Source organism: Streptomyces sp. CNS606, assembly GCF_000426325.1.
The window spans coordinates 56,977-114,647 of sequence record NZ_AUFD01000010.1; the positions used below are offsets into that span (position 1 = coordinate 56,977).

Annotated in this window: 47 protein-coding genes (1 of these 47 running past the window's edge); 20 read left to right on the forward strand and 27 right to left on the reverse strand. The window is 74.1% G+C overall.

What is annotated here, in order from left to right; all coding sequences use genetic code 11:
* From K304_RS27940 to K304_RS0107845, 5 genes are all read right to left on the reverse strand, one after another.
* On the reverse strand, nt 1-334 hold the 5' portion of the coding sequence (locus tag K304_RS27940) for a GMC oxidoreductase (protein ID WP_078528779.1). 1,277 nt of this gene lie to the left of the window's left edge; only the first 334 of its 1,611 coding nucleotides appear in the window; its start codon is at nt 332-334; its stop codon lies beyond the left edge, outside the window.
* 62 nt (nt 335-396) lie between these two features.
* On the reverse strand, nt 397-1,896 hold the full coding sequence (locus tag K304_RS0107830; RefSeq protein ID WP_027763288.1) for an aldehyde dehydrogenase family protein: 1,500 nt from the start codon (nt 1,894-1,896) through the stop codon (nt 397-399).
* Nucleotides 1,897-2,159: 263 nt separating this feature from the next.
* Nucleotides 2,160-3,149 carry a malate dehydrogenase gene (locus K304_RS0107835; RefSeq protein WP_027763289.1) on the reverse strand — a complete coding sequence of 330 codons (990 nt, stop codon included), beginning with the start codon at nt 3,147-3,149 and terminating at the stop codon, nt 2,160-2,162.
* A 323-nt stretch (nt 3,150-3,472) separates the two neighbouring features.
* Nucleotides 3,473-3,928, reverse strand: coding sequence for a DUF3017 domain-containing protein (locus K304_RS0107840; protein WP_027763290.1), 456 nt, complete (start codon nt 3,926-3,928; stop codon nt 3,473-3,475).
* 48 nt (nt 3,929-3,976) lie between these two features.
* Nucleotides 3,977-4,840: a bifunctional methylenetetrahydrofolate dehydrogenase/methenyltetrahydrofolate cyclohydrolase gene (locus K304_RS0107845; protein ID WP_027763291.1), complete on the reverse strand. Its 864-nt coding sequence runs from the start codon at nt 4,838-4,840 to the stop codon at nt 3,977-3,979.
* Nucleotides 4,841-5,192: 352 nt separating this feature from the next.
* Here K304_RS0107845 and K304_RS0107850 point away from each other — a divergent pair, with 352 nt between their 5' ends.
* The 3 genes from K304_RS0107850 to K304_RS0107860 are packed head-to-tail and all read left to right on the forward strand — an operon-like array spanning nt 5,193 to nt 7,124.
* Nucleotides 5,193-5,834, forward strand: coding sequence for a hypothetical protein (locus tag K304_RS0107850; RefSeq protein WP_027763292.1), 642 nt, complete (start codon nt 5,193-5,195; stop codon nt 5,832-5,834).
* A gap of 44 nt (nt 5,835-5,878) precedes the next feature.
* Nucleotides 5,879-6,457: a hypothetical protein gene (locus tag K304_RS0107855; RefSeq protein WP_027763293.1), complete on the forward strand. Its 579-nt coding sequence runs from the start codon at nt 5,879-5,881 to the stop codon at nt 6,455-6,457.
* Between the two features lie 49 nt (nt 6,458-6,506).
* Nucleotides 6,507-7,124, forward strand: a complete 618-nt coding sequence (locus K304_RS0107860) for a hypothetical protein (protein ID WP_027763294.1) — start codon at nt 6,507-6,509, stop codon at nt 7,122-7,124.
* Between the two features lie 106 nt (nt 7,125-7,230).
* On the opposite strand, the gene purH is transcribed toward K304_RS0107860, so the two are convergent.
* Both purH and purN read right to left on the reverse strand, forming a co-directional pair.
* The gene (gene purH / locus K304_RS0107865) at nt 7,231-8,850 is read right to left on the reverse strand and encodes a bifunctional phosphoribosylaminoimidazolecarboxamide formyltransferase/IMP cyclohydrolase (protein ID WP_051308094.1); all 1,620 of its coding nucleotides are present in this window, start codon (nt 8,848-8,850) and stop codon (nt 7,231-7,233) included.
* Complete coding sequence (purN, locus tag K304_RS0107870) at nt 8,847-9,488, reverse strand: phosphoribosylglycinamide formyltransferase (protein ID WP_027763296.1); 642 nt, start codon at nt 9,486-9,488, stop codon at nt 8,847-8,849. Before purN ends, purH begins: the two co-directional genes overlap by 4 nt.
* A 234-nt stretch (nt 9,489-9,722) precedes the next feature.
* Here purN and K304_RS0107875 point away from each other — a divergent pair, with 234 nt between their 5' ends.
* On the forward strand, nt 9,723-10,598 hold the full coding sequence (locus K304_RS0107875; protein WP_027763297.1) for a hypothetical protein: 876 nt from the start codon (nt 9,723-9,725) through the stop codon (nt 10,596-10,598).
* A 13-nt stretch (nt 10,599-10,611) separates the two neighbouring features.
* On the opposite strand, the gene K304_RS27945 is transcribed toward K304_RS0107875, so the two are convergent.
* Nucleotides 10,612-12,204: a cell division protein PerM gene (locus tag K304_RS27945; protein ID WP_051308096.1), complete on the reverse strand. Its 1,593-nt coding sequence runs from the start codon at nt 12,202-12,204 to the stop codon at nt 10,612-10,614.
* Between the two features lie 155 nt (nt 12,205-12,359).
* Between K304_RS27945 and K304_RS31640 the strand changes: the two genes are divergently transcribed.
* Nucleotides 12,360-13,343 (forward strand): hypothetical protein, encoded by a 984-nt coding sequence (locus K304_RS31640; protein ID WP_051308098.1) that lies wholly within the window; start codon nt 12,360-12,362, stop codon nt 13,341-13,343.
* Nucleotides 13,344-13,395: 52 nt separating this feature from the next.
* Here K304_RS31640 and sucD read toward each other — a convergent pair whose 3' ends face one another.
* The 5 genes from sucD to K304_RS0107910 all read right to left on the reverse strand — a co-directional run bounded on the left by sucD (nt 13,396) and on the right by K304_RS0107910 (nt 20,497).
* Entirely contained in the window at nt 13,396-14,280 is an 885-nt protein-coding gene (sucD, locus tag K304_RS0107890) for a succinate--CoA ligase subunit alpha (protein WP_027763298.1), read from the reverse strand.
* A gap of 21 nt (nt 14,281-14,301) precedes the next feature.
* The gene (gene sucC / locus K304_RS0107895) at nt 14,302-15,474 is read right to left on the reverse strand and encodes an ADP-forming succinate--CoA ligase subunit beta (RefSeq protein WP_027763299.1); all 1,173 of its coding nucleotides are present in this window, start codon (nt 15,472-15,474) and stop codon (nt 14,302-14,304) included.
* Nucleotides 15,475-15,692: 218 nt separating this feature from the next.
* A complete protein-coding gene (locus K304_RS0107900) occupies nt 15,693-16,913 on the reverse strand; it encodes a VWA domain-containing protein (protein ID WP_027763300.1) in 1,221 nt (406 codons plus the stop codon).
* Nucleotides 16,914-17,030: 117 nt separating this feature from the next.
* Nucleotides 17,031-19,451 (reverse strand): DUF5682 family protein, encoded by a 2,421-nt coding sequence (locus K304_RS27955; RefSeq protein WP_078528783.1) that lies wholly within the window; start codon nt 19,449-19,451, stop codon nt 17,031-17,033.
* Nucleotides 19,409-20,497 carry an ATP-binding protein gene (locus tag K304_RS0107910; protein ID WP_106965548.1) on the reverse strand — a complete coding sequence of 363 codons (1,089 nt, stop codon included), beginning with the start codon at nt 20,495-20,497 and terminating at the stop codon, nt 19,409-19,411. The genes K304_RS27955 and K304_RS0107910 overlap by 43 nt, the downstream gene beginning before the upstream one ends.
* A gap of 139 nt (nt 20,498-20,636) precedes the next feature.
* Between K304_RS0107910 and K304_RS0107915 the strand changes: the two genes are divergently transcribed.
* Both K304_RS0107915 and K304_RS0107920 read left to right on the forward strand, forming a co-directional pair.
* Complete coding sequence (locus tag K304_RS0107915) at nt 20,637-22,067, forward strand: SWIM zinc finger family protein (protein ID WP_037789558.1); 1,431 nt, start codon at nt 20,637-20,639, stop codon at nt 22,065-22,067.
* A gap of 62 nt (nt 22,068-22,129) precedes the next feature.
* Nucleotides 22,130-23,728: a DUF5691 domain-containing protein gene (locus tag K304_RS0107920; RefSeq protein WP_027763303.1), complete on the forward strand. Its 1,599-nt coding sequence runs from the start codon at nt 22,130-22,132 to the stop codon at nt 23,726-23,728.
* Nucleotides 23,729-23,941: 213 nt separating this feature from the next.
* On the opposite strand, the gene icmB is transcribed toward K304_RS0107920, so the two are convergent.
* The gene (gene icmB, locus K304_RS0107925) at nt 23,942-24,352 is read right to left on the reverse strand and encodes a coenzyme B12-dependent isobutyryl CoA mutase small subunit (protein WP_027763304.1); all 411 of its coding nucleotides are present in this window, start codon (nt 24,350-24,352) and stop codon (nt 23,942-23,944) included.
* A gap of 210 nt (nt 24,353-24,562) precedes the next feature.
* On the opposite strand from icmB, the gene K304_RS27960 reads away from it, so the two are divergent.
* The gene (locus tag K304_RS27960) at nt 24,563-25,411 is read left to right on the forward strand and encodes an alpha/beta fold hydrolase (RefSeq protein WP_051308101.1); all 849 of its coding nucleotides are present in this window, start codon (nt 24,563-24,565) and stop codon (nt 25,409-25,411) included.
* 324 nt (nt 25,412-25,735) lie between these two features.
* Nucleotides 25,736-27,571, forward strand: a complete 1,836-nt coding sequence (locus K304_RS0107935) for a M23 family metallopeptidase (protein ID WP_027763305.1) — start codon at nt 25,736-25,738, stop codon at nt 27,569-27,571.
* A 125-nt stretch (nt 27,572-27,696) separates the two neighbouring features.
* Here K304_RS0107935 and pcrA read toward each other — a convergent pair whose 3' ends face one another.
* Complete coding sequence (gene pcrA / locus K304_RS0107940) at nt 27,697-30,234, reverse strand: DNA helicase PcrA (protein WP_027763306.1); 2,538 nt, start codon at nt 30,232-30,234, stop codon at nt 27,697-27,699.
* 187 nt (nt 30,235-30,421) lie between these two features.
* On the opposite strand from pcrA, the gene K304_RS0107945 reads away from it, so the two are divergent.
* Complete coding sequence (locus K304_RS0107945; RefSeq protein ID WP_027763307.1) at nt 30,422-31,537, forward strand: NlpC/P60 family protein; 1,116 nt, start codon at nt 30,422-30,424, stop codon at nt 31,535-31,537.
* A 66-nt stretch (nt 31,538-31,603) separates the two neighbouring features.
* On the opposite strand, the gene K304_RS0107950 is transcribed toward K304_RS0107945, so the two are convergent.
* Nucleotides 31,604-31,957, reverse strand: coding sequence for a hypothetical protein (locus K304_RS0107950; RefSeq protein WP_027763308.1), 354 nt, complete (start codon nt 31,955-31,957; stop codon nt 31,604-31,606).
* A gap of 224 nt (nt 31,958-32,181) precedes the next feature.
* Between K304_RS0107950 and K304_RS0107955 the strand changes: the two genes are divergently transcribed.
* Nucleotides 32,182-32,697 (forward strand): DoxX family protein, encoded by a 516-nt coding sequence (locus tag K304_RS0107955; RefSeq protein WP_027763309.1) that lies wholly within the window; start codon nt 32,182-32,184, stop codon nt 32,695-32,697.
* A 57-nt stretch (nt 32,698-32,754) separates the two neighbouring features.
* On the opposite strand, the gene K304_RS32770 is transcribed toward K304_RS0107955, so the two are convergent.
* Complete coding sequence (locus K304_RS32770) at nt 32,755-33,003, reverse strand: hypothetical protein (RefSeq protein WP_027763310.1); 249 nt, start codon at nt 33,001-33,003, stop codon at nt 32,755-32,757.
* Nucleotides 33,000-34,469 carry a PspC domain-containing protein gene (locus tag K304_RS27965; RefSeq protein ID WP_078528785.1) on the reverse strand — a complete coding sequence of 490 codons (1,470 nt, stop codon included), beginning with the start codon at nt 34,467-34,469 and terminating at the stop codon, nt 33,000-33,002. Before K304_RS27965 ends, K304_RS32770 begins: the two co-directional genes overlap by 4 nt.
* Before the next feature lie 223 nt (nt 34,470-34,692).
* On the opposite strand from K304_RS27965, the gene K304_RS0107970 reads away from it, so the two are divergent.
* The 5 genes from K304_RS0107970 to K304_RS0107990 all read left to right on the forward strand — a co-directional run bounded on the left by K304_RS0107970 (nt 34,693) and on the right by K304_RS0107990 (nt 39,996).
* The gene (locus K304_RS0107970; protein ID WP_027763311.1) at nt 34,693-35,973 is read left to right on the forward strand and encodes an ATP-binding protein; all 1,281 of its coding nucleotides are present in this window, start codon (nt 34,693-34,695) and stop codon (nt 35,971-35,973) included.
* A 71-nt stretch (nt 35,974-36,044) separates the two neighbouring features.
* A complete protein-coding gene (locus K304_RS0107975; RefSeq protein ID WP_394813631.1) occupies nt 36,045-36,668 on the forward strand; it encodes a LuxR C-terminal-related transcriptional regulator in 624 nt (207 codons plus the stop codon).
* Between the two features lie 210 nt (nt 36,669-36,878).
* A complete protein-coding gene (gene gad / locus K304_RS0107980) occupies nt 36,879-38,231 on the forward strand; it encodes a glutamate decarboxylase (protein ID WP_051308142.1) in 1,353 nt (450 codons plus the stop codon).
* Between the two features lie 306 nt (nt 38,232-38,537).
* On the forward strand, nt 38,538-39,317 hold the full coding sequence (locus tag K304_RS0107985) for a hypothetical protein (RefSeq protein WP_027763314.1): 780 nt from the start codon (nt 38,538-38,540) through the stop codon (nt 39,315-39,317).
* 4 nt (nt 39,318-39,321) lie between these two features.
* The gene (locus K304_RS0107990; RefSeq protein ID WP_037789564.1) at nt 39,322-39,996 is read left to right on the forward strand and encodes a class F sortase; all 675 of its coding nucleotides are present in this window, start codon (nt 39,322-39,324) and stop codon (nt 39,994-39,996) included.
* A gap of 73 nt (nt 39,997-40,069) precedes the next feature.
* Here the strand turns inward: K304_RS0107990 and K304_RS0107995 are convergent, their stop codons facing one another.
* Nucleotides 40,070-40,396 (reverse strand): AzlD domain-containing protein, encoded by a 327-nt coding sequence (locus K304_RS0107995; RefSeq protein WP_027763316.1) that lies wholly within the window; start codon nt 40,394-40,396, stop codon nt 40,070-40,072.
* Nucleotides 40,393-41,172: an AzlC family ABC transporter permease gene (locus K304_RS27970; protein WP_051308105.1), complete on the reverse strand. Its 780-nt coding sequence runs from the start codon at nt 41,170-41,172 to the stop codon at nt 40,393-40,395. Before K304_RS27970 ends, K304_RS0107995 begins: the two co-directional genes overlap by 4 nt.
* A 69-nt stretch (nt 41,173-41,241) precedes the next feature.
* On the opposite strand from K304_RS27970, the gene K304_RS0108005 reads away from it, so the two are divergent.
* Nucleotides 41,242-41,817, forward strand: a complete 576-nt coding sequence (locus K304_RS0108005; RefSeq protein ID WP_027763317.1) for a helix-turn-helix domain-containing protein — start codon at nt 41,242-41,244, stop codon at nt 41,815-41,817.
* Between the two features lie 10 nt (nt 41,818-41,827).
* Here the strand turns inward: K304_RS0108005 and K304_RS0108010 are convergent, their stop codons facing one another.
* Complete coding sequence (locus K304_RS0108010; RefSeq protein WP_027763318.1) at nt 41,828-42,883, reverse strand: aldo/keto reductase; 1,056 nt, start codon at nt 42,881-42,883, stop codon at nt 41,828-41,830.
* Nucleotides 42,884-42,996: 113 nt separating this feature from the next.
* On the opposite strand from K304_RS0108010, the gene K304_RS27975 reads away from it, so the two are divergent.
* Nucleotides 42,997-43,635, forward strand: a complete 639-nt coding sequence (locus K304_RS27975; RefSeq protein ID WP_051308108.1) for a TetR/AcrR family transcriptional regulator — start codon at nt 42,997-42,999, stop codon at nt 43,633-43,635.
* Here the strand turns inward: K304_RS27975 and K304_RS0108020 are convergent.
* Complete coding sequence (locus tag K304_RS0108020) at nt 43,632-44,234, reverse strand: Uma2 family endonuclease (protein ID WP_027763319.1); 603 nt, start codon at nt 44,232-44,234, stop codon at nt 43,632-43,634. The two genes, K304_RS27975 and K304_RS0108020, sit on opposite strands and share 4 nt — an antisense overlap.
* Before the next feature lie 116 nt (nt 44,235-44,350).
* A complete protein-coding gene (guaA, locus tag K304_RS0108025) occupies nt 44,351-45,946 on the reverse strand; it encodes a glutamine-hydrolyzing GMP synthase (RefSeq protein WP_027763320.1) in 1,596 nt (531 codons plus the stop codon).
* Between the two features lie 390 nt (nt 45,947-46,336).
* Here guaA and K304_RS0108030 point away from each other — a divergent pair, with 390 nt between their 5' ends.
* Nucleotides 46,337-46,666, forward strand: a complete 330-nt coding sequence (locus K304_RS0108030; protein ID WP_027763321.1) for a chorismate mutase — start codon at nt 46,337-46,339, stop codon at nt 46,664-46,666.
* 1,157 nt (nt 46,667-47,823) lie between these two features.
* Nucleotides 47,824-48,492 (forward strand): hypothetical protein, encoded by a 669-nt coding sequence (locus tag K304_RS0108040; protein ID WP_027763322.1) that lies wholly within the window; start codon nt 47,824-47,826, stop codon nt 48,490-48,492.
* A gap of 14 nt (nt 48,493-48,506) precedes the next feature.
* Here the strand turns inward: K304_RS0108040 and K304_RS0108045 are convergent, their stop codons facing one another.
* From K304_RS0108045 to K304_RS0108060, 4 genes are all read right to left on the reverse strand, one after another.
* Nucleotides 48,507-50,309 (reverse strand): GMC family oxidoreductase, encoded by a 1,803-nt coding sequence (locus K304_RS0108045; protein ID WP_027763323.1) that lies wholly within the window; start codon nt 50,307-50,309, stop codon nt 48,507-48,509.
* Nucleotides 50,310-50,328: 19 nt separating this feature from the next.
* Nucleotides 50,329-51,987, reverse strand: a complete 1,659-nt coding sequence (locus K304_RS0108050) for a succinic semialdehyde dehydrogenase (RefSeq protein ID WP_027763324.1) — start codon at nt 51,985-51,987, stop codon at nt 50,329-50,331.
* Nucleotides 51,988-52,314: 327 nt separating this feature from the next.
* On the reverse strand, nt 52,315-55,047 hold the full coding sequence (locus K304_RS0108055; RefSeq protein ID WP_027763325.1) for a protein kinase: 2,733 nt from the start codon (nt 55,045-55,047) through the stop codon (nt 52,315-52,317).
* Nucleotides 55,048-55,206: 159 nt separating this feature from the next.
* Complete coding sequence (locus K304_RS0108060) at nt 55,207-57,222, reverse strand: serine/threonine-protein kinase (RefSeq protein ID WP_027763326.1); 2,016 nt, start codon at nt 57,220-57,222, stop codon at nt 55,207-55,209.
* Nucleotides 57,223-57,671: the final 449 nt, after the last annotated feature.

The following is a 57,671-nucleotide window of genomic DNA, read 5'->3' on the forward strand; positions in this document are numbered from 1 at the left end:
CGGCCGCGCCGGCCTGCTCCCACTCGTCCCAGTCGGCCGGCAGCGGCTTGAAGGAGATCAGCGTGTTGTGGGAGGAGCAGCCGCCGAGGACGCGGGCGCGGCTGTGCCGGATGTGCGAGTTGCCGCGCGGCTGCTCGGTCGTCGGGTAGTCGTAGTCGAGTTCGCCGCCGAGCAGACCGAGCCAGCGGCGCAGGGTGAGCACCTCGGGCCGGTCGATGTCGGACGGTCCGCCCTCGATCACGGCGACCCGGACCGCAGGGTCCTCGGTGAGCCGGGAGGCGATCACGGAACCGGCCGTACCGCCGCCGACTATGACGTAGTCATAGGTGGGCATGTGGGGTTGTGCTCCTCGGGGGTGAGTCCTGTGCTCGGGCCTGACGGGTCACGGGCCCGGGGTCAGCCCGCGAACCAGCGCACCGGTTCCGGCCGCAGGTTCTCGTAGACGTGCTTGGTCTCCTGGTACTCGGCGAGTCCGTGCGGGCCGAGTTCGCGGCCCGTCCCTGACTTGCCGAAGCCACCCCATTCCGCCTGTGGGAGGTAGGGGTGGAAGTCGTTGATCCAGACGGTGCCGTGCCGCAGCCGGGAGGCGACCCGGCGGGCGCGTGCGGTGTCGGCCGAGAACACCGCGCCGGCCAGGCCGTACTCGGTGTCGTTGGCGAGCGCCACGGCCTCGTCCTCGTCGGCGAAGGTCTCCACGGTGAGGATCGGCCCGAAGGTCTCCTCGCGGACGACCTTCATGCCGCGGTGGCAGTGGTCCAGCACCGTCGGGGCGTAGAAGTACCCGTCGGCGGGACGCACGCCGGACGGCTCGGGCCGTTCGCCGCCGCAGCGCAGCACGGCGCCCTCGTCCAGCGCGGAGGCCACGTACGCCTCGGTCTTGGCGAGCTGCTGGGCGGAGACCAGCGGGCCGCACTCGACGTCCTTCTCGGTCCCGCGGCCGAGCCGGATCCGCTGTGCGCGGGCGGCGAGTTCGGCGACGAAACGGTCGCGGACGGACTCCTCGACGATCAGCCGGGCGCCCGCCGAGCAGACCTGGCCGCTGTGGATGAACGCGGCGTTGAGGGCCTGGTCGACGGCCGTGTCGAAGCCCTGCTCGGTGGCGCAGGCGTCGGCGAAGACCACGTTCGGGTTCTTGCCGCCGAGTTCGAGCGCGACCTTCTTCACGGTGGGGGCGGCTGCCTGGGCGACCTTGACGCCGGAGACCAGCCCGCCGGTGAAGGACACCAGGTCGACGTCGGGATGCGCGGAGAGGCGGGCGCCGACCGGGTCGCCGGGGCCGGTCACGAGGTTGGCGACGCCGGACGGCAGCCCGGCCTCGGCGAGCAGCTTCACCATGTGGAGGGTGCTCAGGGGGGTGATCTCGCTGGGCTTGAGCACGAAGGTGTTGCCCGCGGCCAGCGCCGGGGCGACCTTCCAGCTCGCCTGGAGCAGCGGGAAGTTCCAGGGGGTGATCATCGCGCAGACGCCGACCGGTTCGTGCACGACGACGCTGTGCACGTCGGGGCTGCCCGCGTCGACCACGCGGCCGGCGGAGTTCGACACCAGGTCCGCGAAGTAGCGGAAGGCGGAGGTGACGTCGTCGACGTCGACCCGGCCCTCCTCCAGGGTCTTGCCGGCGTCGCGCGACTCCAGGAGGGCGATCTCCTCCCGGTCGCGCTGGAGCAGCTCGGCGACCCGGCGCAGCAGCGCCGCCCGCTCGGCGACCGGGGTGTGCGGCCAGGGCCCGGCGTCGAAGGCGCGGCGGGCGGCCGCGACGGCGGCGTCCGTGTCGGCCGCGTCACCGTCGGCGACGACGGCGAGGACGGTGGCGTCCGCGGGGTCGAGGATCTCCCTCGTGCCTCCGGCTGCGGCGCTGCGCCACTCGCCGTCGACATGGATGCTGTCGGTTACGGACACCGTGTGTACTGCCTTCCCCTGTGCGAGATGTGCCTGGCCGCCCGCCGGACGTGCACGCGCAGGGAGGCGTGCGCCGGGGGCGTGCGGCCAACCTCGAACCCTGCCCCGTTCCTCCGTTCTCATGTCTGCGGGCCTGCGAGAAGTGGGGTTCCTCACCCGTAACCGGAGGTTACGGGTGCACGGGGCCCGGTGGCTGGTCTCGACGGGTACGCCGACGGCCCCCGGCGGGATGCCGGGGGCCGTCGGTTCAGAACAGGCCGTGCTCAGAGCAGGCCGAGGCCGCGGACGGCCTCGCGCTCGTCCGCCAGCTCCTGGACGGAGGCGTCGATCCGGGCCCGCGAGAAGTCGTTGACCTCCAGGCCCTGCACGATCTCGTAGGTCCCGCCGGAGCAGGTGACCGGGAAGGACGAGATGAGGCCCTCGGGCACCCCGTAGGAGCCGTCGGACGGGATGCCCATGGAGGTCCAGTCGCCGTCCGGGGTGCCGTTGACCCAGGTGTGGACGTGGTCGATGGCCGCGTTGGCGGCCGAGGCGGCGGAGGAGGCGCCGCGGGCGTCGATGATGGCGGCGCCGCGCTTGGCGACCGTCGGGATGAAGTCGTCGGCCAGCCACTTCTCGTCACCCACGGTCTCGGCGGCGTTCTTGCCCGCGACCTCGGCGTGGAAGATGTCCGGGTACTGGGTCGCGGAGTGGTTGCCCCAGATGGTGAGCTTCCGGATCTCCGAGACCGGCGCGCCGGTCTTCTTCGCCAGCTGCGAGAGGGCGCGGTTGTGGTCCAGGCGCGTCATGGCGGTGAAACGCTCGGCCGGCACGTCCGGCGCGGCGGCCTGCGCGATGAGCGCGTTGGTGTTCGCCGGGTTGCCCACGACGAGCACCTTGACGTCGTCCGCCGCGTGGTCGTTGATGGCCTTGCCCTGCGGCTTGAAGATGCCGCCGTTGGCCTCCAGCAGGTCGCCGCGCTCCATGCCCTTCGTGCGCGGGCGGGCGCCGACGAGCAGGGCCACGTTCGCGCCGTCGAAGGCGACGTTCGCGTCGTCGGTGATGTCGATGCCGTCCAGCAGCGGGAAGGCGCAGTCGTCCAGCTCCATCGCGGTGCCCTCGGCGGCCTTCACGGCCGGCGGGATCTCCAGGAGGCGCAGCCTGACCGGCACATCGGGGCCGAGGAGGTGGCCGGAGGCGATGCGGAAGAGCAGCGCGTAACCGATCTGCCCGGCAGCGCCGGTGACGGTGACATGGACGGGAGTGCGGGTCATGTGGCGGTCTCCGTAGTACTGACGGTGGCGTCGGGTCTCCCCTTCAGCGCAGCACTTGGAGGAGGCTCCCTGCCCTTACTGGCGGGTCTCTCGACGTAGAGAGATCCGGCGTCAGGCTATCCGACGCCCTCCCTGCACACGAGGCAGCCGCCCGCTCAGGAGGGGGAACGGCGGGCGGCTGCCGGGTGTGGCACACCCGTGGGGGGTTGCATGTTCGCCTGCCCGGACTCCGGCGGACCATGCGTACGACTTCGCGGAAACGTCGCACAGGGTGACGAACGTCACTTCCGGGCGCATCGGGGCCCGTGCAAGACGGGCGCGCCTCAGTCGATGACGAAGTGGACGATGTCGTCCAGGATCGGGATGTTCAGCCACGGGTCGGGCTGAGCCATCATCGCCAGCAGCGTGATGCCGGCGCCCAGCACGCCGTACGTGGCCACGTCGGTGAACCGGGAACGCACCGCCAGCATGCCGACCGACGGCAGCCACCAGCGCAGCAGCCCCGCGCCGAGCACCGTCAGGCCGATGGTGAGGGCGCCCCCGCGGAACGAGCCGAGGGAGACCAGCAGGCCGACCAGCACGCCCGTCGCGACGACCAGCATCGGCCACTGCCGGGCCGGCGCCGGGGCGTCGCCCGGCGCCGCGCGCCCGCCGCCCTCGGGGCGCGCGGTGTCCCGGGTGAAGACCGGGAACCGGCGCGACCGCTGCGGCTCCGGCCCCGTCGCGGAGGGCGCCTCGCCGGCCGGCTCCGACGCGGACGTCCTGTCGTCGGTCCCCATGTGCCTCGTCACCTCTTCTCCTCTTTCCTCTCGCGCCTCAGGGAGTGCTCAGGCCGCGACGGCGGCCTGCCGCTCCGCGGCCTCGACGACGTTCTGGAGCAGCAGCGCCCGCGTCATCGGGCCGACGCCGCCGGGGTTCGGCGACAGCCAGCCCGCGACCTCGGCCACCCCGGGGTGCACGTCTCCGACGATCTTGCCGTTCTCGTCCCGGCTCACGCCGACGTCCAGCACGGCCGCGCCCGGCTTGACGTCCTCGGGCTTGATCAGGTGCGGCACACCCGCCGCGGCCACCACGATGTCGGCGCGGCGGAGCTGCGCGGGCATGTCGCGGGTGCCGGTGTGGCACTGCGTCACCGTCGCGTTCTCCGAGCGGCGGGTGAGCAGCAGCGGCAGCGAACGGCCGACGGTGATGCCGCGGCCGACGACGACCACGTCGGCGCCGTCGATCTGCACCTCGTGCCGCCGCAGCAGCGACAGGATGCCGTTGGGCGTGCAGGGCAGCGGCGCCGGCTCGTTCAGCACCAGGCGGCCGAGGTTCGTGGGATGCAGGCCGTCGGCGTCCTTGGCCGGGTCCATGAGCGCCAGGACGCGGTTCACGTCGATGCCGCGGGGCAGCGGCAGCTGCACGATGTACCCGGTGCAGGCCGGGTCCTCGTTCAGCTCGCGCACCACCGCCTCGATCTCCTCCTGGGTGGCGGTCGCGGGCAGCGTGCGCTGGATGGAGGCGATGCCGACCTGCCCGCAGTCGCGGTGCTTGCCCGCGACGTACTTCTGGCTGCCGACGTCCTCCCCCACGAGCAGCGTGCCCAGACCGGGCGTCACGCCTCGGGCCCTGAGGGTGTCGACCCGGGTGGCGAGTTCGGACTTGATCGCGGACGCGGTGGCCTTGCCATCGAGAATCTGGGCGCTCATGACGTCCATTCTCCCGGATCGGCGACGGTCGGCTCCACTCGCGCCGCGCCGCGGAACGCCCCGGCGCGCCGCGTGCACCCGAAAGCGGACAACGCAGACGGGGCGCGTCTCAGATTCGCCACATTTGCCGATCTTGACTGGACAGCCTCTTGCGCGCCCACCACGATGGAGGATCGGCGCCGCCGTCCCCACGGTCGGGCGCCGGTCGTATCGGGGGAGATCGTCGTGCGCAGCGCGCACCACTCGCACCGCTCACGCCTCACGCAGTCCGCTGCGGGGCGGGACGCGTGCCGGTGGCTCCCCGGAGCCCTCGGCACCGCCGCGCCGTCTGCACCTTCGGAGGACACCGCTCGTGAGCTACCCACCCCAGCCGGGTCAGGACCCGAACAACCCGTACGCCCAGCAGCCCCAGGGGCAGCCCGGCTACGGCTACCCCCAGCAGCAGGCGCCGGGCTACGGCTACCCGCAGGACCCGCAGCAGGCCGCGTACGGCTACCCGCAGCAGGGCGGCCTCTCGGCGTACGGCGGCCCGGCCGAGCAGGGCTACCCGATGGGCGCGGGCTACGGCGTCCCGGCCCAGATGCCGAGCCCGGTGAAGACGGTCCGCATCATCAACTTCGTCCTCGGCAGCCTCGCCGTCGTCGGCACCCTCGGGCTGATCCTGGTGGCCGCGCTCTTCAACGACGCCATGAACGACCCGAGCGTGGCGGCCGACCCCGACGCGGGCATGGTGGCCGACCTGGGCACCGGCGTCTTCGTCTTCCTGGCGTTCCTCGCCGCGGCGAACGCCGTCTACTCGTTCCTCTGCGCCGTCAAGGCCAAGACGGGCGGCCCCGGTTGGCGCATCGCCACCATCGTGCTGGGCTCCCTCTCCATCCTCGGCGGAGTCTTCAGCCTGCCGACCGGTGTGGTGAACATCGCACTGGGCATCCTCATCATCGTCTTCATGTGCAAGGCCGAAGCGAAGGCCTGGTACGACCGGCCCCGGTACTGACCGCCGGGACGACCGGGAATCCCCTCAAAAAAGGAACTGCCACCATGAGTTACCCCTCCCAGCCGGGCCAGGACCCGAACAACCCCTACGCCCAGCAGCCCCAGGGCCAGCCCGGCTACGGCTACCCCCAGCAGGACGCCGGCCTGCCCTCGTACGGCGGCGGCGCGGACCCGGCCTACGGTGCCGTCGGCGTCCCCACGACGATGCCCAGCCCGGTCAAGACCTCCCGGATCATGCTGTACGTGACGGGCGGCCTCAGCGTCGTCGGCGCGGTCCTGATGTTCATCGCCGCGGCGGCCATCGGCAGCATCGCCGACGACCCGGAGCTGCAGGGCGACGCCAACCTCGAGATGCTCAACGACCTGGGCACCGGCCTGCTCGCCGGAATGGGCGTCCTCTACCTCGCCTTCGCCGTCGCGGGCATCCTGCTGGCCGCGAAGTTCACCAAGGGCGGCAACGGCGTGCGCATCGGCGCCATCGTCTACAGCGCGCTGGTCGCCCTGGTCGGCCTCCTGAACATCGCCTCCATCGTCAGCCTGGTCTTCGTGGTCATGGCGATCCTGGTCATCGTGTTCCTCTCGAAGGCCGACGGCAAGGCCTGGTTCGACCGCCCGCGCCACTGAGCCCATCCGACGCCCACGGCGGGCGTCCCACGGAGGTAAAGTCTCGGTCATGAGCTATCCGCCCGATCCCAACAACCCGTACGGGGCCGCCCCTTCGGGCGGCTACTACGGTCAGAAGCAGCAGCCGGCACCGGGCTACGGCTACCCGCAGCAGCCGACGGCACCGGGGTACGGCTACCCCCAGCAGCAGCCGTACCCGGCGGGGCCCGGCATGCCGGGCGGGGGTCCCCAGCAGGGCATGCCCGCGCAAGCGGTCACCGCCCGTGTGCTGCTCTTCGTCGCGGGATCGCTGTGGGCGCTGATGGGTCTGCTGATGCTGATCGGCTCGCTCGCCGCGCAGTCGATGCTGGAGGAGATGGACGTCGCCGACAGCGGTGAGGCGGTCGGCGTCGGCCTGCTGCTCTTCCTGCTGTTCGGCGGCCTGGCGGCGCTGCACATCGTGCCGGCCTCGATGTTCGGCAAGGGCGGCACCGGGGCGCGGGTCACCGGCATCATCGCGTCGTCGCTGAACTCCCTCGTCGCGCTGCTCGCACTGCTGGGCGGGGCGTCGGACGGCAACGCCGTGGGCGTGGTCATCTCCATCCTCTGGACGGCCACCGCCGTGGTGACCGTGATCTTCCTGGCCATGGGCCCGACCGGGGCCTGGTTCAACCGCCCCCGGTACTGACCCACGCGTGGCCGCGTGAAGAGGGCCGCCCCGGACCGTACGGTCCGGGGCGGCCCTCTTCACGTGCGGCACCGTCGCCGCGCCCGGCGGCCGACGGTGGCGGCCGTCAGTGGAAGAAGTGACGGGTGCCGGTGAGGTACATGGTGACGCCGGCCGCCTCCGCGGCCTCGATCACCGCGTCGTCGCGGACCGAACCGCCGGGCTGCACGACGGCGCGGACACCGGCCGCCGTCAGCACCTGGAGGCCGTCCGGGAACGGGAAGAACGCGTCGGACGCCGCGTACGCGCCGGTGGCCCGCTCCTCCCCCGCCCGCTGCACGGCGAGCTTCGCCGAGTCGACGCGGTTGACCTGCCCCATGCCGACGCCGACCGTGGCGCGGTCCTTGGCGAGCAGGATGGCGTTGGACTTCACCGCGCGGCAGGCCCGCCAGGCGAAGGCGAGTTCGGCCAGCTCGTCCTCCGGCAGCGCCTCGCCGGTGGCCAGCGTCCACCGCGCCGGGTCGTCGCCGGACGCCTGGAGCCGGTCCGCGGCCTGGAGCAGCACGCCGCCGTCGATCGGCTTCATCTCGACCGGGTCGGAGGGCGCCTCCACACAGCGCAGCACCCGGATGTTCTTCTTCCGTGTCAGCGCCTCGACCGCGCCCTCCTCGTAGCCGGGGGCGACGACGACCTCGGTGAAGATCCCGGCGACCTGCTCCGCCATCTCCTTCGACACCGGCCGGTTGACGGCGATGACCCCGCCGTACGCGGACAGCGGGTCGCAGGCGTGGGCCTTGCGGTGCGCCTCGGCGACGTCCGAACCGGTCGCGATGCCGCAGGGATTGGCGTGCTTGATGATCGCGACGCACGGCTCGGCGTGGTCGTGGGCGGCGCGGCGGGCGGCCTCGGTGTCCACGTAGTTGTTGTAGGACATCTCCTTGCCGTGCAGCTGCTCGGCCTGTGCCAGACCACCGTTGCCGGTGGCGTAGAGCGCGGCCGGCTGGTGCGGGTTCTCGCCGTAGCGGAGCACGGAGGTGCGCTCGTAGGTGGCGCCGAAGAACTCGGGGAACGCGGTCGGTTCGCCGGGCTCGTTCTCGCTGGAGCCGCCCGCCGCGTAGCCGGCGGCGAACCAGGTGGCGACGGCCACGTCGTACGCGGCCGTGTGCTGGAACGCCTCGGCGGCCAGCCGCTTGCGCTGGTGCAGCGTGAAGCCGCCGTCCCCCACGGCCGCGAGTACGGCACCGTAGCGGCCCGGGTTGACGACCACGGACACCGACGGGTGGTTCTTGGCGGCGGCGCGGACCATCGACGGGCCGCCGATGTCGATCTGCTCGACGCACTCGTCCGGGGTGGCGCCGGAGGCGACCGTCTCGCGGAACGGGTAGAGGTTCACGACGACCAGCTCGAACGGCTCCACGCCCAGCTCGGCGAGCTGGCTGCGGTGGTCCTCCAGGCGCTGGTCGGCCAGGATGCCGGCGTGGACGCGGGGGTGCAGCGTCTTGACGCGGCCGTCCAGGCACTCGGGGAAGCCGGTCAGCTCCTCGACGCCGGTGACGGGGACCCCCGCGTCGGCGATGCGGCGGGCGGTGGAGCCGGTGGAGACGATCTGGACACCGGCCCCGTGCAGGCCGCGGGCCAGCTCCTCCAGGCCGGTCTTGTCGTAGACGCTGACCAGAGCGCGGCGGATCGGCCGCCGGGTGCTGTCGTCGGCGGCACCGGAGGCGTTGTCAGTGGCGGTGGCGGTCACGGGATCAGTACCTTTCGTCCCTTGATGCGGTAGCCGTCACGGGCCAGACGCCCGACGACCTCGACGAGCAGCCGTCGCTCGACTTCCTTGATCCGTTCGTGCAGTGCGGCTCCCCCGTCGGCGTGGTCCTCCTCGGTGACCTCGACCACGCCCTGGGCGATGATCGGGCCGGTGTCGACGCCGTCGTCGACGAAGTGGACGGTGCAGCCGGTGACCTTGACGCCGTACTCCAGGGCGTCGCGCACGCCGTGCGCACCGGGGAAGCTGGGGAGCAGCGCGGGGTGCGTGTTGACGAACCGTCCGCCGAACCGCGCCAGGAAGGCCGGTCCCACGATCTTCATGAAGCCCGCCGAGACCACCAGGTCCGGCTCGTGGGCGGCGGTCGCCCCGGCCAGCGCCCGGTCCCAGGCGTCGCGGTCGGCGTGGTCGCGTACGCGGCAGACGAAGGACGGCAGGCCGGCACGCTCGGCGCGGTCCAGGGCGGCGATCCCGTCGCGGTCGGCTCCCACGGCCACCACCTCGGCGCCGTACGCGTCGACGCCGTGCGCCGCGATCTCGTCCAGCAGCGCCTGGAGGTTGGTGCCGGAACCGGAGACGAGCACGACGAGACGGGCGGGACGGTTCCGGTGCGCTGCCACGGCGGTGCACTTTCTGGCGAGGCGGAAAGGGGGGTTCGAGTCGGCGAGGGGCTTCGTAGGGACCCACAAGTACGTGGAGCACCGGTTTCCGGGGAACTCTACGAACCGGTCGACCGTCGGCAACGATACCGGCACCCTTCCGGCCCCTCGCGGGACGGGGGCGCGTGGGGCAGGTAGCGTCGGGCGGGTACGGGCCCGCCGGCACGGAGAGAAGCAGGGGAAGACACACACCACATGACCGACCGACGCCGCCGCACGGCCCACGCCGACACCGACCCCTCGCGCGAGGACAACCCCTTCGCCGCTCCGCCCGAGGGCCGTCCCGACCGGCCCTGGCAGCCGCGGGGGCCCGAGGGCGGCGACGACCGGGGAGGCCCGGGAGACGGCGGGCCGGGCGGGGACGGCACCGGCGGCGGGCCCGGCGAAGGGCCGGGGTCTTCGGGGCCGCACGGGTCGCAGGGCTCGCAGGGCTCGCAGGGCTCGCAGGGCTCGCCGTGGGGCGGGCGCTGGAGCACGCAGCAGCCCGGCCGCCAGGACGGCGGCTTCGGCGGCCCGCGCCGCCCGGACCAGGGCGGCGACGGCGGCCGGAAGACTCCCGGCATGCGCTGGGACCCCACCGACCCCAAGCAGCGGCACGCGCGCTATGCCCTGCACGGCGGCATCTGGGGCCTGTTCTTCGCGGTGCTCGGCCAGTTCGAGATCGGACTGCTGCTCGGTGCCCTGTCGGTGTACTGGGGCGTGAGCGCGCTGCGCGGCCCGTCGAGCGTGCGGTCCGCAGCGTCGGCTCACGCCACGGCGGAGGATGTGGCGGGCACGGACCGGGCGGGCGGCGGGCGCGGCGGGGGCGGCGCCTCCCGCCCGGCGGGCACGGAGCTCACCGTCACCCCCGCGCAGGCCGCGAAGGCCCGGCGGGCGGCGGCGATCAGCGGCCTGGTCGCGGGTGGGCTGGCGCTGTTGAGCGTCGTCGGCGGGTTCACCCAGCGGATGGTGTACGAGGAGTACTACACCTGCCGGCAGGACGCGCTGACGCAGGCGGCCCGTGAGCAGTGCGAGGACCTGCCGGACGACCAGGTGCCGTTCTGGCTGGGCGAGCAGCCCTCCGGGCAGTAGCGCCCGGGGCGGCTCAGTCGCCCCGCTCCCGATCCCGGTCTCCGTCCCGGTCTCCGTCCCGTCCGCGGGGCGAGAAGTCGTTCATCAGGCCGCCGGACGCGGCTTTCAGCGCCGCCCACCGGGACCGGCGCGCGCCCGTGTCGTGCCAGGCCGGATCGTCGGGCCCGTGCCCGGGCCCGGGCACGTCGCCGCGGCGCAGCCGCATCCGCCGGCGGACGTTCTCGGCGAACGCGCCGCGTGCGCGCAGGCGCCACGCCCGCAGGCCCAGCGCGGTCGGCACGCCGAGCACCGCCGTCCACGCCGCTGCCGCGGCACCGGTCGCCCACCAGGTCGGCCCGACGTGCGCCAGCGCCCCCGTGCCGAGAGCGCCCGAGGCGAGGGCGGCCAGCGCCGCCAGCGCCGTCCCGCAGAGCGCTGCGGCGGCGCACACCGTGAGCGCCGTCTCGCGCGCGTCGAGGGTGTCCTCGACCCCGTAGCCCCGGGGCAGCGGAGCGGCCACCGGGGCGGCGTCCCGGCCCGCGCTCACCCCGGCCGCGAGCCCTGCGGCCACCGGAAGCGCCACGGTGGCCCAGGTCAGCGGTGGGCCGGGGATGCCCGTCGGCAGCGCCGCGAACAGCGGGAAGGACACCGGCAGCGCCCCGCCGTCGGCTGACGCCGCGAACGGGCCCGCCATGCCCGCCGCGCCGAGCGCGAATCCGGGACCGAGCCCGTACGACGCAGCCCAGATCACGGCGTTCGGCAGCAGGGCGAGGGCCAGCAGCACCACCGCCGTCCGGCCCGGCCCGTTCCCGCTGAGGCGTTCCACGGCCGCCCACGCCTCCTCGCCGTGCAGGCCGAGGGCCAGCAGCGTCAGCACCAGGCCGCCGCCGAGGAGCAGCGCGACACCCAGTCCGGCCGCGCGCAGCGCCGGACCGGCGCAGGCCTCCGCCGCGCCGCGGAGGGCCGGTCCGGGACGCCCCAGGGACATCCAGACCACGACCGCCGCGGCCGCGGACGCGGTGCCCGCCGGCCACGCCGCCGCGCCGAGCGGATCGACCCGGAGCGGTCCGTCGTGGGCGTAGAGGGCGACGGCGGTCCCGGCGAGCAGGTAGCCGGCGACGACCGTGGCGGCGATCCGTACGGCCCCGGTGCGGTCGGGGGAGGCGTCCGCCGGGTCGGGGGACGCGGCCGCGAGGGCGGGGAAGGCGTCCGCGAGGGCGTTGCGCACGGCACGGCTGATCAGCCAGAGCGGCAGCGCCGCCGCCAGCAGCGGTGTCAGGTCCACCGGGACGGCTTCGCCGGTGACGGTGCCGGTCCGGACGAGGCCGGCGCCGTGGGCCGTCAGCCACAGCGCGGCGGCGACGTGCAGAGCCCCCTCCGGCCCGCCCTGCGGTGCGGGCGAGGCGATCCAGAGCAGCAGGACGACGACGGCCAGCAGCCCGAGGCCGAGCGCGGCGGCGATCAGCCCGCCCAGCAGCCGTGCGGCATGCGGCCGCCAGCCGCGCCGCGCACCCTCCGGAGGGGCCGCCCGGCGCGGCGCACGGGCGCGGGGTGCCGCGTGAGGAGCTGTGCCGTCGGCTGGTCCGTCCGGGTGGGGCGGGGAGGGCCGCTGGATCTGGTGGCTCACGGCGCCATGCTGCCAAGACCTGCCGTTTTCACGGCGGATGGCCCGCTTCGTCGTGGTGTCGCAGCTCATGCGGAGAGCGCACTTTTCACACAGTATGTCTGGTGATCCCGGAGGTGGGACCCGAGGACGACCAACCGCTGTGTGAAGAGGTACCTATGACGGTGCGACAGGCGTGGGGGACCGACCGGAGGCGCCCCTGCCGCACGCGCCGCCCCGGGCAGGCACAGGCCGCCTTCGACCTGCTCCACCTGCGCCACGCCACGCCGTTCACCCGCCAGGCCTACCTGCTGTGCGGCCATCCCGGGATCGCCGAGCGGGCCGTCACCCACGCCTTCCGCACCGCCTGGGAGCACTGGCCGGAGGTCGCCGGGGACCGCGACCCGGCCGGCTGGGTGCGGCTCGTGGCCTACGACTACGCGCTGTCCCCCTGGCACGGGCTCGTACCCGGACGCCGCACCCTCCCGGCGCATCCCGGCCCGCCCGCGGACCGCGCCCTGCTGGCCGGGCTGCTCGCCCTGCCCCGCCCGTACCGGCGGTGCCTGCTGCTGCACGACGGCCTCGGGCTGGACCTGGCCGCCACCGCCGCCGAGACGGAGGCGAGCACCGCGGCGACCCGTGAGCGCCTCGCCCATGCGCGGGAGATGCTCACGGCGCGCGTGCCGGAACTGGGTGACGCCCGCGCCGAGCGCCGCGTGCCCCTGCTCGCCCACCGGCTGGGGCTGCTCCTGGCCGCCCCGCACGTCCGCACCCCGCTCCCTGCGGCCCATGTGCGCGAGGACTGCGAACGGACCAGCCGGCAGCGCACCGGAGCGGCATGGGGACTGACCACCGTGGTGGCCGCCGCCGTGACGGTGGCGCTGGCCGCGCCGGGGCAGGGGGGCGCCGAGCCGGGGCCGGCCGGGGACGCCCGCAACGGCGGGGTCGCGCCCACTGCGTCGCCCTCCCCCACCACGTCGGCCCCGGGGCCCGCGCCGGGCGTCGCGCCCGGGGCGGCGTATCTGCCGGAGGTGCGGTCGGGGAACTACCGGGTGCACCTGGTCGAGCGGGACGGGCGGGCGACCGTCCAGCCGCAGGCGCGTCCCACCGGCCCGGCGAAGAAGGCGGGTCCGGAGAAGAAAGCGGGTCCGGCGGAACGCTGACGGGCCCGCACCCCGAGGGTGCGGGCCCGTTCACGCGTGCGACGGCCGGTGGTCAGCCGTTCAGCAGCTCGCGCGCCAGGCGCGCGGTCTCGGACGGGGTCTTGCCGACCTTCACGCCCGCGGCCTCCAGGGCCTCCTTCTTCGCCTGCGCGGTGCCGGAGGAACCGGACACGATCGCACCGGCGTGGCCCATCGTCTTGCCCTCGGGAGCGGTGAAGCCCGCGACGTAGCCGACGACCGGCTTGGAGACGTTCTCCTTGATGAAGTCCGCCGCGCGCTCCTCGGCGTCGCCGCCGATCTCACCGATCATGACGATCAGGTCGGTGTCCGCGTCGGCCTCGAACGCCTGCAGGGCGTCGATGTGGGTGGTGCCGATGACCGGGTCGCCACCGATACCGACGCAGGTGGAGAAGCCGATGTCCCGCAGCTCGTACATCATCTGGTACGTCAGCGTGCCGGACTTCGAGACCAGCCCGATGCGGCCCGGCTTGGTGATGTCGGCCGGGATGATGCCGGCGTTCGACTGACCGGGGGTGATGAGACCCGGGCAGTTCGGGCCGACGATGCGGGTCTTGTTGCCCTTCTGCGTCGCGTAGGCCCAGAAGCTCGCGGAGTCGTGCACCGCGATGCCCTCGGTGATCACCACGGCGAGCGGGATCTCGGCGTCGACGGCCTCGACGACCGCGCTCTTGGTGAACTTCTCCGGCACGAAGATGACGGTGACGTCCGCGCCGGTGGCCTCCATGGCCTCCTTGACGCCGCCGAACACCGGGATCTCGGTGCCGTCGAAGTCGACGGTGGTGCCCGCCTTGCGCGGGTTGACGCCGCCGACGATGTGGGTGCCCGACGCCAGCATGCGCTTGGTGTGCTTCTGGCCTTCGGAGCCGGTCATCCCCTGGACGATGACCTTGCTTTCCTTGGTGAGGAAGATAGCCATGTTCTTGTGCGTCCTCGTCCCTTACTTGGCGGCCAGCTCGGCGGCCTTGTCGGCCGCTCCGTCCATCGTGTCGACCTGCTGCACCAGCGGGTGGGCGGCATCGGTCAGGATCTTGCGGCCCAGCTCGGCGTTGTTGCCGTCCAGACGCACGACCAGCGGCTTGTTGACGTCCTCGCCCTTGGACTTGAGGAGTTCCAGGGCCTGGACGATGCCGTTGGCGACCGCGTCGCAGGCGGTGATGCCGCCGAAGACGTTGACGAACACGGAGCGGACGTCCGGGTCGCCGAGGATGATCTCCAGGCCGTTCGCCATGACCTCGGCGGAGGCGCCGCCGCCGATGTCCAGGAAGTTGGCCGGCTTCACGTTGCCGTGGGCCTCGCCCGCGTACGCGACGACGTCGAGGGTGGACATGACCAGGCCCGCGCCGTTGCCGATGATGCCGACCTGGCCCTCGAGCTTGACGTAGTTCAGGCCCTTGGCCTTGGCGGCGGCCTCGAGCGGGTTGGCCGCGGCCTTGTCCTCGAGCGCGGCGTGGTCGGGCTGCCGGAACTCGGCGTTCTCGTCCAGCGACACCTTGCCGTCCAGCGCGATGACCTTGCCGTCACCGGTCTTGACCAGCGGGTTCACCTCGACCAGGAGGGCGTCCTCCTTGATGAAGACGTCCCACAGCTTCCGCAGGACGTTCACCACCTGGTCGTGCAGCTCGGCCGGGAACTTCGCGGCCTCGACGATCTCGCGGGCCTTGGCCTCGGTCACGCCCTCGATCGCGTCCACCGGGATCTTGGCGAGGGCCTCGGGCTTGGTCGCCGCGACCTCCTCGATCTCGACACCGCCCTCGACGGAGGCCATGGCCAGGAAGGTGCGGTTGGTGCGGTCGAGGAGGAAGGAGACGTAGTACTCCTCGGCGATGTCGGCGGTCTGCGCCAGCATCACCTTGTGGACCGTGTGGCCCTTGATGTCCATCCCCAGGATGGCCCGGGCCTTCTCGACCGCGTCGTCGGCGTCGGAGGCCAGCTTCACGCCGCCCGCCTTGCCGCGGCCGCCGGTCTTCACCTGCGCCTTGACGACCGCGCGACCGCCGAGTCGCTCAGTCACCTCGCGCGCCGCTTCGGGCGTGTCGATGACTTCACCGGCCAGCACCGGTACGTCATGCTTGGCGAAGATGTCCCTCGCCTGGTACTCGAACAGGTCCACGCGCGTACGTCCCCTTAATCAGTGGTATCGCGGTCGTTGTCAGCGTGGGCGTGCCGCGTGGCCGCGGCGTCACCGATGGCGCGCGGCATGTCCGCCTTGCAGGGTAGCTCTGTCGGTGAGTGCTCCATGAATTCCAGCTCACACCGGCGCGGTGACACCTGTCACAGCTCGTGCGCGTCTCCTCCGGCCCGCCGGCCGCCTCCCGCGGGGCCCGGACCTCAGTCGTCGTGCGGCACGGGCAGCGGCCGCTTCTCGATCGCGGCCGCCATGACCTCGGGGAACAGGTCCGGGGTGCAGGCGAACGCGGGCGCCCCCAGGGCGGCCAGCGCGGCGGCGTGCACCCGGTCGTACGCCGGTGCGCCCTCGTCGGACAACGCGAGCAGTGTGACGAACTGGACTCCCGCGGCCTTCATCGCGGCGACCCGTTTGAGCATCTCGTCCCGTATACCGCCCTCGTACAGGTCGCTGATCAGCACCACCACGGTCTCGGCGGGGCGGGTGATCCGCGACTGGCAGTAGGCGAGCGCCCGGTTGATGTCCGTACCGCCGCCGAGCTGGGTGCCGAACAGCACGTCCACCGGGTCGTCCAGCTCGTCGGTCAGATCGACGACGTTGGTGTCGAAGACGACCAGACGGGTGTCGAGCGACCGCATGGACGCCAGCACCGCGCCGAAAACGGACGCGTACACGACGGACGACGCCATCGACCCCGACTGGTCGATGCACAGCACGACGTCCTTCTTGACCGCCTGCGCGGCGCGCGCGTAACCGACCAGCCGCTCGGGGACGACGGTGCCGTGGGACGGCAGGTAGTTCTTCAGGTTCGCGCGGATGGTGCGGTCCCAGTCGATGTCCCGGTGACGCGGGCGCGCGACGCGCGCGGACCGGTCCAGGGCCCCGGTGAGCGTCGCGCGGGTACGGGTCGCCAGCTTCCGCTCCAGCTGCTCCACCACGGCGCGGACCACGGCACGGGCCGTCTCGCGGCTCGACTCGGGCATCGCCCTGTTCAGGGAGAGCAACGTGCCGACCAGGTGCACGTCCGGCTCCACGGCCTCCAGCATCTCCGGCTCGAGGAGCAGCGAGGACAGGCCCAGCCGGTCGACGGCGTCCCGCTGCATCACCTGGACGACCGAGGCCGGGAAGTAGGTACGGATGTCACCGAGCCAGCGCGCCACGCGCGGAGCCGAGGCCCCCAGGCCGCCGGGCCGGTCGGCGGAGCGGTTCCCCTGCCCGGGGCCGTCGGTGCCGCCGTAGAGGGCCGCGAGGGTGCGGTCCATCGCGGCGTCCGCACCGCCGAGCGCGTAACCGGTCCCGTCGGTGTCCTGGCCGTCGCCACCCCCCAGCACCAGCCGCCACCGCCGCATGCGCTCCCCGCCCCCGGCGCGGAACTGCTCCTCTGCCACGTCCTCCCCCACTGCCCCGCTCCCTGTCCGCGTCATCGCTCTCTCCCCTCGTCCCGAACCCTGCCGCTCACTCCGCGCCGCCCTGGTGACCCGTCGCCGGCGACGCGACGGGCGACCCGCTCGGGGCAGCAGCCCGCCTCCCCGTCAGCCCCTTCACGGCGCGGCCAGCAGCAGCCGCAGCGTGGGCAGCACCGCATCCGCGCGCTCCGCGTCGGCACCGGGGCCGAACCCGGGGAGCGCCCCGGACCCCGCGCCCCGGGCGCCGCCCGCCACCGCGGGACCGCGGCGCAGCAGCTCCCCCAACGTCCGCCGTACACCCGCCTCGTACTCCGCGAACGTCCGGCGCAGCAGCGGCAGCACCTCCGTGAAGGCGTCCGGGGCGATGGAGATCAGCCAGCGGTCCACGAGACCGAGCAGCCGTTCGTCGTGCGCGAGGAGCATGCCGCCACCGGCGAGGAAGCCCTCGATCCACGCCGCCGCCTCCAGCGGGGGCGTCCCCGGAGACAGGGCGAGCCCCAGCAGCCGGGCCGCCTCGCCGTCCGCGAGCCTCCCGTCGTCGAGGAGCAGCCGCACGCACCGGCCGCGCAGCAGCCCCGGGACGCGCTCCCGGTCGGCCAGGGTGCGGAGCACGCGCCGCCAGCGGTCCGGGAGTTCCGCTGCGCCGGGCACCCCCTCCTGCTGAGCGAGCAGTGCGATCGCGTGGTGCGCGGTGTCGAGGTGTTCCCTCATCTGCGCGGCCCCGTCCGCGTCGAGTCCTGCGCAGGCGGGCGGCAGGCCGACGCCGACCCGTTCGGCGAGGCCCACGGCGACCTGCGCGGGGGCCGCAGCGTCCGTGCCGCGCACGTCCCCGTACCGGACGGTCCGCACCAGGGCGGGCAGTGCCTGCACCAGGTGGCCGATGTCGGCGTCCAGCGCCGCCCGGTCGGCGAGGGTCCGCATCACGACCGGCAGCGCGTCCGGCAGATCCGCCAGCAGGCACTGTTCCGCGAGAGTGGTGACGTCGGCCAGGGCACGCGCGGCGACGGCCGCCGAGCGGGCCTTGGCCGTCGCCGCGGCCAGGACGGTCGTGCCCCAGACGCCCGCCTCCGCCGTGCGGACGGCGAGTTCGGGCTCCCAGCGCAGCCGCCAGCTCTCCCGGAAGGTGCCGGTGTGGGCGGAGCGCGAGACCGCGGGGCTGCCCCAGCGCACCCCGAGCAGCCGCAGGCGGTGCAGCAGACGGCTGCGTGCGGCGTCGGTCTCCTTCCGCAGGTCGAGGTCGAGGTCGCGGTCGGACGCCTCCGGCCGCAGGCGCAGCGACTTCTGCTGCCGCGTCAGGTCGCGGTGCAGCGGGACCGCCGGGGCGTCGTCGGGCACCTCGCCGAGTACGTCGCCGACGACCAGCCGGTCGCGGACGAGGTGCAGCGGGACCTCGGAGCCCTCGCACAGCACGGCCCGCGCCGCGTCAATCGTCTCGGTGAGCCCCGCCAGCGGGCGGCCGCGGAGCGCGGCGAGAGTGTCGGCGAGGCGGACGGCCTCGATCACGTGGGCCGAGGAGACGAGCAGGTCCTCGTCGCGCAGCAGCCCGGCGATCCGGGTCATCCAGCGTTCCACGGGCCGGTCGGGCGCGGTGAAGAGGTGGCCGTACCAGCCCGGCGAGTCGATGCCGGCGCCGTAGCCGCTCTGCCGGGCGAGGCGGCGGTGGGTCCACGGCACCCACGTCACCTCGACCCGCGCCTTGGGGAGCCCGCGCAGCAGCGCCCGGTCGTCCGCGACCTTCACGGACCGGGCCAGCGCCGGGACGTGCCAGGCGCCGCACACGACGGCGACGTGCTCGTCGCCGTAGGCGCGGCGGGCCTCGCGCAGCCGCAGGCGCATGTGCGCCTCGCGGACGAGATCCCGCTCGTGTCCGTCCTCGCCGTGCGCCGCGCGGAGTGCGGCCATCGCCTCGCCGAGCGCCGCGAAGGGCGCGAACGGGTCCGGGTCTCCGGTCCCGTCGCCGCGGGGCCGGCCGCGGTGCTCGACGACGTCCTCCCACCACCGCTCGGGGTCGTCGTAGCCGGCCGTCTCGGCGAGGACCGCGACCGGGTCGAGACGGGCGGCACCGGATGCGGCTCCGTGCGCGCGGGGTGTCGCGTCCTCCTCGTCGCCCGGCTGTGCGGGCTCCGGCTCTGCCTCCGGGGCCGCTTCCGGGTCCGGTTCAAGGCCCGCTTCGTCGCCGTCGCCGTCGCCGCCGCCGAGGGCGAGGGTGTGGGCGGCGGGCAGGTCGATGAACCTCACGGGGACCCCGCGGGCCAGCGCCCACCGGACGGCGACCCACTCCGGCGAGAAGTCGGCCAGCGGCCAGAACGCCGCCCGGCCCGGCTCGGCCGGGACGTGCGCCAGCAGCGCGACCGGCGGCCGCATGCCCGGGTCGGCGGCGAGCGGCAGGACGTCGTCCGCCTCCGGCGGCCCCTCGACGAGGAGGATCTTCGGCGCCCGGGCGTCGAGGGCCGCCCGTACCGCGCGGGCGGAGCCCGGCCCGTGGTGGCGGACGCCCAGCAGCAGCGGCCCGCTCACTCGGACACCTCGCGGCAGGCGCGGTAGAAGTCCTTCCACCCCTCCCGCTCGCGCACCACGGCCTCCAGGTACTCCTGCCACACCACGCGGTCGGACGCCGGGTCGCGGACGACAGCGCCGAGGATGCCGGCCGCGACGTCGCCGGCGCGCAGCACGCCGTCGCCGAAGTGCGCGGCCAGCGCGAGCCCTCCGGTGACCACCGAGATCGCCTCGGCCGTCGAGAGCGTGCCGGACGGCGACTTGACCTTCGTGCGGCCGTCGGCGGTGACGCCGTCCCGCAGTTCACGGAAGACGGTGACGACGCGACGGATCTCGTCGACGCCGTCGGGCAGCGCCGGCAGGTCCAGGGACCGTCCGAGCTGGTCGACGCGGCGGGCGACGATGTCCACCTCCGCCTCGGCGGTGGCCGGGAGCGGCAGCACCACGGTGTTGAACCGTCGGCGCAGGGCGCTGGACAGCTCGTTGACGCCGCGGTCGCGATCGTTGGCCGTGGCGATGAGGTTGAAGCCGCGCACCGCCTGCACCTCCTCGCCCAGCTCCGGTATCGGGAGGGTCTTCTCCGACAGGATGGTGATCAACGTGTCCTGCACGTCGGCCGGCATGCGGGTCAGCTCCTCGACGCGGGCGGTCATGCCGTCCGCCATGGCCCGCATCACCGGGCTGGGCACCAGGGCGTCCCGGCTCGGCCCGTGCGCGAGGAGCTGGGCGTAGTTCCACCCGTACCGGACGGCCTCCTCCGGGGTGCCGGCCGTGCCCTGCACCAGCAGGGTGGAGTCGCCGCTGACGGCGGCGGCCAGGTGCTCGGACACCCAGGTCTTCGCGGTGCCCGGCACACCGAGGAGCAGCAGCGCACGGTCGGTGGCCAGGGTGGTGACGGCGACCTCGACGATGCGGCGCGGGCCCACGTACTTGGGGGTGACGACCGTGCCGTCGGCCAGGGTGCCGCCGAGCAGGTAGGTCGCCACGGCCCACGGTGACAGCCGCCAGCGCTCGGGGCGCGGCCGGTCGTCGGCGGCCGCGAGCGCCTTCAGCTCGTCGGCGAAGGCGTCCTCGGCGTGCGGTCGCAGGGCATGCGTCTCGGTCACAACTCCCCCTCGGCGTGCAACGGATCGATGTGGTCCCACCTTGCACGGCAGCACTGACAGTGGTCGCCTGAAAGAGCGTCACCGCAGGTCGGAGAGTGGTCCCGACGGATTGTCAGTGGCGGGTCCTACCGTCGGTGACATGAGTGGTCAGGGGGTCCGCTGGACAGCGGAACAGGTGCTCGCGCTGGCGCCCGACGCGTCGTCGCGGAAGAGCGGCAGCCGGCTCGCGGCGCCCGGCCCGTGGTCGGAGGCGGGCAGCGGGGACGACGCGGTGTGGGGGCTGTGCAAGGGCAGCGGCAGGACGCCGTACCAGGCGGTCGTGGACCTCGCGGGAGGCGACGGGCCGGGATACCGGTGCAGTTGCCCCAGCCGCAAGTTCCCCTGCAAGCACGCGCTGGCCCTGCTCCTGCTGTGGGCGGGCGCGGAGCCGTGCGTGGAGGAGGGCGCCGAGCCGCCCCCGTGGGCGGCGGAGTGGCTGAACGGGCGGCGCGCGCGGGCCTCCGCCCGTGCCGCCGGCGCGGGGGCGACCGGGGGGAACGGCTCGTCCGACGGCGACGGAGCCGCGGCCGGGCGAGGGGCAGGAGACCCGCAGGCGGCCCGGCGGCGCGCCGAACGGCGCACCGCCGCGATCACCGCCGGGGCGACGGAGCTGGAGCAACGCCTGGCGGACCTGCTGGGCCGCGGCCTGGCGGGAGCCGACGGCGCGGGCTACGGCGAGTGGGAGCAGACGGCCGCCCGCATGGTCGACGCCCAGGCCCCCGGCCTGGCAGGGCGGGTGCGGGAGTTGGGCGCCGTCGCCGCCTCCGGGCCCGGCTGGCCGGACCGGCTGCTCGCGGAGTGCGCGCTGCTGCACCTGCTCGCCCGGGGCTGGCGCGCGGCGCACGACGGCGGGCTCCCCGAGCCGCTCGCCGCGACGGTACGGGCCCGGACGGGCCTGAACCTGGACGCGGCGGCGGTGCTCGCCGAAGCGGCAGACGCAGACGGGAGCCTGCGGCGTGACGCGTGGCTCGTCCTCGCCCAACGGGACACCGAGGAGGGCAGGCTGACCGCCCGCCGGATATGGCTGCACGGGCGCGCCTCGGGACGGCCCGCCCTGCTGCTCGCCTTCGGCGCCGCCGGACGCGCACCGCAGATCACGCTGCCCGTCGGCACCGTGCTCGACGCCGATCTGGCCTACTACCCGGGCGCCGCGCCGCTGCGGGCCGCCCTGGGCGAACGGCGGTCGGCGCCGTCCGCGGGCTTCGTCCCGCCCGGCGGCAGCACGGACGACGCGCTCGCCGCCTACGGCGCCGCGCTGGCCGAGGACCCGTGGCTCGACGGGTGGCCGGTCGTGCTGCGGGACGTGGTGCCGGTACGCCCGGCGGAGCGCGGCGGGTGGCAGCTGGCGGACGCGGACGGGGACGCGGCGCTCCCGGTCGCGCCCGCAGTTCCGGAGTCCCGGCTGTGGCGGCTCGTCGCCCTCTCCGGGGGCGGTCCCGTCACGGTGTTCGGGGAGTGCGGGCACCGGGGCTTCGCCCCGCACACGGCCTGGGCGCCCGGCCCCGGCGAGACCACGGCGGTGCCGCTGTGACCGCGCCCGCCCGCGAGGCGTGGGCGCCGCAGCCGGAAGCCGATGGACGGAGGGACGAGAGCGTGGACGCACCGACGACCCCCTGGAGCGAGCTGCTGGGCGCCGCCCTGCTCGGCGCCGAGCGGAGGCCGCCACCGGGCGGCAGCACCGTCGCGCTGCTGGACGCCGCCGCCGTGGCGACCGTCCGGCGCCGCGCCGGAGCGCGGCCCGCGCAGGCCGGGCCACGCCTCGACCCCGCGCCGCCGGACGAGCGGCCACCGCTCCCCGAGGCGGCGGCCGACCGGCTGACCCTGCTGCTCGCCCACCGCGTCGCCGGGCCGGGCGGCGGTCGTCGCGGCACCGCACCCGACCTCGCCGAACTGCTGCCGCAGTGGCTGGCCGTGGCCAACCGGCACGGCTACCGCGCGCCGTACGCCCTGCTGCCCGCGCTGCTCGACGCCGCCCGCGCCCGCACGGACCTGCGCGCCCAGACCCTCGCCTTCGGCGGCCCGCGGGCGCGCTGGCTGGCGCGGCTGAACCAGGACTGGAAGTTCGCCCTCCGCAACGCGGGCGGCGTCGCGGAGGACGCCCAGCCCGACCGGCGGCTCTGGGAGGAGGGCCTCTTCGCCGAGCGCGTCTCCCTGCTCGGCTCCCTGCGCCGCCGTGACGCCGCGGCCGGGCTCGCGCTGCTGGAGAGCACGTGGACGACGGAGCGGGCCGAGGACCGGCTGATGTTCCTCGACACGCTCCGGGACGGCCTGTCGCCCGTGGACGAGCCGTTTCTCGAGCGTGCCCTCACCGACCGGAGCCGGACGGTGCGGGCGACGGCGGCCGAACTGCTCTCCGGGCTGCCCGGCTCCGCGCTCGCCACCCGGATGGCCGAGCGAGCCCGCTCGTGCGTCGCCCCCGACCGCACGCGGGCGCGGGACGCGGACGGCCGGCCGGCGCCCGACGGCGCCGCGATCGCCGTCGAGGCGCCGCACGAATGCGACGCGGCGATGCAGCGGGACGGCGTCGTGCCGAGACCGCCGTCCGGGCGGGGCGAGCGGGCCTGGTGGCTCGGCCAGGTCGTGGAGGCCACCCCGCTGGGCACCTGGACGGACCGCTTCGGCGGCCGCACGGCGACGGAGATCGTCGCCCTGCCGGTGGCCGACGGCTGGCGTGAGGACCTGCACGCCGCCTGGTGCCGTGCGGCGGTGCGTCAGCGGGACGTCGCGTGGGCCAGGGCCCTCGTCGGGGCGCCCGCGGCGCCGCCCGCACAGGGGCCGGGCGATCCGGCGAAGCTGCTCACCGTGCTGCCGGCCGACGAGCGGGCGGCCTGGGCGGCCGGTTTCATCGCGGCGCACGGACTCTCCGACGCCTTCCGGATACTCGGCGTGTGCGGAGTGCCGTGGTCGGGTGGTCTGGGCAGAGCGGTGATGGACGCCCTGGAGATCGCCCGCGACGCGGGCAGCTACCCGTGGAGCTTCAGCGGTGTGCTGGGGCTGGCGGAGCGGTGCCTGGACCCGGCCGACGCGGAGCGGCTGGCTCCGCTCGCGGCGCTACCGGACGAACCGCGGGACGGCTCCCCGGGCGCCGGCGGCTACTGGGCGGAGGCGTTCCAGCGACTCGTGGCCACCTTGCGGATGCGCGCGACGATGCTCGCCGAACTCAGCCCGGTGGAATCCCGCCCCTCGCCCTGATCCCGGGCCCCTCACGCCACGGGTCCCGGACTCCAGCGATCCGGCGCGCCGCCGGCGGCGGCGCGGCCGAGGGGGGAGCGCCATCGGCGACCGGTGGCGGGAGCCACCTGCGGCGCCCGCCTCCGAGGGCGACCCGTCGGCGAGCAGGGGGCGGTGCTGGTCTCCGCGTGGCGAGCGGTGCGGCCGGAAGGGGCACCCGGCTTCGGGGAAGCGCTACGCCGCGAGGTCGCGGACGTTGCCGCGGACCCAGGCGACGACGTCACCCGTGGGGGCGCCGGGCGTGAAGATCTCCGCGACGCCCTGCTCCTTCAGCGGCGCGATGTCGTCCTCGGGGATGATCCCGCCGCCGAACACCTTGATGTCCAGCGCGTCGCGCTCCCGCAGCAGCTCGAGGACCTTGGCGAAGAGGGTGTTGTGCGCGCCGGAGAGGATGGAGAGACCGATCGCGTCGGCGTCCTCCTGGATCGCCGTGTCGACGATCTGCTCGGGCGTCTGGTGCAGGCCCGTGTAGATGACCTCCATGCCCGCGTCACGCAGCGCCCGCGCGATGACCTTCGCGCCGCGGTCATGGCCGTCGAGACCCGGCTTGGCGACCACCACGCGGATCGGACCCGACACACCCATCACTGCCTCCATACTCGCGACGCGCCCCGGGACGGCATCCGGCCCACCCAGGTGAACGAACGTTATCGCCCCTCTCACCCATCCTGGCAGTTTCGCGGCACGGAGGGAGGGGGAAATCACACCAAGGACCGCACAAGATCGCGTATTCGGGGCACTCGCCGTCTCCAGACGGCGCCGAGCCCGAGGGCGCGGATCGGGAGGTGGTTGGCCATGTCGGGAATGCCGTTCCTGCGCGCGGCGACACGCGAGGCGCTGGCACTGACCGGGCACCTACTGCTCTACCCGACCGGCATATGCCCCGAGCGGGACCCCGACCTCGAGGAAGCACAACCCACCGCGACCCTCTCCACGCGGGGCGTGTCCGCCCCGCCCGTGCTGCTGCTGCACGGCTTCTGCGACAACCGTTCCACGTTCGTGATGCTTCGCCGGTCGCTCCTGGGGAACGGCTGGCCGCACGTGTACTGCCTGAACCACTCCCCGCTCACCTGGGACATCCACGAGGCCGTCGAGACCCTCGACGCACGGGTGAAGGAGATCTGCCGCCGCACCGGTCATGAGCGCGTGGACGTCGTGGGCCACAGCCTGGGCGGCCTCATCGGCCGCTGCTACGTGCAACTGCACGGCGGCGACGCCCACGTCCGCACCCTGGTCACTCTCGGCACGCCGCACACGGGCACCTACACCGCTGCGGCGCTCACCCCGCACCCGGTGGCGCGCCAGATGGTGCCGGGTTCGGGGCTGCTGGAGGAGCTGGCCGCGCCGGTGCCGGGCGGCAGTCGCACCCGTTTCGTAAGCGTGTGGGGCGACCACGACCTGTTCGTGGTGCCGGTGCGAAGCGGCAGGCTGGAGCACCCCGATCTCGCGGTGACCAACGTGCGGGTGCGGGGCGTCGGACACCTCATGCTCCCGGTGGACCGCACGGTCGCCGCCTGGATCCGGGACGAACTCGCCGACGGCCACGGCGCGGAGGCGGACGCCGCCCAGGGGGGCGACGCCGCGGCGGGCGCCACCGAACCGGGCGGCACGCACCTCGACACGCCCGCCTCCGGAGCCGCCTGAGCCCAGGCCCGCCGGGACGCCGCGCACCCACCGTGACGACCGGCCGGTCGCCGCGCTTCGGCACGTCTGATCCGCCGGGCGACCCCCTGAACTTGCGAGATTCGCGGCAGGGGTGGCGCACAGCGCCCCGGAACCCCTCCGTACGCTGGCCGAACGCTTCTCGAACGCCCCGCCGAGTACGGACTCCCAGCGCGGCGATAGGCGAGCGAATGCCCGTTTCACGCCCGCCCGAAACCTGAGGAAGATTGTCGCCGCCGCATACCGCCGGGTACAGTCACCGCACTTGCTCCGCCCCTTGCTGTCGAGGCGAAAGAGAAGTTGGTGGTGAACGACCGTCACCCGGCGGGAGATTCCTTCCCGGCCGACCCCGGTGCCGATTACTCGTCCGCGGGCTACGACTCCGCGCACTACGAGCAGTCGGCATACGGCACCTACGGGACCGCGGCCTACGCCACCGCCACCCAGCACGACGCCTGGTCCACCGGCGCGTACGACACCCACGGCACCGGCTACGCGCCGGACGGGGGTTACTACGGGGACCCCCTCTACGGACCCGTCCCCGGCACGGACGCCCTCCACGCGGGCGGCTGTCCGGCCCCGTCCTACGACGGGACCGGCAACGAGTTCCACGGCACGGACGGTTACGGCACCGCGTACGACACCTACGGCACCGCCGGCCACGGTCACGCCACCGGCGCGTACGACACGCCCGCCTGGACCGACGGCTCCGGAACGGACTACTCCGGCGCGGGTTTCATCCCGCACCAGCCGGGGCCGGACCAGGCCGAATACGGATGGTCGGTCCCCGCCGAGGGCTCGGTCCAGTGGGACGTCAACGCGTTCGAGTCGACCGCCCCGGCCACCACCGGGCTCGACAACGCCGTGCTGGACCCCACGGCCTACGGCGCCGCCACCGGTTGGGACGGCAGCGCCTACGGCCACCAGGCCACCGACGGCTCGGGGTTCGAGGCCGGCTACGGCCCGGCCGGGTACGACCGGAACGGCTACCCCGCCGCGTACGACCAGAACGCCCAGGCCGCGTACGACCCGTCCGTGAACGACCCGACCGCCTACGGCACGGGTGCCTACGACGCCGTCGGGTGGACCGACGGCGCGGCCTACGGCACTCCCGTCGCCGACCACCAGGGCGAGGAGACCGGGCCTCACGCGGCGGAAGGCGCCGACGCGCAGGCCGCCGCGGTGGTGGATTTCCACGAGCAGCCCACAGCCGCATTCGACGCGTACGGGACGGGCGAGGAGGCCCCGGCCGGTCACCCGGATCCGGCCGGCCCGGAGCACGCCCACGACCCGGCGGACGCGTACGACCCCGTGGACCCGTACGACCCGGCCGACCCGTGCGGCGAGCCCGTCGTCACCGTCGGCTCGGAGGCGGAGCCCGAACCCGGGGCGGTGATCGCCGGACCCCAGGGCCGCGGCCGCCGCCGTTCCCCGAAACCGCGCCGCTCCGCGCTGCTCACCGTCGCCGCCCCGTCGGTCGCGGTGCTCGGCGTGGCGGGCATCGCCGCGGCCTCCGTGATTCCCGCCGGTGACGAGGAGACGGCGCAGGCCGCCCCGGACACCACCGAGGTGAAGGTCTCACCGGCGAACACCAAGCTCGACACGCAGCTCGCCGGACTCCGTGAGGCCGGCGACGACTTCGCCGACCGCGCGAGCCGTACCCAGGAGCGCATCGACCTCAAGAAGCGCCAGGAGGCGGAGCGCAAGCGGAAGGCCGCCGAGGCCGCGCGGCGCGAGGCGCTGCGGCCCAAGTTCGCCCTCCCGGTGGAGGGGTTCGGTGTCAGCGCCTACTTCGGCCAGGCCGGCATCAACTGGATGTCCGTGCACACCGGCCTGGACTTCCCCGCCTCGTACGGCACGCCGGTCAAGGCGGCGACCGACGGCACGGTCAGCACCCAGTGGAACCCGGCCTACGGCAACATGATGATCGTCACGGCCGCCGACGGCACCGAGACCTGGTACTGCCACCTCAGCAGCACCCGCATCCGGTCCGGAGCGGTGCAGGCCGGGGACGTCATCGGCTACACGGGCAACTCCGGCAACTCCACCGGCCCGCACCTGCACTTCGAGGTGCGACCGGGGGGCGGTTCCGCCGTCGACCCGCTCTCCTGGTTCCGCTCGCACGGCCTCGAGCCCAACTGACGCGCGGACACCGGCGCACACGCGCACACACGCACACGCCGACGAGGTGGGGGCGCGCGGGATGAACCCGCGCGCCCCCACGCGTCGTTCCGGCGCCGCCGCGTCCCGGGCGTCCCGGCCGCGCCTCAGAGCTTCTCGACCGGCGCATACCGCAGCAGCAGCCGCTTCGGCTTCTCGTCACCGAAGTCGATGGTGGCCTCCGCGTTGTCCCCGCCGCCGCGCACGGCCGTGACGGTGCCCAGCCCGAACGTGTCGTGGGTGACGCGGTCGCCCACGGACAGCGCCACCACCTGCCGTTCCTTCGCCCTGCGCGTCGCGAACCCGGTCGGCGCCGCACGGCGGGCCGCCCCGAGGGCCGAGGTGATGCCGGACGTCGGCGACATGCGCCCGCCGCCCGCACCGGCACCCGCACCGCTCGAGCCGTAGCCGCTGCCGGGCGCCGCCGCGGGTCCGGTGCGCTGCCACTCGACGAAAGCCGGCGGGATCTCCTCCAGGAAGCGCGACGGCGGGTTGTACTGCGGCTGGCCCCAGGCGCTGCGCAGGGTGGCCCGTGTGAGGTAGAGCCGTTCCCGGGCGCGCGTGATCCCCACGTACGCCAGGCGTCGCTCCTCCTCCAGCTCCTTGGTCTGGCCGAGTGCCCGCATGTGCGGGAAGACGCCGTCCTCCATGCCGGTGAGGAAGACGGTGGGGAACTCCAGGCCCTTTGCGGTGTGCAGCGTCATCAGGGTGATGACGCCGGGGGCGTCCTCGCCCTCCTCCGCGTCGGGGATCTGGTCGGAGTCGGCGACCAGCGCGACCTGCTCCAGGAACTCCGCCAGCGTCCCCGGGTCGTCCTCGTCCCGCTCCTGCTCGAACTCCAGCGCCACCGCGGCGAGCTCCTGGAGGTTCTCGATCCGCGTCTCGTCCTGCGGGTCCGTGGAGGCCTGGAGCTCGGCGAGGTAGCCGGTCTGCTCCAGCACGGCCTCCAGGACGGTGGCCGGGCCCGCGCCGGACTCGGCGACCGTGCGCAGCTCCTCCATCAGCGCGTTGAACCGGCGCACCGCGTTGGCCGACCGCGCCGCCATGCCGTACGCCTCGTCGACCCGGATCATGGCCTGCGGGAAGGTGATCTTCTCGCGGGCGGCGAGCGCGTCCAGCATCGCCTCCGCACGGTCGCCGATCCCCCGCTTGGGCACGTTCATGATGCGGCGCAGCGGGACGGCGTCCTCCGGGTTCGCGAGCACGCGCAGGTAGGCCAGGATGTCCCGGACCTCCCGGCGCTCGTAGAACCGCACACCGCCGACGACCTTGTACGGCAGGCCGACGCGGATGAAGATCTCCTCGAAGACGCGGGACTGGGCGTTCGTGCGGTAGAAGACCGCGACCTCGCCCGCCTTCGCCTTCCCGGCGTCGGTCAGCCGGTCGATCTCCTCGGCGACGAACTGCGCCTCGTCGTGCTCGGTGTCGGCGACGTACCCGGTGATGGAGGTGCCGCTGCCTGCCTGCGTCCACAGGTTCTTCGGGCGGCGGTTCTCGTTCCGCTCGATGACGGCGTTCGCCGCGGACAGGATCGTCTGCGTCGAGCGGTAGTTCTGCTCGAGCAGGACGGTGGTCGCGTCCGGGTAGTCCTCCTCGAACTGGAGGATGTTGCGGATCGTCGCGCCCCGGAAGGCGTAGATGGACTGGTCGGCGTCGCCGACGACGCACAGCTCGGCCTTCGGGTGCGCGCCGTCGTCGGTCTCGTGGCCCGGCTCCGGATCCGTGCCGACCAGCTCGCGCACCAGCGTGTACTGCGCGTGGTTGGTGTCCTGGTACTCGTCGACCAGCACGTGCCGGAAGCGGCGGCGGTAGTGCTCGGCGACGTCCCCGAACGCCTGCAGCAGGTGCACGGTGGTCATGATGATGTCGTCGAAGTCCAGGGCGTTGGCCTCGCGGAGCCGCGCCTGGTACATCGTGTACGCCTCGGCGAGGGTCTTCTCGTAGCCCTCGCTCGCCCTGGCCGCGAAGTCCTCCTCGTCGACCAGTTCGTTCTTCAGGTTCGAGACCTTGGCGCTGAACGCCTTCGGCGGGTACCGCTTCGGGTCGAGGTCGAGGTCCTTGCAGCACAGCGCCATCAGCCGCTTGGAGTCGGCCGCGTCGTAGATGGAGAAGCTGGAGGTGAAGCCGAGCTTCTTGCTCTCCCGGCGCAGGATGCGCACGCACGCGCTGTGGAAGGTGGACACCCACATCCGCTCGGCGCGCGGCCCGACCAACTGCTCGACGCGCTCCTTCATCTCGCCCGCCGCCTTGTTGGTGAAGGTGATGGCGAGGATCTGCCCCGGGTGCACGTGCCGCGCGGCCAGCAGGTGCGCTATCCGGTGCGTCAGCACCCGGGTCTTGCCGGAGCCGGCGCCGGCGACGATGAGCAGCGGCGAACCGTGGTGCAGCACGGCGGCGCGCTGCTGTGCGTTCATCCCCTCCAGCAGCTGCTCCGGGTCGATCACCGGACGGTGCGCGCCGTCCCGGTAGTGCGCGTCGCCGCCGCGCCCCTGGAACGACCCGGTGAAGAGGCCCTCGGGGACCTCCTCGGGCTCTGCGGGCCCACCGGACTCGGGCGGGGGCGGCGGCGCGTCGTCCGGGGCTCCGGCCACCGGGTCCGTCGGCTCGAGGTCGGCCAGGAAGCTGTCGTCGAAGAGGCTGCTCATCGTCTACGGAGTCTAGAGCGCCCCACCGACACGTCGGATCCGCCTCTGCGAGGTCACGAAAAGATATCGGACGTTTCGGTCACCGCCTTCACACCGGTCCCACAACTTCGCTACCGTGCCGTGCCAAGCAGGCACCCCCACCCCGCCGGACGGGCCCCTCCGCCGGTGACCGGAAGGAGCCGTGGCCTTGGCGTCCCACCGCAAGCCGCGCACCCGCATCCTCCAGACCGCCGCGTCCCGCAACGGCGCGGTCTCCGTCACCACGGCGGCCCTGGCCTCCGTCACGCTGCTCTCCACGCAGAGCGCCGTCGCCGACCCCCGGGACGACGAACCGACGCTGGAGGAGGTGCGGCAGCGCGTCGACACCCTCTACCGGCAGGCGGGCGCGGAGACGCAGCGCTACAACGCGGCCAAGGAGAAGGCGGACGCGCAGCGCGACAAGGTCGACGGCCTCCTCGACCAGGTCGCCCGCCGGGCCGGCGAGGTCAACGACGCCCGTCGCGCGCTCGGGCAGTACGCGGCCGCGCAGTACCGCACCGGCGGCCTCTCGGGGACCGCGACGCTGCTGCTCTCCGAGGACCCCCAGGGGTACTTCACGCAGAGGCACGTGATGAAGCGGATGACCGCGCGGCAGCAGCAGGCCGTGGAGACCTTCGCGGAGCGCAAGCAGGAGGCCGCGCGCAAGCGCGGCGAGGCGCAGCGGGAACTCTCCACGCTCACCACGTCGCAGGACAGGTTGCGGGAGAGCAAGAAGGACGTCCAGGGCAAGCTCTCCGACGCGCGCGACCTGCTGTCGGAACTGACCGCCGAGGAGAAGGCGCGGCTCGCCGCGGCCGAACGGCGGCGGGAGGCCGAGGCGCGCCGCAAGGCCGAGGAGGCGGAGCGGCGCCGCGAGGAGCAGCGGGAGCGCGAGGAGGAGGCCGGGGACCCGGGCGGCGGCGCGGACACCCCCGCGACGGGTACGGCGAAGGTGATCGCCTTCGCCGAGGCCCAGCTCGGCAAGCCGTACGTGTGGGGTGCCACCGGGCCCAACTCGTACGACTGCTCCGGACTCACCCAGGACGCCTGGGCGGCCGCCGGGGTGAGCCTGCCGCGCACCACCTACGACCAGGTCGAGGTCGGCACGACCGTGCCCCGGTCGCAGATGCAGCCCGGCGACCTCGTCTTCTTCTACGCGGACGTGACCCACGTCGGCATCTACGTGGGGAACGGCCAGATGATCCACGCCCCGAAGCCGGGCGACGTGATCAAGTACGAGTCGATCGACTACATGCCCTTCCACAGCGCGGTCCGCCCGGCCTGAACGGGAGCCCGAACGGGAGTCCGTCCCGGAGCCCGGCTCCCACGGCCCGGGGCGGCGCGCGGCCTGCTACGTCCAGAGCACGGCGATGAACACGTTCGCCGTGGTCAGGGCGCCGATGGCGCCGAAGAGCGGTGCCGGGAGCCGCTCCTCGTCCCGCTTGACGTAGACCAGCCCGAGGATCACCACCAGCAGCGCCAGCTTGAGGGCGATCTTCGGATTGTTGACAGTCATGTCGTCCCACTGCTTGAGGCCGATCATCACCATGCCGGTGACCAGCATCAGCAGGGCGCCGTGCAGCATGGCGGGCACCACCCGGGCCTCGCCCGCGGCCATCGCCTTCATCTGGACGAGGAACCCGCCGAGCAGCGCGGCGATCCCCAGGATGTGCAGCCCGACGCATACGTCGATCAGGGTTTCCATGGCCCCGGAGCCTAACTGCGCCCCGCCGGGGCGCAGTCGGCGCCCTGTCGGGGGCACGGGCCGCGCCCTGGCGGCCGTCGTTCCGGCACTCGCGTCTGAACGCCTCCCCTTCCCCTCACGTACTCCGCGGTGGTAGTCCGACGGCAGCAGCGGGCATGACCACAACAGCCGTACCCGGCACCGGCCGGAACGCGGCGCAGCGGGAAGGCGGGATCACGATGCCGATGACGACGGACCTGGAACGGGCCGAGGGCCCGACCGGTATACGCGGCGCGCTCGCGCGCTCCGCACTGCTGCCACTGCGCCTCTTCCTCGGTGGCACGTTCGTCTACGCCGGCCTCGACAAGCTCACCGACCCCGGCTTCCTCTCCGGCACCGGGCCCGGCTCGCTGACCGCCATGCTCGAGGGCGTCCGCGAGACGGCCGGCGCCGAGTGGATGGTCGACCTCGCGCTGAAGAGCCCGGAGGGCTTCGGCTACGCGATCGCCTTCGGCGAGATCGCCGTGGGCGCCGGAGCCCTGGTCGGCCTCCTCACCCGCCTCGCGGCGCTCGGCGGCGCGCTGATCTCCCTCTCCTTCTGGCTGACCGTGACCTGGTCGACGGAGCCGTACTACTACGGCAACGACCTGGCGTACCTGATGGCCTGGACGCCGCTGCTGCTGGCGGGCGCGGGGCGACTGTCCCTCGACTCCGCGCTCGCCGGCCGGCGCCGACGCCGGGGCCGCGCCCTCTACGGCTGACGCCCGCACCGTCGGCCGGGCCCCACGCACCGCGTTGCCCGCCCGCGACGGGCGTGATCAGTCGGGGGCGGGCGCCCCGGCGCGGCGACGGCGGCGGGTCCGGGCGTGGCGCGTCCGGGCGTGGCGGAGAAGGACGGTGGTCACCGCCACCACGGCGCCGAGCATCAGCGTGGCGGGCACCATGAGGGCGAGCGGCGCGGGGTGAACGCCGATCACGCCGAGCCCGTCCAGCAGGTACACGACGGCTGCTCCGCACAGCAGGATCCCCATGGCAAGCCGTGCCGGCTCGAAACGGTGCCGGGTCATCGCGCGCCCTCCTCGCCGGTCCGTGGTCGCTCCGTCCGTTCGACGACGACCTCGCCGACGCCGACGTCCAGGTCGAGGGTCAGCGTGCCCTGCGGCTCCGCGCCCTCCGGCGGCGGCAGCGTACGTGTGGCCGTCACGCCGAGGCCGCCGCCCGTCGCGTCGGCCGGCCCACCCGGGCGGCCGGGCTCCGGCGCGCCGTCGCGGTCTCCGGGGTCGGGGACGGGCGGGGCGGGGGCGGCGGACGCCGGCTCCAGCCGGTAGCCGCCGACGCCGACCTCGATGTCCGCCCGCACCACGACGTCGTCGGGCACCAGCACCCGCAGTTCGCCCGCGCCGAGCCGGGCCCGCGTCCGCAGGCCGTCGCCCGCGCCGGGACGCACCCGGCTCAGGTCGAGCGTCGCGCGACCGGTGCCCTGTTCGTAGTGGGGGGCGACGGCGGCCGCCGAGACGGGCGCCCAGCGGCGTTCCTCCCAGTCGGCGGCGATGTCCTGCGGCAGCAGGGAGGCGGCCGCGAGGGCGAGCCCGGTGACCAGGACCATGAAGAGCGTGCCGCCGCCGACGCGCCCGGTGAAAGCGGTGACGGCCAGCGCGAGGCCGTACACCAGAAGCGCGCAGGAGAGGCCGATGACCAGGCTGTCCGCGAGGAGCCAGCGGCTGCCCAGGGCGATGCCGAAGGCCGCCAGGCCGACGACCGAGGCCAGGGCGAAGACCGGCCCGCCGGACGACCGGCGTTCCCGCTGCCTTCGCCGGAAGGCCGCCTTGTCGGCGGCGGTGTACGCGCTCTCGGTGTCCGGCCCCCACAGGTAGCCGCTCTCCCTGGCGGGGGTGCCGTCCTTCGTGAGCGGCTCGCGCCACCACGAGGGCGTCGACGGCACCGGGGGCGCCTGCGTCTCCGGGGGCGCGTCCGCCACGGCATGCGCCGTGGCCGGGTCCACGGACGCCCCCTCCGCGCCCACCGCCTCCGCCCGGCGCCGCTGCGACCAGTACGCGGCACCACCCACCGCGCCCGCCACCAGCAGGGAGAACGAGGTGTAGCCGGCCCGCAGGGAGGCCAGGAACAGGCCGCAGCCCACCAGGGCGACGAGGATCGCCGACAGCGACGCCCCGTCCACCCGCGCGGACAGCAGGCGGCGCAGCTCGTTCTCGCGCTCTCCCTCGGCGGGCACGATGAGCCAGGCGAAGCCGTAGAAGACCAGACCGAGGCCGCCGATCAGCGACAGCACGGCGACCGGCACCCGGAAGACGACCGGGTCGAGGTCGAAGTACCGGCCGAGGCCGCCGCAGACACCGCCGACCACCTTGTGGCGGCTGCTGCGCAGCAGCCGCCCCGGCCGCTCGGGTGCATCGGGCCGGTCCGGCCGCCGCGGAGCGTCCAGTCCGTCCGGAGCCGCAGTGCCGTCCGTCGCCGGCGCCTCCTTGCGCAGGCTCGGGCCCGGCGGGGACGGCGGCTGCGGAGCGTCGTTCATGCGCCCCATGCTCCCCCGCCGCCGCGCCCCGCGGCATCGGGGCCCGACCCGGAGGCGACCCTGAGATCGGCGTGCACCGGGTCCCGGCGGGCGCGGGGCGGGCCGGGGCGGGCCGGGCGCGGGGCGGGGCGGGCCGGGCGCGGGGCGGGGCGGGCCCGGACCTCCGGGTCGCCTCAGGGCCGACCCTGATGTCCGGGCGGCCCCCGCGTGTGACCATCGAGGCATGACCTCCGCCGCCCCCTCCGCCCCGGCGCCGCCGCGTCCCGCCCCCGGCGACGACGACGAGCCGCCGCTGCGGAAGCTCTACCGGTCCGCGGAGGGACGGATGCTGGGCGGCGTCGCGCGCGGCCTGGCCGGCCACCTGGCCCTGCCGGTGTCGTGGGTCCGCATCGCGTTCGTCGTGCTCTGTTCGGTGAACGGCCTCGGCGTCGTGCTCTACGCGGCGTTCTGGGTGGTGGTGCCGCTGGGCACGGGAGGCGTCCAGGCGGCGTCCCGCAAGGCCGCCCGCCCGCGCCTGGTCCGGAAGATCGACAAGGGTCCCGTCCTCGCGCTGTGCGTGCTGCTCGCCGCCGTGGTGGTGGTGGGCGACCCGCTGCCGTTCGGCCCGGTGAACGCCTATCTGTGGCCGCTGATCCTCATCACGGTCGGCGTGGTGGTGGTGTGGCGGCAGGCGGACAACGCCCGCCGCTCCCACTGGGCCGAGGTCAGCCGCCGTACCCGCCTGATGCCGTTCGCGCGCAGCGCCGCCGGGGTGCTGCTGGTGCTGGCGGGGGTCACCGGCATCGTCGTGGTCCAGGGCTCGGTCGAGCATCTGGGCCAGGTGCTCCAGGCGTCGCTGGCCGTGGTGGTGGGCATCGCGCTGCTCGCGGGCCCGTACCTGGTGCGGATGATGCAGGACCTCTCCGAGGAGCGGCTGATGCGCATCCGCGCCCAGGAACGGGCCGAAGTCGCCGCGCACGTCCACGACTCGGTGCTGCACACCCTCACCCTCATCCAGCGGAACGCCGACGACCCGCGCGAGGTCGCACGCCTGGCGCGGGCACAGGAGCGCGAGTTGCGGGTGTGGCTCTACAAGCCGCAGGGCAACGGCAAGGACGAGTCCGACGAGCCCGGCACCGTCGCCGAGGCGGTGAAGGCCACGGCCGCCGAGGTCGAGGACGACCACGGGGTGCCGGTCGAGGTGGTCTGCGTCGGCGACTGCGCACTGGACGAACGGCTGGGCGCCCAGGTCCAGGCGGCGCGCGAGGCGATGGTCAACGCCGCCAAGTACGGTGGCGAAGGCGGCACGGTCCAGGTCTTCGCGGAGGTCGAGGGCCGTACGGTCTTCGTGTCCGTACGCGACCGCGGCCCGGGCTTCGACCTGGACGCGGTGCCGGCCGACCGGATGGGCGTCCGCGAGTCGATCATCGGCCGGATGGAGCGCAACGGCGGCACGGCCCGCATCCGCCCCGCCGCGGGCGGCGGCACGGAGGTGGAGCTGGAGATGGAGAGGGCGGAAGCGTGAGCGAGCAGCAGACCACGGCACCCACGACGGAGGGCCGTCGCGCGCGCGTCGTGCTCGTCGACGACCACCGGATGTTCCGGGCGGGCGTGCAGGCGGAGATCGGCCGCACCGAGGCGACCGGGGTGGAGGTCGTCGGCGAGGCCGGCGACGTCGACCAGGCGATGACGGTCATCCAGGCCACCCGGCCGGACGTCGTCCTGCTGGACGTGCACCTGCCGGGCGGCGGCGGGGTGGAGGTGCTGCGGCGCAGCACCTCGCTGATGGGCGCGGCCGAGCAGCCCGTGCGGTTCCTCGCGCTGTCCGTCTCCGACGCCGCCGAGGACGTCATCGGCGTCATCCGCGGCGGCGCACGCGGCTACGTCACCAAGACCATCACCGGCGCCGACCTGGTCGACGCGGTGTTCCGGGTCGCCGACGGCGACGCCGTCTTCTCCCCGCGCCTGGCGGGCTTCGTGCTGGACGCCTTCGCCTCCACCGACGCGCCGCCGGTCGACGAGGACCTGGACCGGCTCACCCAGCGCGAGCGCGAGGTGCTGCGGCTGATCGCGCGCGGCTACGCGTACAAGGAGATCGCCAAGCAGCTCTTCATCTCCGTCAAGACCGTCGAGTCACACGTCTCCGCGGTGCTGCGCAAGCTCCAGCTCTCCAACCGCCACGAACTCACCCGCTGGGCCACCGCCCGCCGCCTGGTCTGACGCCCCGTCTCGCAAGCTCCGCGGACGCGGCGCCGGCAGCGCCCGGTCCGGCGGTTCGCGGCGCCGGCCCGGCGCGGGCGGGCGGCCTGCCGTCCGCCGAACGGGTCAGGCCGGGGAGCGGGCCGGGAGGGCCCGGCCTAGCGTGGAGGGGTGAGCGGGTCACGGGAGTCTGCGCGGGAGGGCCGGCGGGACGTGCTCGCGGTGAGCCCGATGTTCGCCGCCGAGCCGCCCGAGGTGCCGCGCGAGACGATGCCGGCCGGGGAGATGGACCCGGAGCTGGCGTACCGGATCGTGCGGGACGAGCTGATGCTGGACGGGAACGCGCGGCTCAACCTCGCCACGTTCGTGACGACGTGGATGGAGCCGCAGGCCGACCGGCTGATGGCGGACTGCTTCGACAAGAACATGATCGACAAGGACGAGTACCCGCGCACCGCCGCCCTGGAGGAGCGGTGCGTGCGGATGCTCGCCGAGCTGTGGCACGCGCCGGAGCCGGGGGACGCGCCCGGCTGTTCGACGACCGGGTCGAGCGAGGCGTGCATGCTGGCCGGGCTCGCGCTGAAGCGCCGCTGGCAGCAGGCCCGTCGCGCGGCCGGGCTGCCCGCCGACCGCCCCAACCTGGTGATGGGCTCGAACGTCCAGGTGTGCTGGGAGAAGTTCGCGGCCTACTGGGACGTGGAGGCGCGGCTGGTGCCGATGGAGGGCGACGTCCACCACCTCACGCCCGACCGGGCCGTGGAGCGGTGCGACGAGAACACCATCGGCGTGGTGGCCGTGCTCGGTTCGACGTACGACGGCTCCTACGAGCCCGTCGCGGACATCTGCGCCGCGCTGGACGCGCTCCGGGACCGGGACGGGCTCGACGTCCCCGTGCACGTCGACGGCGCCTCCGGCGCGATGATCGCGCCGTTCTGCGACCCGGATCTGCGATGGGACTTCCGGCTGCCGCGCGTCGCGTCCGTCAACACCTCCGGCCACAAGTACGGGCTGGTCTATCCGGGCGTGGGCTGGGTCGTCTGGCGGGACCGGGACGGGCTCCCCGAGGACCTGGTGTTCCGGGTGAACTACCTGGGCGGCGACATGCCGACGTTCGCGCTCAACTTCTCCCGGCCGGGGGCCCAGGTCGCCGCGCAGTACTACACGTTCCTGCGGCTGGGCTTCGACGGTTACCGGCGGGTCCAGGGCTACTGCCGCGAGGTCGCCATGGGGCTGGCCGACCGGATCGCCGCGCTGGGGCCCTTCGAACTGATCACGCACGGCGACCAACTGCCCGTCTTCGCCTGCACGCTGCGGCCGGAAGTCACCGGCTACTCGGTCTTCGACGTCGCCGCCCACCTGCGGGAACGCGGCTGGCTGGTGCCCGCGTACACGTTCCCGGAGAACCGCGAGGACATCCAGGCACTGCGGTTCGTGGTCCGGAACGGCATGACGCACGACCTGGCGGACCTGCTGGCCGGCGACCTGGACCGGTCGCTGCACGAACTCCGCCGTCAGGCCGCGCCGTTGCGCGGCGCGGACTCCGCCTCGTTCGACCACGGCGCCCGCAGGCCGCACCGCCGCTGACGCCCGGCGGCCGGATGGGGCGTCGAGGAGGGTCCAGGCCCCGGAGCCGGCCCGGGGAGTCCGGCGCCGCGCGACGCATCGTCCAGGAAATGCAGCGCCCCTCGCCCCCGTGAACTGCACCGACGGCGCGCACGACCCGCGGCTCCGGGAAATTCCCGAACGGGGACCAATCCGCCCCCCTGGGTCGTGGCGAATGAGGGGCACAGGTCGCCCTTCCGCGGCCCGGCGGGACGTCGTGAGGGACTCGCCGACTGCGAGCCGAGGAAGGGCGGCCGCCACACACGGCCCGACGGAAGGTGATCATCCGTGATACTCAGCCGCGCCACCCGCATCGCCGTACTCGCCGCACTCCCAGCGGCCCTGACGCTCGGCGTCGCGGGCCCGGCCTCCGCCGCAGACGGCGACGCCCACCAGATCGACCTGAAGCAGCTCAGCGACTCCGGCGCCACCGGCACCGCGTTCCTCAGTGTCGAGGGCAACGAGCTGACCGTGAAGGTCGAGGCCGAGGGCATGACCCCGAACGCGCCGCACGCACAGCACCTGCACGGTTCCACCGAGGGCAAGGACTTCGTCTGCCCCACTCCGGACGCCGACAAGAACGGCGACGGCATCGTCTCCACGGTCGAGGGGCTGCCCTCCTACGGCGACATCATGATCTCGCTGACCACGAAGGGCGACACGTCCATGGACAGCGGCCTGGCCGTGGACCGGATGCCGAAGGCCGACGGGGACGGCAACCTGTCCTACGAGCGCACCATCGAGGTGTCGGACGACGTCGCCGAGCACATCAAGGACCTGCACCTCGTGCAGCACGGCATCGACGTCAACGACAACGGCAAGTACGACGCCGACGCGGGCAAGAGCGAACTCGACCCCAAGCTGCCGCTCGAGGCCACGGCCCCGGCGAACTGCGGCATGGTCAAGGGCGCCGCGATCGGCTCCATGCCGGTCGGCGGCGTGGAGACCGGCGGTGAGGGCACCGGCGGCATCGAGTCCCCCGGCCTGATCGCGGCCGGCGGTGTCGGCCTGGTGGGCGCGGCCGGTGCGCTGGTGATGATGCGCCGTCGGACACGCCTCGACGGCTGAACCGATGCCCGGCACGACGCGTACACGCGGCTTCGTCGTGGCCGCGGTGGCCTTCGCCGCCGTGGCCGCGACGCTGCTCGTCCTGGGACTGTCCCGGCAGGAGCCGGAGCCGCCTTCGCCGCCCTCCCGGTCCCAGTCCGAACGTGACGTCCCCGCGCCGTCGGACGCACCGTCCGACGGCGGTGGGCAGGAGGAGGGCGAGAAGGCACGCGGGCCGGTGCTGCCGGAGTCCGAGCCGGTCCGGATCTCGATCCCGTCGATCGACGTCTCCTCCCCGCTCGTGGACCTGGGACGGCAGAGCAACGGCGCCATGGAGACCCCGCAGGACCACGAGAAGGCCGGCTGGTACACGCCCGGTCCGACGCCCGGCGAACGGGGACCGGCGGTGATCGCCGGACACGTGACCTGGGACGGCGAGCAGTCCGTGTTCTTCCCGCTCGGCAAGCTGGGCGCGGGCGACCGGGTGGACGTGCTCCGCGAGGACGGACGGAAGGCGACGTTCGAGGTCGACCGCGTGGAGCGGTACCCGAAGAACGACTTCCCGACCGTCGAGGTGTACCGGAATCTCGACCACGCCGGCCTCCGTCTGATCACCTGCGGCGGAGCGTACGACGAGGAGGAGCGCTACTACAGCGACAACGTGGTGGTCTTCGCCTCCCTGGTCGACCGCGCCGCGTAGCCCCCCGCACGGCATCCTGCCCGCGCGCCGCAACAGGCGGTGTGCGGGCAGGCGGTGTGCGGGCAGGCGGCGTTCAGGGGACGCCGAGCAGGCGCAGGCCCGCCGCCGTGGCCGCAGCCGCGAGGACCACGACCAGGAACGGCGCCCGGCGCCAGGCCAGCACGCCGCCGACGGCCACCCCCGCGGGCCGTGCCCACCCCGCGAACTCGTGTCCCTCGAGCAGGGCCGCCGTCGCGACCAGCGCGGCCAGCAGCACCACCGCCGAGGTGCCCATCAGCCGCTCCACCCGCGGCGAGAGCTCGACCCGCGCGCGCAGCACGGGCCCGGCGAGGCGGAACGCGAACGTGCCCGCGCCGAGTACGAAAGCGGCGACCACCAGGGTCATGGACGTGTCGCTCATCGCACCGTCTCCTTCGAGGTCCGGGCCGTCCCGGCCGCGTCGTCGTCCTCGTCGCCCTCGTCACCCACGCCGCTCGGGTCGCCGCCGTCACCCCGAGCGCCGCCGCGCAGGGACACGAGCACCCCGAGCAGCGCCAGCAGCACCGGCAGTCCGGCCTGCAGGAACGGCGCCGTGGCCAGCGCGATCGCCACACCCACCAGGACCGCCCGCAGGGTCGGCCGGTCCTTCAGCGACGGCAGCACCAGCGCGAGCAGCACCGCGGGGAACGCGGCGTCGAGCCCGAAGGCGTCGGTGTCCGTGACCACCGTGCCGCCGAACGCCCCGGCCAGCACGCCCACGTTCCAGCAGACGAACAGGCCGACGCCACACGTCCAGTACGCGGCCCGCCGCCGCTCGGGCTCCTTCTGCCCCAGCGCGAACGCCACCGTCTCGTCGATCATCAGGTGGCTGCCGACCAGGCGCCGCAGCCACCCGTCGCCCAGCACGTCGCCGACCGCGAAGCCGAACGGCACGTGGCGGGCGTTGACGAGCAGGCCGGCGACCACGGCGGCGATCGGGTTGCCGCCCGAGGCCACCAGCCCCACGAACAGGAACTGGGCCGCGCCCGCGAACACCACCAGGGACAGCAGCATCGGCAGCCACACGGGAAGCCCCGCGCTCACCGTGATGGCACCGAAGGACAGGCCGACGAAGCCGTCGGCGACACAGATCAACCCGATGTCGCGCGCCAGCTGCCGGTCGAGACCGGAGAGGGAGTTCCGCCATATCGAACGCACGACGTCTAGAATGAACACACGAACGGCGGTACGTCAAACCGAACGATCGACCTCTGGAGCGAACGACCCATGTCCCGGAACGACCAGCAGCCCACCGGCGGCGCGCCGCTCGCCGTCATCGCCGGCTCCCTGCAGCGGGAACGCCGCCGCGCCGGGCTCTCCCTCGCCGAGACCGCCCGCCGCGCCGGCATCGCCAAGTCCACGCTCTCCCAGCTGGAGTCCGCCACCGGCAATCCCAGCATCGAGACACTGTGGGCGCTGAGCGTCACGCTGAACGTGCCGTTCGCCCGCCTGGTCGACCCGCCGCGCCCGAACGTCCAGCTCATCCGCGCCGGCGAGGGGCCCGCGCTCTCCTCCGAGCAGGCCGACTACGTCGCCACGCTGCTGTCCTCCTGCCCCCCGCACGCCCGCCGCGACGTCTACCGGATCTGCCACCAGCCCGGCGCGCCGCGCGCCTCCGACCCGCACATGCCCGGCACGGTCGAGCACGTCGTCCTCAGCACCGGACGCGCCCTCGTCGGCATCGCCGACGAGCCCCACGAACTCGCACCCGGCGACTACACCGCCTACCCCGGCGACGTCCCCCACCTCTTCGAGGCCCTGGAACCCGACACCACCGCGGTCCTCATCTCCGAACACGTCTAGAGCGCCGCGCCTAGAGAGCCGCGCCGGCCCCCGCGACCAGCGGCGGGTCCAGCCGGGCGAAGCCCTCCTGCCGCCGGTAGGGGAAGTACGGGTACGGCGCCTCCTTCTCGCTCGCCGCGTCCAGGAGCGCGGCGTGCTCCGGCTCCAGCGACCAGCCGACGGCGCCGAGGTTCTGGCGCAGCTGCTCCTCGTTGCGCGCACCGACGAGGACGGAGGCGACCGTCGGCCGCTGCAGCAACCAGGCGATCGCGATCTGAGGGATCGTACGGCCGGTGCGCGCGGCGACCTCGTCGAGGGCGTCGACGACGCGGAAGAGGTGCGCGTCCTCGACGGGCGGCGCGAAGGAGGCCGTGTCGTGCAGCCGACTGCCCGGTGGCAGCGGCTTCCCCCGACGGACCTTCCCGGTCAGCCGGCCCCAGGCGAGCGGGCTCCACACGATCGCCCCCACCCCCTGGTCGGCACCCAGGGGCATGAGTTCCCACTCGTAGTCCCGCCCCGCCAACGAGTAGTAGACCTGGTGCCCGACGTAGCGGGGGCGGGCGTCGCGCTCCGCGGTGGCGAGCGACTTCATCAGCTGCCAGCCGGAGAAGTTGGAGGCTCCCACGTAGCGGACCTTCCCGGCCCGCACCAGGTCGTCCAGTGTGGCGAGCACCTCCTCGACCGGCGTGCCCGCATCGAAGGCGTGCATCTGGAAGAGGTCGAGGTGGTCGGTGCCCAGCCGCCGGAGCGCGTCCTCGCAGGCCCTGATCAGACGCGAGCGGGAGGAGCCCGCCTCGGCGGGACCGTCTCCCGTCGGAAGGCTGGTCTTGGTGGAGATCAGCACCTCGTCCCGCCGCCCCTTGATCGCCTGGCCGAGCACCTCCTCCGAAGCGCCGTCGGAGTAGACGTCCGCGGTGTCGAACAGCGTCACGCCGGCGTCGAGGCAGATGCCCACCAGTCGGCGCGCCTCCCGCGCGTCCGTCGTGCCCCACGCCCCGAAGAGCGGGCCCCGGCCGCCGAACGTCCCGGCGCCGAAGCTCAGCGCAGGCACCTTCAGCCCCGACGCACCCAGCGACCTGTACTCCATGACGACCCCTCTCCTCGCCTCTCACAGAAACACCTAACGGGATCATGATCCCGTTAACGGCTTCGGACTTAGAGTAGCAGTCGCCCTGCCATTAAAGGAACCGGAGTACCGTTATGACCGCCGACGCTGGAGCCCCGGGGACCGTGCGCCCGGGCGGACGCACCGCTCAGGTCAGGGCAGCGGTGCTGCGGGCGGCGGGAGACCTGCTGTCCGAGTCCGGCTTCGCCGGCCTGGACCTCGCCGACGTCGCGCGCCGGGCGGACGTGGGGCGCACGACCGTGTACCGGCGCTGGGGAACGCCCACCGGCCTGGTGGCCGACCTGCTGCGGGACATGGCGGAGCAGTCACTCCCCCGCACCGAGACGGGTTCCCTCCGAGGCGACCTGCGGGAGAACGCCCTGCTGGTACAGCGCACATTGTCGGACCCGCGCCAGGGGCCCCTCTTCCGCGCGGTGATCGCAGCCGCGGCGTGCGACCCGCGCACCTCGGCAGCGCTGCACCGCTTCTACGCGACCCGGATCGCGGAGTGGGCGCCCTGCGTGGTGGCGGCCGTCGCTCGCGGCGAGGCTCCGGAGGGCACCGACCCCGCCGAAGTGATCCGCGCCGTCTCCGCACCCCTGTACTACCGCATGCTCGCCTCCGGGGACCCAGTGGACGAGGCCGCCGCCGTCCGCGCCGCCGAAGCCGCCGCGGCGGCCGCCCGCGCAGGTGCCTACGCCGACCCGGCCGGGGAGGGCCAGGACAGGCCCTAGAGGCGGTCGATCTCCGTGAGGTCGATGTCGACCGTGAACGGCACCGACACCTTGAGCTGATCGTGGTGGATGCCGGTCGGCACATACGCGCGGGTCGCCGGATCCAGCTCGTAGACGTACACGACCGGACGGTCGTCACCGGTCATCTCCACCCGCCAGAAGTGCGGGATGCCTGCCCGCGCGTACTTGCGCGGCTTGGTGTCCCGGTCCCGTTCCTCCGATTCCGGGGAGACCACCTCGACGGCGAGGACGACGTCCTTCGCCTCGTACCGGGACTGGCGCCGACTGGTGACCGCTTCCGCGCGAAGGACCATGAGGTCCGGCTCCGGAGCCGTCTGTCGCGTGAGAACGACGGTCATCTCCCGTTTCACCCGCAACTCTTCGGGGGCGGCCCGGCGGAGCCCGTTCTCCAGCAGGTACAAGGTGAGGGTGTGGAAGTCTCGCTGCGGGCTCACGAAGACCAGGCTCCCGTCGATCACTTCTGTGTGCGGCGGGAGGTCGGGCAGGCGGAAGAGGTCGTCCACGGTGTAGCCGTCCTGCGGCGGCATCGGCCACGAGGCGGCCTTCTGCACGGGCTCGGCGGTCATCAGTCCTCCCATGGACGGGATTCTCGGCCGTGCGCCCAGCGTAGCGGGCGGAAACGCCCGCGCCACCGCTCGAACACGTGAGCGGTGGCGCGACTGTTTGACCGGGGAGAGGGCGGGCGGCGACCCGGTCACTCCCACTCGATGGTGCCCGGGGGCTTGCTGGTGACGTCGAGGACGACGCGGTTGACGTCGCGGACCTCGTTCGTGATGCGGGTGGAGATGCGGCCCAGCACGTCGTACGGGAGGCGGGACCAGTCGGCGGTCATCGCGTCCTCGGAGGAGACGGGCCGCAGCACGACCGGGTGACCGTAGGTGCGGCCGTCGCCCTGGACGCCGACGGAGCGGACGTCGGCGAGCAGCACGACCGGGCACTGCCAGATCTCGCGGTCCAGGCCGGCGGCGGTCAGCTCCTCGCGGGCGATGGCGTCGGCGGCGCGCAGGACGTCCAGGCGCTCGCGGGTGACCTCGCCGACGATGCGGATGCCCAGGCCGGGGCCGGGGAACGGCTGCCGCTGGACGATCTCCTCCGGCAGCCCGAGCTCCTGGCCGACCATCCGGACCTCGTCCTTGAACAGCTTCCGCAGCGGCTCGACCAGCTCGAACTCCAGGTCCTCGGGGAGCCCGCCCACGTTGTGGTGGGACTTGATGTTGGCCGTGCCGGTGCCGCCGCCGGACTCGACGACGTCCGGGTAGAGCGTGCCCTGGACGAGGAACGCATATTCTCCCGCGACCCCGCTCTGCCCGCCGGCCTCCGCGACGAGTTCGGCCTGGGCCTGCTCGAAGACGCGGATGAACTCGCGGCCGATGATCTTCCGCTTCTGCTCCGGGTCGGAGACCCCGGCGAGCGCGTCGAGGAAGCGGTCGGCGGCGTCGACGACCTTGAGCTGGACGCCGGTGGCCGCGACGAAGTCCTTCTCCACCTGCTCGGTCTCACCCTGGCGCATCAGGCCGTGGTCGACGTAGACGCAGGTGAGCTGGGAGCCGATGGCCTTCTGCACGAGCGCAGCGGCGACGGCGGAGTCGACGCCGCCGGAGAGTCCGCAGAGGGCGCGCTTGCTGCCGACCTGCGTCCGGATGGCCTCGACCTGCTCGTCGACGATGCTGCTGGTCGTCCAGGACGGAGTCAGGCCCGCGCCCCGGTAGAGGAAGTGCTCCAGCACCTGCTGGCCGTGCGTGGAGTGCATCACCTCGGGGTGGTACTGCACGCCGTAGAGCTGCCGCTCGTCGTTCTCGAACGCGGCCACCGGCACCATGTCGGTGGACGCGGTGACCGCGAAGCCCTCCGGCGCGGCGGAGCAGGCGTCGCCGTGCGACATCCACACCTGCTGCTCGTCCGGGGTGCCCTCGAAGAGGGTCGAGCCGGACCGGGAGACGTGCAGGTCGGTGCGCCCGTACTCGCGGCTGCCGGTGTTGTCGACGGTGCCGCCGAGCACCTGCGCCATCAACTGGAAGCCGTAGCACATGCCGAAGACGGGGACGCCCGCCTCGAAGAGCGCGCGGTCGAGGGAGGGTGCGCCCTCGGCGTAGACGGAGGAGGGGCCGCCGGAGAGGATGATCGCCTTCGGGTCCTTGGCGAGCATCTCCGCCACCGGCATGGTGGACGGGACGACCTCGCTGTAGACCCGGGCCTCGCGCACCCGGCGGGCGATGAGCTGGGCGTACTGCGCGCCGAAGTCGACGACCAGCACGGTGTCCGGGGCGGCGGTCTGGGCGGTGTCGCGCACGGGTGGCCTTTCGGCGGTGGAGCGGGGGTGTGCGGCCCAGTCTAGCGGGGCGGGAACGCGCCTCCGGCCGCCCCGGTGCGGGCCCCCGGCGCCGCCCGTACGCGCCCTGCCGTCGCCGCCCGGGGCGTCCCGCAGGGTGAGACGTCCGGTGGACACGACACGGGGCGGTGGCATACTGGGGCGCATGCACACGCACACGACCTTCTGGTTTACCTATGGCACCGGCCCGTCCGGCTGCCATGGTCGCCGCGTGAGCTGATACGCGACCTTCCAGGCGCCCCGGGCCGGCCACGGCCCGGGGCGCCTCGCGTCTCCCGTCCCGGGCCGTGGCGGACGGGGCTCCTCCCCCGACCGATCCGGGCACAGGCCCGGAGCGAGGAGCCACCTCGGATGAGCACGACCACCGCCACGACGACCACCGCCACGACGGCGACCACCACGACCAGGGCGACCGGCACCGCGCACGGGCCCCAGCCGCCCGCCGGGGAGATCGACGACGGCCGGCGCCGCATCGACGCCCTGGACGAACAGATCATCGCCCTGGTACGCGAACGGATGACGGTCTCGGCCGGCATCCAGCGCGCGCGCATCGCCTCCGGCGGTCGCCGCGTCCACCTCGCCCGCGAGATGGAGATCCTCGCCCGCTACCGCGACGAACTGGGCAGGCCCGGCACGACCATGGCGATGACACTGCTCGAACTCAGCCGCGGACGCGCCTGATCGCACCGTCCGCTCCCGGCCCGGCGTACACACGGCGCCCCACGACTCACCCGTACGGTGCGTGACCGGCCCGCGCGGGCTTCGTTGGGCCGGGTGTCCTTGTGCCGACTGGGCCCGGCGGCAGAGGGGCGGTGCCACCGGAGCGATGAGACGCCCGTGCACCCCTGCAGGGGAACGCGCGTCGTGGGACCTCGCTCCGGTGACGTGACCGGACAGCAGGGGACAGCAGCCCGGTCGCGATCCCCTGCTGCGGCAGGGGTACAGCGGTCGGTCCCGGGGACGCCCTGGACCGACCGCTCCGCGGACGACGCTCCGCACACGCCGGTCCGAGAAGCCGGCGGCGCCTCCCCCTCCCCGGCGCCGCCTCCGGCGTCGGCGCCGCCCTGACGCCGACGCACACCCCAGGGCCCCGCGACACGGCCACCCCACCCCCGGCCGTCGCCGCGGGGCCCTGGCATCTCCCGGCCCGGCGGCCGACGCGCCGTCGTGGAAGGGGCCGCATCCCGTCGAAGGCGACGACGGCGAAGTGACATGAATCACAGGAGAATGCACGGGATCGAGAGCAACCGTCCCGAGTCGTCCGTCATGCCGGGTGCCCGCTCGCGCGCACGACGGACCGGGTGCGTCACGCGGGCTGACAGGGACGTCGGCGGCCCCTACCGTACTGCGCACCGGGACCAGCCGGGCGCCCCCTCGCGCCGCGCCCAACTCCCTTCCACGAACGGGACGAGGACATCATGCAGTTGCGCCGCGCGCTCCTGTCCGCCGCCGCAACCGGCGTTCTCGCGTCCATCGCCGTGACGGCACCGGCCGGGTCCGCGACGGCCGACGCCACACCCACGGGGGACGGTTCGCCCACCCCGTCCGCCACGGCCGGACCGCCCGGCACGCGCACGACGTCCCCGACGCCCACTCCGTCGCGGAGCACCACGGCGCCGGAGCCGGATACACCGACCGCGACGCCCCCGGCCTCCCCCGACGCGACGACGACGCCCAGCGTGCCGCCCACACCGCCGAGTTCCAGCCCTCCGCCCAGCAGCCCCACCCCGAGCGGGAGCCCCACCCTGAGCGGAAGCCCTTCGCCGAGCGGAAGCCGAGAGCCGAGCCGGAGCCCCGGCGCGGACGCCGACGAGGACCTGCCCGGCGAGGTCTGCGACGTGGCGGACTTCGACGTGAGCGTGTCCGGGCTCCCCGCCGTCGTGCGCGCGGGCTCCACCACCGAGCCGTTCACGGTGATCCTGGACAACACCGAGGGCGCGGACGCGACCCGGGTGCAGTTCGGCCTGGCCGTCGCCTTCCGCGACGGTCTGTACGCGAGCGACTGGCTCGCCGCCCAACGCCACGTCGTCGTCCAGTACTTCGACTGGGGCGCAGACACCTGGCAGGACGCCTCGTCCGGAGGAGGCGTGTACGCGTACACGGACGTCGAGGCCGGCCGCACCTACGAGATGCGGCTGCGCCTTCGGCTCGCGCCGGACACCCCTTCTGGTGCGGCCGGCGCCCTGGCATTCAGCACCCGCTGGGTCGCGGACGGTCCGCCCGGCAGCCCGCTCTGCCGGCAGGACGACGAGTGGTACCGCTTCGAGATCACCTCCACGTACGCGGCCGCCACCACCGCGGACGTACGTCCGCAGGGCGGCCGTGCCCCGGCCGTGCTGCGCCCGGCGACCCGTACGGACGCGGGCCCGGAGGCCGCCCTCCCGGACGGCGCGCTGGCGGAGACCGGCGCCGGACAGGGTCTCCCGCTGGTCGGCCTGGCGAGCCTGACGGCCGTCGCCCTCGGGGCCGCCGCCCTCCGCCTCGCCGCCCGCCGCCGCCGGCCCTGAGGGCGGCCGGGCGGTCAGGTCCCGTCTGCGGGGGCGGACTTCGGCGGAACGGAGGGGACCGGGAGCAGCGGCAGCCGCAGCGCGCCGAACGCGTCCTCGGGCACGGCGGGGGCGGACGGCTGCACCGGAGCCAGCCGCACGTACGCCGTGCCCTGTTCGGGACGGGGGTCGGCGTCGCCGTTGTTCGGCCAGAGCGACATGGCGCGCTCGGCCTGCGCCGTGATGGTCAGCGACGGGTTGACGCCCAGGTTCGCGGAGACGGCGGCGCCGTCCACGACGGAGATGCCGGGGTGGCCGTACAGGCGGTGGTACGGGTCGATGACGCCGCTGTCGGCGTCCGCGCCGATGGGGCAGCCGCCGAGGAAGTGCGCGGTGAGCGGGGTTCCCATGACCTCGCCGATGTTGCTGCCGGGGAAGCCGTTGATCTCGTCGGCCAGCCGCCGGGCGGCCTCCGCGCCCTCCGGGATGTAGAGCGGGTTGGGCGCGCCGTGGCCCTGCCGGGCGGTCAGCAGGCCCTTGCCCGGGCCCTTCGTCTTCCGGTACGTGGTCAGCGAGTTGTCCAGGGTCTGCATGACCAGGCCGATGATGATGCGCTCGGACCACTTCCACTTGGACAGCAGGCGCAGCGTCTGCAGCGGGTGCCTCAGGTGGGTGACCACGTGCGCGAGGGCGCGGGGCAGGCGGGTGCCGTGCCGCACCTGGAGGGTGGTGAGGGCGCCCATCGCGTTGGAGCCCTTGCCGTAGCGAACCGGCTCGATGTGGGTGTTCTCGTTCGGGTGGACGGAGGAGGTGATGGCGACGCCGCGGGTGAAGTCGAGCTTCGCCTCCTTGCCGTACTTCTTCCGGTAGCGGCGGCCGGCGGTCTGTGCGCCGACGAGGGCTTCGGAGTTGGTGCGGGTCAACTCGCCGAGCCGCTGCGACAGGTGGGGCAGGGCTCCGGTGTCGCGCATGCGGTGCAGCAGCGTCTGCGTGCCGTAGGTGCCGGCCGCGACCACCACCCGGCGGGCGCGCAGCACGGTGGGCTTCGCCCTCCGCCGGTCCGTGGGCACGGTGCCCACCTCGAAGCCGCCGTTCCCGTCCTCCCGCAGTTCGGTGACGGTGGTCATCGGGTGGATGACGGCCCCGGCCTTCTCGGCGAGGTGCAGGTAGTTCTCGTTGAGGGTGTTCTTGGCGCCGTGCCGGCAGCCGGTCATGCACTCGCCGCACTCGTTGCAGGCGCGGCGGTCGGGTCCGGCGCCGCCGAAGTACGGGTCCGGGACCACGGTTCCTGCGTCCGCGCGCACGGAGCCGTCGGCGTCCTCGCCGTCGCCGAAGAAGACCCCGACGGGCGCCAGGTGGAAGCTGTCGCCGCAGCCCATCTTCTCGGCCGCCGCCTTGAGGTGGACGTCGGACGGCGTCATCGTCGGGTTGAGGCGGACGCCGAGCATGCGCTGCGCCTGGTCGTAGTACGGCTCCAGCTCCTCCTGCCAGTCGGTGATCGCGCCCCACTGACGGTCCTGGAAGAACGCGGGCGGCGGCACGTAGAGGGTGTTGGCGTAGTTGAGGGAGCCGCCGCCGACCCCGGCGCCGGCCAGGATCATCACGTTGTCCATCAGGTGGATGCGCTGGATCCCGTACAGGCCGAGGGCCGGGGCCCACAGGTAGTTCTTCACGTCCCAGGAGTTCTTCGGCAGGCTCTCCCGGCTGAAGCGGCGGCCGGCCTCCAGGACGCCCACCGCGTAGCCCTTCTCGGTGAGCCGGAGCGCGGAGACCGAACCGCCGAAGCCGGAGCCGACGACGAGGACGTCGTAGTCGTACGCATGCTGGGGGGCTGACACTGGGCACGTCTCCTTCGGGTCAGCGGAAGCGGAGCAGTTTGAGGGCCTTCAGGGACACATTCATGAACGCGGCGTACGAGGCGTCGCTCATCCCCATCGACGGCGCCATCGGCAGCAGGCGCTGGTGGGCGACGGTCTGCGGCTCGGTGAACTTGAGGATGCCCTCGGAGCCGTGGCGCCGCCCGATGCCGGACTCCCCCATGCCGCCCATGGGGGCCTGCACGCTGCCGTACGCGGGCGCGTAGCCCTCGTTGACGTTGACGGTGCCGGTGCGCAGCCGGGCGGCCACGCGGCGGGCGCGGCGCCCGTCACGGCTCCACACGCTGGAGTTCAGGCCGTACGGGGTGGCGTTGGCGCGGCGGACGGCCTCGTCCTCGTCCAAGACGCGGTAGACGGAGACCACCGGGCCGAAGGTCTCCTGGGTGCACAGCGTCATCGACGGCTCCACCCCGCCGAGGACGGTCGGTTCGAAGAACAGCGGGCCGACGTCGGGGCGGGCGCGGCCGCCGGTCAGCACGGTGGCGCCCTTGGCGACGGCGTCCCCGACGTGCTCGGTGACCAGCTCGAACTGCCGCTGTGAGACCAGCGAGCCCATCTCGGCGCCGAACGCGAGGTGCCGGCCGAGCCGTACGGCCCTCGTGCGGGCGACGAACTTCTCCAGGAAGGCGTCCGCGACGGACTCGTGGACGTAGAGCCGTTCGACGGAGATGCACAGCTGGCCCGCGGAGGAGAAGGCGGCACGGACGGCGCCCTCCGCGGCCTTGTCGAGGTCCGCGTCCTCCAGCACCAGCATGGCGTTCTTGCCGCCGAGTTCGAGGGAGCAGCCGATCAGCCGGGCGGCCGCGTTCTGCGCGACTTCGCGGCCGGTGCGGGTGGAGCCGGTGAACGACACGTAGTCGGCCTGCGCGACGACGACCGGCCCGACGACCGGGCCGTCACCGATCACCATCTGCCACACCTCGGGCGGCAGCCCCGCCTCGACCAGCAGCTCCCGCGCCCACAGGGCGGTCAGCGCGGTCTCGGTGTCCGGCTTCATGACGAGCGCGTTGCCGGAGACGAGGGCCGGGAGGGCGTCGCCGACGGACAGTTCCAGCGGGTAGTTCCACGGCGCGATCTGACCGACGACGCCGCGCGGATGGCGGTGCTCGGTGACCTTGGTGAGCACCGGGATGGCGCCGGTGTGGCCCTTCGGCCGCAGGTACGCCGGAGCCTTGCGGCCGTAGTGGCGGGCCGCGACGGCGACGGCGAGCACCTCCTCGTGCGCGTGCAGCCGCACCTTGCCGGTCTCCAGCTGGATCAGGTCCAGCACCTCGTCCTGGCGGGCGAGGAGGAGATCGTGGAAACGTAGCAGGACGGCCGCGCGCTCCCGTACGCTGCGGGCCGCCCACGCCGTCTGGGCGGCGCGCGCCCGCTCGAAGGCGGTGAGCACGTCTTCGGGTGTGGACTCCGGCAGCCGGGCGAGCACCTCGCCGGTGAGCGGGCAGTGGTTCACGGTGCGCCGGGAGCCGACGACGGCGCGGGTGAGGCGTTCGACGACGTCGGGCGTGACGACGTCGGCGGCAGTCCGCCCGCCCGCGCCCCCGTCCGGCGCCTCGGCGACCGGGTTGCCGCGGTCCGGTTCGGCCGGGGCGGTGTCGGCGGCGGGGGGCGGGCTGACCGTGTCCTGCGAGTCCGTCATGCGCGCAGAGTACGGTCGCGGGTGCCACGTGTATACCCGTCGGTAACCGTCTTCACCGGAGCTTTACCATCACGCCAGTGGACACTGGCACGGTCTCGCCGCCACGACGGAGAGCGGCCGGAGACAGGGGCGCCGCCCACCCCGGGGCCCGGACGCCGACGGGCCCGCCGCACGCCGTCCCGACCGGGGAACCGGGAGTGCCGGACGCGGGGCGGCCAACGGCCGGGGAACCTCGTACGGGCGTCCGCAGGCCCGCACTCGGACCGACGCGGAACGAGGACCGCCGACCGGCAGACGGAGTGACCGGGACTGGCAGCCCTGGAGGGGCTACCGCAGGACGCGGTAGGTGTCGGCGGCGCCCCCGAACCAGCGGTCGACCGCGTCACGCTCGTCGTCCGGGCCGATGACCAGCACCAGGTGGTACCGGCCGTCGAGGATCATCGCCCGGTTCCGCACGTAGACGTCGCGCCCGCTGGCGTCCTGCCAGGTGTACGTACCCTCGGCCATCGCCGTGTCGCCCACGTCGATGCGCCGCAGACCGGAGGCCGACGACCAGTCGGAGGTACGGAACGGCTCCAGCTCACGCTCGCCGTCGCTCTGGTACGCCATCGGATCGCTGCCGAACTTCTCCGTCGAGTCACGACCCTTGACGACCACCATCTCGAACTCGCCGCTGTCGAAGCGCACCTGGCCGCGCCCGTTCGGGGCGTTGCGGTCCCAGCCCTCGGGCACCGCGATCCGGAAGCCCGTCGGATCCTCGTGCAGGCGGAAGCCGTCCGCGGGGGCGGCCGGTTCGGAGGTCTGCGGCGCGGTCTCCCCCGACGGCTCCCGCTCGTCGTCCTGCTGCCCCGCCGTCTCCTCGGGCGCCGGCCCGCCGGACGCGGGCGGCGCCTCGGGCTGTTCCAGCGAGCTGCGGCGGCTGCCGTCGTCCACGGTGTCCTGCCTCGGCATGAACCACATCGCGTACAGCACGGCCGCAGTGAGCAGCAGCAGCACGCCCCCGAGAAGGAGCCGGCCCAGGCTCTTCGGGCTACGGCCGGTGCCGCCGGCCCCCGGCGCCCGGGCGGGGCGGGGCGGGCGCGGCTCCTGCGGCTGCCGCGGCGCGGGTTCGGGACGCGCCGCACGTTCCCGCCGAGGAGCGGGGCGCGGCGCGGCCGGCGCGTGGCGCTGCGTACGCCGCGCGCCGCCGCGCGGTCCGCGGCCGGTGCGCCTCCTGCGGACCAGTTCGCCGCGGCGCCGCTTGACGGGCAGCCGGCGCGGGTCGGAGGGGCGGCCGGGCTCCAGGGACGGCGGCGCGGTGAGCGTGTAGCGGCCGACGTCCGGCTCCGGCGCGGAGCGGATCAGCGACCGCAGCCAGCCGCGCAGCACCTCGAAGTCGGGCCGCTCGGTGGGGTCCTGGCGCATCAGGGACTCGACGACCGGACGCAGCGGGCCGCACTCCTCGGCGAACGCGGGCGGTTCGGCGCACACCATCTGCACCAGTTCGGCGACGTCGTCCTCCGGGTAGGGCGCGTGGCCCTGGACGGCGCGGAAGAGCAGGACGCCGAGAGCCCACAGATCGGCCGACGGGCCGACGGGCGGCGCAAGGCGCCAGTTCTCGTGCACCGGTCCGGCCTGTTCGGGCGCCCAGCGTTCGGTCGTCGCACCGACCATCGCCATCCGCGCCTGGCGGGCCCGTTCGGCGGCGAGCGAGGTGGTCGGGCCGCGGTGGCGTTCGGCGTGCTCCGTCCCGGCGGCCGCCTCCTCGTCGCCCGGCGCGTCCGGCACGGGGTCCCGCTGCTCGGGCGCCCACGGTGTCGGCACGGAACGGCCGGGGATCCGGCGCGGGCCGGGCAGCGCGGCCGGCCCGTGCGGGTCCGTACCGTGCGCCTCCGGGACCCGGTCGGCCGGGGCGTACGGGCTGCCGTGCGGTCCGTACGGGGCATACGGGTCGTGCGGTCCGCTGCCGGGATCGTCCGCCGGGGGGCCGGAGTCCTTGGTCCACCAGTCGGCGCCGCCGCGCTGCTGCGCCTCGGCGGCGACCCGGGCGGTGGCCGCCTGCGCGCCGGCCCGGTAGGCCGCGATGGCCCCGCGCCGGGCGGCCCGGGCGGCGGGCCCGCCGCCGGAGTCGGCGCCCTCGAACCCGAAGATCCCCTCCCGGCCGGGCACGGGCACCGCGTCCGCCGTGCCGTCGCCGGTCTCCGCCGTGCCCGGTGCCTCCGGGCCGGTGAACGTCGCGGGCAGCGACCCTCGCTGGTGCTGCTCCTGCTCCTGCCCCTGCTCCTGGTGCTGGTGCGGGTGCTGCGCGGCGAGGGCGTGCGGCGCGTCGCGGTGGAAGCCCGCGGGAAGGGGACTCTGCGCCGCGCTGGGAAGACCCGGCACGGCGCGGGCGAGCGCCGCGGCATCCGCCGGGGCCGGGCGGCCGGGCTGGGCGGCGGGCGGTATCCCGCCGCGCGGTTCGGCGGTGGTGCGCGACGGGTCGGGGAGCGGGTCGTGGCCGCACAGCGCCTCCTCCGCCGCCCCGGCGGCCAGGCCGGTGAGGACGGCGCGCCCGTCGTCGCAGACCAGCACCGTGCGGGCGGTGACGTTGCGGTGCACCCACCCGTGGGCGTGCACCGTGCGCAGCGCGGCGAGCACGTCGGCGGCGATCTCCGCCGCCCGGTGCGCGGCGAGCGGACGGGCGGCGATCAGTTCGGACAGCGGCCGTGCGGGCAGGAGTTCACTGATCACCCACAGCGCGTCCCCCTCCACGAAGGCGTCGAAGACCTGGTCCAGGCGTGGATGGTCGGGTATGCGGGACGCGGCGAGGGCCGCCTCGACGGCGCGGCGCACCGCCGGGTCGGAGGGCCGCCGGGTCGCGCCGGCGCTCCCCCCGTTCGCACCCGCCCGGCCGGGAGGCGCGTCGTCCAGGAACTCGGCCTCGACGACTTCGGGCAGCAGGACCCGGCGGGCCAGCACCTCCTGGCCGCTGGCCGTGTCGTACGCCGGGGTGCCGGCCGGTTCGGCGAAGTCGTCGGCCACGTGCGGCAGTCGGTAGCGTCCGGCGAGGAGCCGTCCCGCGTACTCCACGTCGTCGTCCACAGCGCCTCCCCACCGTGCCGAGCAGAGCCTGTCGAAACCGTTCGGCTTCCGTCGTGTTGCGGATGCGTACGGTCCACGACCTCTCACGATACGTGCTGTCGCGGCGTCACGCCGCCGCCCGCGCACGGATCGTGACGTCTGTACCGGACCGGACGGACCTCAGCGCGGCCGGAAGGTCTCGAAAGCGGTCTCGCGCAGGGTGGTGCAGGCCTCGCCGTCCCAGGCGTCGGCCTTGCAGGTCACCAGGATGGCGTGGCCCTGGTCGTCGTCCACCTTGAAACCGCGGTTGATCACCCGTACCCGTTCGCCGCCCTCGGTCCGTTCGAAGACCCAGTCGGCGACGGTCGGGTAGTCGCGCCACTCGACCTCTTCCATGCTCACGCGCTTGTAGTCGGTGCTCTGGCTGCGGGTCGCCCCTTCGAGCCCCTGCCAGGCCGCCAGCGCGTCGTCACCGGGGCTGCCCGTGTAGTCGACCTGTATGCGCGGGTAACCGCCGTCTGCCGGGCGGTACTTGGCGCCCGAACCGCGGCCCGCCGTGCCGTACATCTCGAAGCCCTCGGGCATGGCCAGCGAGAAGTGGAAGCGGGAGTTCTCCACCGTGGTGTATCCCTCGGGGAGACCGCCGCCGCCCTGGTCCGCGCCGTCGTCGCCGCCCTCGCCGTCGTCCTGCTCGTCGTCACTGCTCGGTGTGGGGTCCGGCGCCGGCTTGTCACCGCCCTCGCCCGTGCCGGAGGTGCCGTTCTCGGCGTTCTCGTCCTTCTTGCCGGGGTCCTTGCCGGCGCTGTTGCCGCCGTCATCGGTGCCCGAACCGCTGCCGCCGTCGTCGCCGTTGGCGATCACCGCGCCGATGATCACCAGTACGGTGACGAGGACACCGGCCACGATCAGGGCCCGCTTGCCGCCGGGGCTCTTGAGCGTGGCGAGCAGGTCGCCCCCGGAGCGTGCGGGAGCGGGGCCGCCGGCCCGGCTCCCGACCGATCCGGTGGCGTCGCCCGGGTCGGAGACGTGGGCCGCGACGACGCCCTCGCCGGGCTTCTCGTCCGTGCCGTCCTTCTTCTCCGGGGTGGTCGCGCCCTCGTCCGCCGCCCCCGTCGGGGCGGAGCCCGCCGCCGCGTCGGCCGCGGCGGCGGCACGTACGGACTTCCAAGCGCCGCGCAGCCGCTCGCCGGAACGCGTACTGCCGCCGCGGGTCGCGCTGCGCCCGCCGGTGGTGCCGCGCGACCACGGCGACGCGGCGGAGCCCTTCGCGTCCTCACCGGTCTTCCCGTCGTCGTCGTCCCCGTCCTCCGGAGCGGGCGGCAGCATGACCGTACGGGTGGCGTCGGGCACCTCGGGCACGGCGGCGGCGCCGGACGCCACGGCGTCCAGCAGCGTGTACGCGCCGTCGACGTCCAGCCGCTGCTCGGGGTCCTTCTCCAGCAACCCGTAGAGCACGTCGGTGAGTTCGCCGGCCTTCGTCGGCGGCGGCACGGGCTCGGTCATCACCGCGGTCAGCGTGGAGAGCGCGGAGCCCTTGTCGTAGGGCGGGCGCCCCTCGACGGCCGCGTACAGCAGTCCGCCCAGGGACCACAGGTCGGCGGGCGGCCCCGGCGGCTTGCCGCGGGCGCGTTCGGGCGAGATGTAGGAGGGGGCGCCGACGAGCATGCCGGTCGAGGTGATGGAGGGGTCGCCCTCGACCTTGGCGATGCCGAAGTCGGTGAGCACGACGCGGTCGGTGCCCTCCTCCATCAGCACGTTGGACGGCTTCACGTCGCGGTGCAGGATGCCCTCGCGGTGCGCGGCGCGCAGCACGTCGAGGACCGCGAGACCCACCTCGGCGGCCCGGCGCGGCGTCAGCGGGCCCTCCTTGCGGATGCGGTCGGCCAGCGAGCCGCCCTCGACCAGCTCCATGACGATCCACGGGCGGTCGTCCTCGTCCACGACGTCGAACACCGTGACGGCGCTGCCGCTGCGGATGCGGGCGATGGCCTTCGCCTCGCGCCGGGTGCGGGTGATGAGGCGCTGCTTCTCGTCCTCGTCCACGCTCGACGGGAACCGCAGTTCCTTCACCGCGACCGTGCGGCCCAGGGTTTCGTCCGTGCCGCGCCACACCGTTCCCATGCCGCCGCGGCCCAGCACACCCTCGAGCCGGTAACGGCCGCCGACGAGGCGGCCCTCCTCAACGTCCTGGCCCATGAAACCCCTTGCTTCCCCTCAAGCGGCCGACTCCTCGGCGGATACCCATTGTGGCCTACCTCAAGGGCCCGCGTGCACGCGGGCAGGTGCTCAACGGGCCCCCGCGCGGGGGGGGGGGGGGGCACAGGACCGTCCGCACGTCGTGCCCTCCGGCGCGCTGATGCCCGTCGACTCGGCCAACTCCCCCCGTCGTGTACGGCGCGCGGGCGAGGAAGTGGGCGAGCCGCATCCTCGCGGGGTGGGCGAGCACCTCGAGCCGCCGCTGGACGAGCCGCACGGACACCCCCGACCGCCGGCGCATCCGCGGCCGGACGGCCGGGCGCCGGTGGCTCCGGGCCCCGCTGCGGCGCCGGGGCGGCGGGCGGCGGGAGTGCGGCGCGGCGTCCTGAGGAAGGGCGGGACGGCTGCCGCACCAGGGCGGGCGGGAGGCGCGTGCCGTCTTCCGCCCG

Bases quoted from the DNA above. Each gene is read 5' to 3' on its own strand.
- K304_RS0107835 (WP_027763289.1), bottom strand. From the start codon at position 3,149: ATGACCCGCACTCCCGTCCATGTCACCGTCACCGGCGCTGCCGGGCAG.
- K304_RS0107840 (WP_027763290.1), bottom strand. From the start codon at position 3,928: ATGGGGACCGACGACAGGACGTCCGCGTCGGAGCCGGCCGGCGAGGCG.
- K304_RS0107845 (WP_027763291.1), bottom strand. From the start codon at position 4,840: ATGAGCGCCCAGATTCTCGATGGCAAGGCCACCGCGTCCGCGATCAAG.
- K304_RS0107855 (WP_027763293.1), top strand. From the start codon at position 5,879: ATGAGTTACCCCTCCCAGCCGGGCCAGGACCCGAACAACCCCTACGCC.
- K304_RS0107860 (WP_027763294.1), top strand. From the start codon at position 6,507: ATGAGCTATCCGCCCGATCCCAACAACCCGTACGGGGCCGCCCCTTCG.
- K304_RS0107875 (WP_027763297.1), top strand. From the start codon at position 9,723: ATGACCGACCGACGCCGCCGCACGGCCCACGCCGACACCGACCCCTCG.
- K304_RS31640 (WP_051308098.1), top strand. From the start codon at position 12,360: ATGACGGTGCGACAGGCGTGGGGGACCGACCGGAGGCGCCCCTGCCGC.
- sucD (WP_027763298.1), bottom strand. From the start codon at position 14,280: ATGGCTATCTTCCTCACCAAGGAAAGCAAGGTCATCGTCCAGGGGATG.
- K304_RS0107900 (WP_027763300.1), bottom strand. From the start codon at position 16,913: ATGACGCGGACAGGGAGCGGGGCAGTGGGGGAGGACGTGGCAGAGGAG.
- K304_RS0107915 (WP_037789558.1), top strand. From the start codon at position 20,637: ATGAGTGGTCAGGGGGTCCGCTGGACAGCGGAACAGGTGCTCGCGCTG.
- icmB (WP_027763304.1), bottom strand. From the start codon at position 24,352: ATGGGTGTGTCGGGTCCGATCCGCGTGGTGGTCGCCAAGCCGGGTCTC.
- K304_RS27960 (WP_051308101.1), top strand. From the start codon at position 24,563: ATGTCGGGAATGCCGTTCCTGCGCGCGGCGACACGCGAGGCGCTGGCA.
- pcrA (WP_027763306.1), bottom strand. From the start codon at position 30,234: ATGAGCAGCCTCTTCGACGACAGCTTCCTGGCCGACCTCGAGCCGACG.
- K304_RS0107950 (WP_027763308.1), bottom strand. From the start codon at position 31,957: ATGGAAACCCTGATCGACGTATGCGTCGGGCTGCACATCCTGGGGATC.
- K304_RS0107955 (WP_027763309.1), top strand. From the start codon at position 32,182: ATGACGACGGACCTGGAACGGGCCGAGGGCCCGACCGGTATACGCGGC.
- K304_RS32770 (WP_027763310.1), bottom strand. From the start codon at position 33,003: ATGACCCGGCACCGTTTCGAGCCGGCACGGCTTGCCATGGGGATCCTG.
- K304_RS27965 (WP_078528785.1), bottom strand. From the start codon at position 34,469: ATGAACGACGCTCCGCAGCCGCCGTCCCCGCCGGGCCCGAGCCTGCGC.
- K304_RS0107970 (WP_027763311.1), top strand. From the start codon at position 34,693: ATGACCTCCGCCGCCCCCTCCGCCCCGGCGCCGCCGCGTCCCGCCCCC.
- K304_RS0107975 (WP_394813631.1), top strand. From the start codon at position 36,045: ATGTTCCGGGCGGGCGTGCAGGCGGAGATCGGCCGCACCGAGGCGACC.
- gad (WP_051308142.1), top strand. From the start codon at position 36,879: ATGTTCGCCGCCGAGCCGCCCGAGGTGCCGCGCGAGACGATGCCGGCC.
- K304_RS0107990 (WP_037789564.1), top strand. From the start codon at position 39,322: ATGCCCGGCACGACGCGTACACGCGGCTTCGTCGTGGCCGCGGTGGCC.
- K304_RS0107995 (WP_027763316.1), bottom strand. From the start codon at position 40,396: ATGAGCGACACGTCCATGACCCTGGTGGTCGCCGCTTTCGTACTCGGC.
- K304_RS0108005 (WP_027763317.1), top strand. From the start codon at position 41,242: ATGTCCCGGAACGACCAGCAGCCCACCGGCGGCGCGCCGCTCGCCGTC.
- K304_RS0108010 (WP_027763318.1), bottom strand. From the start codon at position 42,883: ATGGAGTACAGGTCGCTGGGTGCGTCGGGGCTGAAGGTGCCTGCGCTG.
- K304_RS27975 (WP_051308108.1), top strand. From the start codon at position 42,997: ATGACCGCCGACGCTGGAGCCCCGGGGACCGTGCGCCCGGGCGGACGC.
- K304_RS0108020 (WP_027763319.1), bottom strand. From the start codon at position 44,234: ATGGGAGGACTGATGACCGCCGAGCCCGTGCAGAAGGCCGCCTCGTGG.
- K304_RS0108030 (WP_027763321.1), top strand. From the start codon at position 46,337: ATGAGCACGACCACCGCCACGACGACCACCGCCACGACGGCGACCACC.
- K304_RS0108050 (WP_027763324.1), bottom strand. From the start codon at position 51,987: ATGACGGACTCGCAGGACACGGTCAGCCCGCCCCCCGCCGCCGACACC.
- K304_RS0108060 (WP_027763326.1), bottom strand. From the start codon at position 57,222: ATGGGCCAGGACGTTGAGGAGGGCCGCCTCGTCGGCGGCCGTTACCGG.